A 57,671-nucleotide genomic window follows, 5' to 3' on the forward strand; every position below is an offset into this window, starting at 1 on the left:
CAAACTCTATCTTAGTAAAAGTAAACCAGATCGGTTCATTAACGGAAACCATTAACGCAGTAAGTTTAGCACAAACTAACGGTTATACTTCGGTAATGAGCCATAGAAGTGGAGAAACTGAAGATACTACGATTGCAGATTTAGCAGTAGCTTTAAACTGTGGTCAGATCAAAACAGGTTCTGCTTCACGTTCTGACAGGATCGCGAAATACAACCAATTGTTACGTATTGAAGAAGAATTAGGTTCTGCAGCACGTTTCATCGGTAAAGATTTCAAATTTTTGAAGAAAAAATAATATTGCATAAAAAAGGAAAGGTGCTTTTCGTCCTCAAATCTTTTGAAGGAAAGATTTGCATGTCCTCAAAACACCTTTTCTTTTTTTGTTAATATGTGGAAAATACTACATTGGAAAACATCCGGAGATTTAGAACCTTCGGATGTTTTTTTAAAACAAGAATTTTAGAATCTTAAATCAGCTGATTACCAGGGCTATTTCTTAGATTAGCTTATCAGGGTTTATTTATATCTTTGTATTATGGAACGTTTGCTGGAACTCATACGCAATAAATACTTTCTGTCTGTGGCAGCCTTCATCGTATGGATGTTGTTTTTTGATAAAAATGACATGCTGTCTCAATACGAATTCCGCTCTGAAGTGAATAAACTTCAGGAAGAAAAGGATTTTTATGAAAAGGAAACGGCTACGGTGAAAAAAGATTTAAACGAGCTGAACACCAATCTGAATACGGCAGAGAAATTTGCCCGTGAAAAGTATTTCATGAAAAGAGACAATGAAGACGTTTTTGTGATCATTAAAGAAGCCCCTAAAGATTAATATCCGAATTTAGGAAGCGTCAGCTTATATTTTACCACGACTATTCTGAAAACAAAAATGAAAGCGATGACCGAAATATTGGCCACATCCTCTTTCAGGTTGAAATGTTTAAGTGTAAAATAGAGAATTCCTCCCAGGATACAGGCAGTCGCGTATATTTCCTTCCTAAAAATCAATGGGATCGTGTTTAAGAAGGTATCTCTGATGACCCCACCGAAACACCCAGTAATTGTACCGAGTGCCACACAGATGCCCGGACTAAGTCCAAACATAATTCCCTTCTGAATTCCCAGCATGGTAAATAAGCCCAATCCTGCCGAGTCAAACAAAAACAGGGTGACTTTAAACTTTTTGATATGGGTTTTAAAGAATATCGTAGCCAAAGAAGTAAGCAGGATAAGCAGACAGTAATTTACATCGCGCATCCAGGCTACCGGAGTATCTCCGATGAGTAAATCCCTTACGGTACCACCACCAATGGAAGTCACAAATGCAATGATCAGTACCCCAAAAGGATCCAGTCTTCTTTGCATAGCAGCAAATGAGCCCGAAATCGAGAAGGCAACCGTCCCTAATGTTTCAATGGTTTGCATGGTGCTGATTTCCATATCCTGTGCAGATTAAATTTCGCCGTTTCTCTTTCTGAAAAACCACTCCAAGCTAAGCAATAAGATGATCATGGCAAATAGCCACTTGAAGTTTATCAGTTCCTCGTACCTGCGGTCTTCATAACTCAGGGTTTTGATGTTTTCATTTTTCGAGATATCTCCCAAAATATTTAACAGGTTTTGAGGCATGTACATTTTGCCATTGGTCTGTACCGACATATTGTTCAGCAGCTGATGGTTGGCTATGGTTTGCTGATACTCGGCAATCATCGCATTTACGTAAAAAGCACCCTGTGCAGTCTGTTTTTTGCCACCCAGGCTGGTGCTGGCACTGAAGGTATAGTTTCCGGCAGGAAGCATTCCTGCATCCAGCTGATAAGCGGATTCCGTTCTGGAGAAAAGAAAATTATACAGTTTACCTTCCTGATTTTTGATCTGGATATTGACATCCGGCGTATTGATTGCAACATAGCTGTCATTGTACAATACTGCGTTGATCAGGACATTTTCATTTTCGTCGAAAGTATTCTTGGCAGGATAAGCTTTAAATTTCCGCTTATCATCCTTTACCGAGAGGTATTGAACCGTTTTTGAGATCAAACTATTGACTACTGAACTTGTAAGCCCATCTTTGCTTTCAGATAATTTCCATCTCCACAGCCCTTCTCCAATCAAATACCCTGCTTTTTTTCCGTTTTCATTCAGGAAAAACAATTGTGCCGAGGGTGTTTTAATTTTTCCAATCCGCTGGCTCAGCGCAATTAAACCATTTCCATTGATGGTAATTTTCCCGAAAGGAGCCAATAATGGATCAAAATCTTCGATATGCCTTGCCGATGCCATATCAATATCGAAAGTGGTAAAGTCGGGATTAGAATAGGAAAAAGCTTCCTGAATGGTACTGTTGCTACCGTTAAAACTAACGGATTTTTGCACCTGATTAAACTTGCTTACATCACTTTGCGCACCAAGAATATACCATACAGGGATATTGGCCTGCTGCAACCTGGCGAGAAAGGAAGCACCATGATTCTGAACATCCGGTAGCTGATATAAAATGACCAGGCCATAATCGGCTACATTTACTGCATTCAGCTCTTCTCCTAATGCAACTTTTAAATCGTAGTTCTTATTTGCCGTGATGGCCTGTTTTATCGTAGCGATATCCGGATGAGCTGCCCCTGCAGCAATCAGTACTTTCTGACGGGCATCGATGACTTCTATAAAAATGCTTTGTGCATTGTTCTTTTCTGAGACCTCATTGCTTAAAGGGCTCAGCTGTACCGTATATTTTTGCAGGCCCATCTTTGAAGCTTTTAGCTTTACAGGAACTGTCTTTGCAAAAGCATTACTTCCAATCTGAAGCGTGCTCTCCTGTACAGTTTTTCCATTTTCAGAAACCGTCAGCTTTGTTTCCCCGCCTTTACTTTCAAATGCTTCTATCTGCACTTCAATCGTAAATTCATTGTTCAGGTATACCAGGCTATTATGGTTCACATTTGCGACCATTAAATCCCTTTTGGGAATAGTATCCCCCAGCGCAATCGTATATACCGGCGCTTTAAGTTTATTCAGGTCATAAAGCGGACTGCCGCCACGGTTAAATATTCCGTCTGAAGCCAAAATAACGGCACCGATATTACGGTTTAAATATTCGTCGTTCAGGCGGTTAAAAAATGTCGTTGCGTTACTGAGCTTACCTTTATTGGAGAAATCAAAGCCAGTCTTGATGCTGTCACTGAAATGATAAATCTTTAGTTCATATTTTGCAGACAGTTTATCCGCCAGTTCCTGAAGATCTTTTTCGTATTGCTGCTTATTGAAACCTGCGGGTTGAATATGCCCGACAGACAAGGAGTTGTCCTGGCCAATAATGATCACAGGTTTTTCGAGATTATAACTGACCCGTTTCACCAAAGGGAAAAACAACAGTCCACAGATCAGGGCAATCAGGGCCGCTCTTAAAGCGGCAAGGCCAATGCGGAGTCTTCTTTCCAGATGTCCCGTTTTTCCGTAGTATACATATGCGAACAGGAGTCCCAGCAGAAGACATCCCATTAAAGCCATTATTGTATATAAATTGAAAGAATCGCCCATATGTATTTGGGTAAAGATGCTAAATTTTAAAAAAATAAGATTAATTTGTTTTCATAAAAACCAGACCAATTAAGAAACGATGATACGCTCCGGATCAAACTATACGAAAACCTTATTTCAGGTGATACTTTTTTTCATGATGACCAGCTCTGTAAACGCACAATTGACTTTTAAACAACAACAACTTACTTTTCCAAGGGTGAGGGCTGCCTATGACGATAGCTGGAGCAGCCTGCAAAGTCAATTAAAAACAGCAAAGTTCGATGGCCCTTTTCAATTGTACCTCGCCGCCTATAAAACTGAAGGCGTCCTGGAAGTCTGGGCGAAAAAGCTAAAGGATAAAGAATATCGCTTATTTAAGACCTATAAGTTTTGTCAGCATTCCGGTACACTCGGACCAAAAGTACAGGAAGGGGACTATCAGACACCAGAAGGAATTTACTACATCAATGTATTTAACCCGATGAGTAATTTTCATTTGTCGCTGGGCGTAAATTATCCCAACAGTGTCGACAAAAAAAGGAGTGGCACCAAACGTCCGGGAGGAGACATCTACATTCATGGGAACTGTGTTACCGTGGGTTGTATTCCACTTACAGATGAAAAGATTAAGGAAGTTTATGTGCTGGCAGTAGAAGCCCAAAATAGCGGTCAGTCCAGAATCCCGGTTCATATCTTTCCGTTTAAGATGAATAAAGCCAACCTGGATAAATTTGCAGTCCAGTTCCCTCAGCAAAAAACATTCTGGGCAGGACTTCAACCCGCTTATCAGCTTTTTGAACAGCATAAAACAGTTCCTCAATCCTCAGAAAAAGAAGGAAAATACAGTTTTAAATAGTCTCCAAAAAAGGTGTAAAAAAAACGCAGAATTTCTTCTGCGTTTTTTTTTATTTAAGAACCCTTTATCGGGGTTGATTTATCTACAACATTCCTCCGCAAACAGACAATACCTGTCCGGTTACATAAGCACTCATGTCTGAAGCTAAAAACACGCAAACATTTGCCACATCTTCAGGTTCTCCTGCTCTTTTCAATGGAATGCCTTCTTCCCAGCCTTTAACCACTTTAGGATCCAGTACATCAGTCATTTCAGTACGGATAAATCCTGGAGCAACCACATTGGTACGGATATTACGGGAACCCAATTCTTTAGCTAAGGATTTAGAGAAACCAATAATTCCTGCCTTTGAAGCTGCATAGTTTGCCTGACCGGCATTTCCCTGAACACCAACTACAGAGCTCATATTAATGATCGATCCTTTACGGACTTTCATCATTACTTTAGAAGCAGCCTTAGAAACATTAAATACGGATTTAAGGTTCACATTGATCACCTCATCCCAGTTCTCTTCGCTCATGCGCATCAATAAACCGTCTTTAGTGATTCCAGCATTGTTCACTACAATATCTAAAGCGCCGAAATCAGCAACAATATCATTGATTAGTTTTTCTGCTTCATCAAATTTAGAAGCATCCGAACGGTATCCTTTAACCTGAGTACCGAAGCCTTGCAGCTCCTGCTCTAATGCCTGGCCTTTTTCTACTGAGGACAGATAAGTAAAAGCAACGTTTGCACCCTGCTCCGCAAATTTCTCCGCAATCTTGCGGCCTATTCCTTTAGAAGCACCGGTGATTAATGCTGTTTTTCCTTCTAGTAATTTCATCGTAAATATGTTTGGTTATGAAAATATTTTGTTTTTGTTTTGTTGTTTGTAATCCTTAAATCGCAGGCTCCTGCTGACTCAGACAGTGAAAACTACCCAGTCCCCAGATGATATCCGTAGAATCAATACCTACTACTTTTCTATCCGGGAAAACATCCTGAATAATCTTCAGCGCTTTCTCATCATTCACATCCCTGAATGTAGGCACAATAACCGAAGTATTGGCAATATAGAAGTTGGCATAAGAAGCCGGTAAACGGGTATCCTCATGAATCACCGGTGAAGGCATAGGAAGCTTAACAATGTTCAATGGCTTACCATTTAACAAACGCATCTCTTTTAATGCCGCCAGGTTCTCCTGTAACAGGATATAATTCTCATCCAGAGGATTACTCTCCACTACCGTTAAAACGGTGTCCTCGTTTACAAAACGGGTAATATCATCGATATGTCCGTCTGTGTCATCTCCAACAATACCATCACCCAGCCAAAGTACTTGTTCAGCACCATAAAACTCCAGCAAATATTGTTCAATCACTTCTTTTGTCAGATGTGGATTTCTGTTCTTGTTCAATAAACAAGCCGTAGTGGTCAGGATGGTTCCTGCACCATTGAATTCAACAGATCCACCCTCCATCACAATTTCAGGAAGATAAAGCGGGAGGTTAAAATGGTTGGCGATTTTAGTAGGAATCACATCATCCAGATCGAATGGCGGATATTTACCACCCCAGGCATTGTAACCCCAGTCTACCACAGCTTTCTGATCCTGTGCCTCATTTAATAAAAATGCAGGCCCATGATCCCTGCACCAGGCATCATTGGTAGGATTCAGGTAAAACTCAACCTGACTCAGATCTGCGCCTACCTTTTCCAGTTCGGAAATGGCAAAAGCTTTGGTTTCTTCATCATTAACGTTAATTCTTACTTTCTCTCCTTCTGCTACAATTTTGATAAACTGGCAATAAGGAGTGTATATCGTTTCCAGTTTTCCTGGCCAGGATTCTTCCTTATGTGGCCAGCTTAACCATGTAGCTTCGTGCTTTACCCATTCTGCAGGAAAACGGTATCCTGCTTTTTTGGGGCTATCGTTAAATAGATTCGTCATCTATATATCTTTTGGTGATTTGTGAATAACTATCGATACGTCTGTCGCGTAAAAATGGCCAGTGCGTCCTGTAGCTGTCGGATTTCGACAGGTCCAGTTCTACTACTTTTAATTCTTCTTTGCTATGGTCTGCCTGATACAATATCGTTCCGAATGGATTAGATACGAATGATCCTCCCCAGAAAGCGACTCCTGCCTCTTCACCTACCCTGTTAATGCTCACTACCGGAACACCATTTGCGATAGAATGAGAACGCTGGATGGTTTGCCATGCATTATATTGTTCCACATTGGTTGCTTCGTCCTGAGTAGTTGCCCAGCCAATAGCAGTCGGGTAAACCAGGAAGTCCGCGCCCATTAAAGCAGTCAAACGTGCTGCTTCAGGATACCACTGATCCCAACAGATCAACACACCTATTTTAGCGAATTTGGTTTTAAATACTTTATAGCCTAAATCACCGGGAGTGAAATAAAACTTCTCATAAAAACCAGGATCATCGGGAATATGCATCTTACGATATTTACCCAGGTAAGCACCATCAGCATCCAATACAGCTGTCGTATTATGGTATAAGCCTTCCGCTCTTTTCTCGAATAAAGAAGCAACAATGACCACATTCAGCTCAGCTGCAACTTTCGACAACACATCTGTTGATGGGCCGGGAATAGATTCTGCCAGTTTGAAGTTTTCATAATTCTCTTCATCGCAGAAATACAATGAAGTAAATAGTTCCTGCAAGCACACCACCTGTGCGCCCATAGCGGCGATCTCTCTGATCTTAAGGATCGCCTTATCTAAATTCTCTTGTTTATTACCGGTGCAACTCATTTGCACCAATCCAACCTGTACTTTAGCCATTCTATGAAATTTTGTGAGACAAAGTTAGCAGAAAATAATTTCTTTTCAGGAAGCCACCATCTCCCTGTACTCACCCTGAAGTTCAAACAGGCATTTAGCACAAAGACAGCCATCGTAAAGCTCGCTGATGTATTGCACTTCGTTAAGATTGAGTTGCACCACACTACACTGACATTTGGTGTAGGAGTTGGCCTTACACTCTATTGGTGTACCGCAACGCTCGCAGGGAATGATTTCGTGTTTGGCCATTATTTTACAAAGATACGAGATCCTGATTTAAGGTGTAGATGCGTTAATAAAAATGACAAAGTGCTTATTTTCAATCAAAAAGCATGTTGATAACTCTGTGGGGAACCTGTTTACAACCTGTGAGCAAGCTGTTTGTAACCTGTTTATAAGCTGTGGGTAACTCCGAATAGCTGTGGGAAACCATTAATACAGGAATATTCCCTCTATTTTTCTACTCAAATCCATTGTCTAATTTTTCATAAAATCAGAGGGCCAATTACAGTTGCTTTAATCCACATTTGCATTATCGGGAATTTTTTCAGTATTTATCCCATTTCTTATAGCAGAAATAAGCCGGTGAATAAGCCCACAAAAAAGTTAGTAAAAAACATAACTCACTCCTATACAACAACAAACAATGTTGATAACCCTGTGGGGAACCTGTTGACAAGCTGTGGGGAAGCTGTGAATAGCATGTTTGTAAGCTGTGAGTAACCTATATAGTGCCTGTGGGAAATCTGTGAGCAACTTTTCATAGCCGTGGAGAACTACAAATTTAGCGTGGAAAACATGTGAATAAGCAAAAAGCACCCATCACGAAGCATGTGGATAACTATGTGGGAAACCACAATTATGCTGTTGGGAACGCGTTAAGAACCTGTTGGCAAACTATAAAAAACAGTGAATAAACGTGAATAATCATGTTTAAAATGTGCAGAAAGAAGGCATTGGATGTTTACAAGCTGTTCACAACCCGATTTTAGAATGTGGATAACTCATGCACAAAAAAAAGGGGCAAGATGAAATCTTACCCCTTTATATATTAATTGTTAGAAGGAATTAACCTGAACAGCTGATACAGCCTTCTTCCATTGAACAAACCGGTCCGTCAGTGATTTCTTCCACCACCTGCTCGATATGTTCCGGAATTACCGGCTCCATGTTTTTACCAGCCTGGTTCTCTACAGTAAATTTAACTGCCTGAGAAGCTGCTTGTGTACGTAAGTAATACATACCGGTTTTCAATCCTTTCTTCCATGCATAGAAGTGCATTGAAGTCAGTTTCGAAGTATTCGGTGCATTGATAAACAAGTTTAGGGATTGCGACTGACAGATATAAGCGCCTCTGTCGGCAGCCATGTCAATAATGCTGCGCATTTTAATTTCCCAAACTGTTTTGTACAATTCTTTGATATAATCAGGAATCTCAGCGATGTCCTGGATGGAACCGTTCGCTAAAATGATTCTGTCTTTCATTGCAGGAGTCCAAAGACCTAAAGCAACAAGATCTTTCAACAAGTGTTTGTTCACCACGATGAACTCTCCGCTCAATACCCTTCTTGTATATATGTTAGAAGTATACGGCTCAAAGCACTCATTATTACCCAAAATCTGCGAAGTAGATGCTGTAGGCATTGGTGCCACTAAAAGCGAGTTATACACCCCGTCTTTTACTACTTTCTTACGTAATGTTTCCCAATCCCAACGGTTGCTGCTTGGTTTTACATCCCAAAGGTCAAACTGGAATTTACCTTTCGATAAAGGAGATCCTTTAAACGTCTCGTAAGGTCCATTGATTACCGCAAGGTCATGTGAAGCAGTCATTGCTGCGAAATAGATCGTTTCGAAGATTTCTTTATTCAATTCACGTGCACCTTCACTTTCGAAAGGCAAGCGCATCAAGATAAAGGCATCCGCTAATCCCTGCACACCTAAACCAATTGGTCTGTGACGCATGTTGGAGTTTTTAGCCTCTTCAACAGGATAATAGTTATAATCGATGATTTTATTCAGGTTTAAAGTTGCCTGATAAGTCACATCATATAATCTCTGGTGATCGAATTCACCATTGATCACATATCTTGGCAAAGCCAGTGAAGCTAAGTTACATACTGCAACTTCATCTTTCGAAGTATACTCGATGATCTCTGTACAAAGGTTGGAACTTTTGATCGTACCCAGGTTTTGCTGGTTTGATTTGCTGTTGGCAGCATCTTTATACAGCAAGTAAGGAGTACCTGTCTCAATCTGTGAATCCAGGATGGCGAACCATAATTCCTGAGCTTTGATCGTTTTACGTGCTCTTCCTTCTTTTTCGTAACGCTCGTATAAATCTTCGAATTCTTTACCGAAGCAATCAGCTAATCCCGGTGCTTCATGCGGACAGAATAAACTCCAGTCAGCATTTTCTTCTACACGTTTCATGAACAAGTCACAAACCCAAAGTGCATAGAATAAATCACGGGCACGAAGCTCTTCTTTACCATGGTTTTTACGAAGGTCAAGGAAACTAAATACATCTGCATGCCAAGGCTCTAAGTAAATTGCAAAGGCACCTTTACGTTTACCTCCACCCTGATCTACGTAACGCGCAGTATCATTGAATACTTTTAACATTGGAACGATACCGTTACTTGTTCCATTGGTACCACCAATATAAGAACCTGTTGCACGGATATTGTGAATGCTCAATCCGATACCACCTGCACTTTGTGAAATCTTAGCCGTTTGTTTTAACGTATCATAAATTCCTTCAATACTGTCATCCTGCATTGTTAATAAGAAACAAGAAGACATTTGAGGTTTTGGAGTAGCGGCATTAAATAAAGTTGGAGTCGCATGCGTAAACCAACGTTCGCTCATCAGATTATAAGTTTTGATTACGCTGTCGATATCACCTTTGTGGATACCTACAGAAACCCTCATGAATAAATGTTGAGGACGCTCTACGATCTGACCTTCAATTTTCAACAGGTATGATTTCTCTAATGTTTTGAAACCGAAGTAGTCAAAACCAAAATCTCTGTCGTAAATGATGGTACTGTCAAGAATATCTGCATTCTCTTTAATTACTTCCCATACATCATCAGCGATCAATGATGCATTTTTATCTGTTTTGGAATCTACATACAGATACAACATTTCCATCGTTTTTGAGAACGACTTCGTGGTATTTTTATGAAGATTGGAAACCGCAATACGGGAAGCCAGCAAAGCGTAGTCAGGATGCTTTGTGGTTAAAGAAGCTGCAGTTTCAGCGGCAAGGTTATCCAGTTCTGAAGTAGTCACTCCATCATATAAACCTTCGATTACCTTTTTAGCAACATCGATCGGATCCACCAGTTCGACATTAAAGCCATAACATAACTTTTCGATACGAGCGGTGATCTTATCGAATCTTACCGCTTCTTTACGGCCATCTCTTTTTATTACAAACATATTTTTCAGGTATTTAAAGGTGCATATTGCCTTGTGATGAGCAAGCCAGCATCGGCACCAAATTTCTAATTATTTAAAAATCGTCGTCCAGGGAGAATGCGGCAGCCTTATCTTCTGTTGAAGTCAGTACACCACTCTTCTGGTAATCCCCTACTCTTTTCTCAAAGAAGTTGGTTTTTCCCTGAAGAGAGATCATCTCCATAAAGTCAAACGGATTTGTCGCATTATATATTTTGGTATAGCCCAATTCCTGTAACCATCTGTCGGCCACAAACTCAATGTACTGAGACATCAGCTTCGCATTCATTCCAATCAGTGCTACCGGAAGCGCATCTGTTACAAATTCTTTTTCGATTTCAACCGCATCGCGGATGATGCCATGAACCTGCTCTTCGCTCAGTTTATTTTTAAGCATGCCGTACAACAGACAGGCGAATTCACAGTGCGAGCCTTCATCTCTTGAAATCAGCTCATTGCTGAAAGTTAATCCTGGCATTAATCCACGTTTCTTTAACCAGAAAATCGAGCAGAAACTACCGCTGAAGAAAATTCCTTCTACCGCAGCAAAAGCGACTAAACGCTCGGCAAAGTTTCCATTGTCTATCCAGCGCAATGCCCACTCTGCTTTTCTTTTTACACAAGGAACTGTTTCTATAGCGTGGAACAACCTGTCTTTTTCATCAGGATCTTTGATATACGTATCGATCAGTAAGGCGTAAGTCTCAGAGTGGATATTTTCCATCATGATCTGAAAACCATAGAAACAACGTGCTTCAGGAAGCTGAACTTCACTCATAAAGTTCACCGCAAGGTTTTCATTTACAATTCCGTCACTGGCTGAGAAGAAGGCTAAAATATGAGAAATAAAGTGTCTTTCACCATCGTTAAGATTGTCCCAATGCTTCTGATCATCCGAAAGGTCGATTTCCTCTGCTGTCCAAAAACTTGCTTCACTCTTCTTATACATTTCCCAGATTTCAGGATATTTAATCGGCAAAAGAACAAAACGATCTTTGTTTTCTTTTAATAATACTTCTTCTTCTTGCATAAGCATCTTTTTAATAGGTAAATGTATAGGATAATTGAAAAGTCTTTAAAAATTCCAGCAGCCGTGCAATCCGTACCTAGTTTTAAAAAGATGAAAAGAAATCGAATCTTATAACAGCCTTAAGCAACTAAATATTAAACCTTTAACTAAAAATCTGGATGTGATTTATTAAAGAACTTTGTAATAACAAATATAAAGTCTGGGACATTGATTCGTGTACATAAGTTGTTAACAAGCGGTCATATTTATCAACACGCTGAACAGAATTTGACATACCAGTTACCTTGAAAATTGGTATTTATTTCTTTTTTTCAATTCCGGAACTTTGGCCGCAATGTTAATAAATATAGGGAAACTGACTATAGCCGCTTTAAAGTTAAAAAAGCTATTCTCTGTGAAGCTGGTAGCTGATCTCTACCTTTGAATGTCCCATCCTGTAGAAGCCTAGTTTTTTTGCGGCTCCGGCGGAAAGATCGATGATGTATTTTCTGCTATGCGGACCTCTGTCGTTCACTTTCACATCGACAGATTTACCGTTAGATAGATTGGTTACTTTTACTACAGTTCCGAAAGGTAATGACAAATGTGCTGCAGTCATTTTGCTGGCACGGTACCTCACCCCACTCGTTGTTTTGCGTCCTTCAAATTTCCGGGCATAATAAGTCGCGTATCCTGTCTTTGTACGAACAGTGGAGTCTGCTTCTGTCTCTTGCTTCCTGAAATTTTCCCGGGCAGAGATGCCCGCGAAAGACAACATAAAACATAAAAATAAACCATACTTCATATTTACAATTGTTGGTGAAAGGACAAACATAAGCAAAGTCCACCCGGATAAACAAGAAATGCCCGACAAGTTATCATCGGGCATCATAGCAATATCATTATAAAACAAACTATTTCTTATCTGGCACAAAACTCATGGAAACCGAGTTCACACAATTGCGTGTATTTTTAGCGGTGAAGCCTTCTCCAATAAACACATGACCCAGGTGAGCCTTACAATTTGCACATACAATCTCCGTGCGCATGCCATCTGCATCGGGAATTCTTTCCACTGCACCTTTGATCTCATCGTCAAAACTTGGCCATCCGCATTCCGACTCAAATTTCGACTCAGAACGGTACAATGGCGCATTACAACGTCTGCAGATATAGGTACCCTTTTCTTTGTTATTCAGTAGTTTTCCTGTACCCGGATATTCCGTACCCTTACGTACAATTACGTCCTCTTCTTCTTTGGTTAATTTATTCCACTCCATATTCCTGGTTGTTTTTTTTGAATCTTCTTTTTTCTGTTGCTGGGCGCAAGCCATCAGGCTGGTTAAAATTAACAAACCTGCCAGTATAAATGTTTTGTTGATCAGGGTCTTCATGTGTATCTCCTCTATTTTATACAATATACGGCTAAAGTCTTTTTATAGTTTTAACGCTATGCCATAATTTGGTCATCCTTATCCCATAAAAAAAGCTCCGATGAAAATTCACCAGAGCTTTTGATTTATACAAGAAGATCTTCTTATTTCTTCAACAGTTCAGCCATTGCTTCACCGATTTCAGCAGGACTTTCTACTACACGGATACCACATTCAGCCATAATTTTCATTTTTGCTGCGGCAGTATCATCAGCACCGCCAACGATTGCACCTGCATGGCCCATTCTACGTCCCGGAGGCGCAGTTTGTCCGGCGATGAATCCTACAACTGGTTTAGTACCATGTTCTTTGATCCAAAGCGCTGCTTCAGCTTCCATACCTCCGCCGATTTCACCAATCATGATGATACCTTCAGTTTCAGGATCATTCATCAACAATTCAACCGCCTCTTTAGTAGTTGTACCAATGATTGGGTCACCACCGATACCGATAGCTGTAGTAATTCCCAAACCTGCTTTAACTACCTGATCAACGGCTTCGTAAGTCAAAGTACCTGATTTAGACACCACACCAACTGTACCTTTTTTGAAGATAAAACCTGGCATAATACCGATTTTAGCTTCATCAGCAGTGATGATACCCGGGCAGTTTGGACCGATTAAACGACAATCCCTGTCAGAAATATATTCTTTTACCTGAATCATATCCTTTGTAGGGATACCTTCAGTAATACAAACGATAACTTTAATTCCTGCTTCAGCAGCTTCCATAATGGCATCTGCAGCAAAAGCCGGAGGAACGAAAATGATAGATACATTGGCACCGGCTTTATCAACCGCATCTTTTACCGTATTAAATACGGGCCTGTCTAAATGAGTCTGGCCACCTTTGCCTGGCGTTACACCACCAACAACGTTAGTTCCGTAATCTATCATTTGAGAGGCATGATAAGTACCCTCATTTCCAGTAAAACCCTGAACAATAACTTTTGAATCCTTATTTACTAAAACACTCATGTATCTATTTTTTTTTGTGCAAATCTAAGCTAATTGAAATGGATTGTCAAATGCATTACCATTTTTATTACAATCGGTTTTTTTTCTACAAAAACAGCAATCTCTGCAGGTTCCAGCCTTAGTGCTTGATATTTACTCAAATATTTTCGCCGGGAAATGCAAATACTTCTTTCTTTGCACCAAACAAATTCCCGCAATGAAACCACTCAACATCTTCTTTAAAATTACCAAAACAGGAAACGGAAAATTTCTGGCCACTAAAAATGAAGTGAATAACCTGATTGTAGACCTGATCAACAGAAATCCCAGTCAGTCTTCCAGCGCGCTAAGGGAAATTGCCATTAAGGAACTCAATAGCAGTCCGGCAGCACAACAGGTATTGAAAACAAACGAATACTTCTTTATTGATACAGTCACGGATATTGAGATTGTCATTACCTACTTACCGCAGGAAAAAATACTTTCGGAACAGTTCTATACTCAGTGGAGGTATGTACAAATCTCCGCCCCTTACCGGTTAGTTCAATACCTGGACGAGACCAGAGTGGTAGTATACAGTGAAAAAACAAAAGTATTACACACGATCAAATTAGATAAAACAGTTACTGTAATTGTAGACGAAACAATATGAACTGATGAAATTCAACGACTATGAATTCAAACTCATGGTCTTCCTTTTATGAATCCCCTGTTCAGACAAGTAATACTTTTTCATCAATGTATAAAGCGTCAGTTCATGCAGCCTTGGCTGAGAAAGAAAAAAGCGGTTCATATACATATGTATATAACTGGAAAGCAAATAAAAACCATCCGTATCGGCTAAAAGGCAACCATCAAACAAAGCAATTATCGCCTGGATCGTATCTCTCGTTCCTGCGCTTCTTTTGGCAAATTCCGCAGTGGCTTCGTCGATCTCATTCTCTATATCCTGTTCCGGATCAAGGAAACTTCTTATGGACTTACTATGATTCCTAAAATGCCCGTTCAGCGCAACTGTCAACTTTTTATCCCCATTGTGCTCCTTAAAGAATGCATCTGATATTTTTTCAAACACATTGATTTTATCTTCCAGCCCAAGTCCAAAGTCATTCAAGAGCTCATCTAATCCTCTGGCCGCCAGAAGCCATCTGTACGACTCCCCGACATCCCCCTCTATCATATTTAAAATCTCGGTGATGGCCACACTATCATGATAAAACAAAGCTTCAGAATTTTCGATATTCTGCGCTCCATACCGTTCTAATTCTCTGACATAGGTATCCAACTGTATTTTATACAATCCATCGCCTTCAAGATCTGATTTAAACAAACCATAAAACCCCGAAATCACCTGACTTACCCCAGTTATTTGCCTCGCATTAACCCTCAGCCTTAAACGGATATGATGGTTCGGATCGGTGTACCGGACGAAAAACCACGCTTTTATCAAGCCCTCATCAATCAGCAATTTGAGATACGGTCGAATGGTTTCCACCAATACCTTTTCAGTGCTCATGGTCCCACCATATAGCTTAAAATAAACCCATTCACTTCCGGGAATAAAGGTCCGCTGAACTTCCGAAGCCCCTGAAAAATTCGGCTTAGGATATCTTAACCAACTTTTCTTATTGGAAAGTGGCAATAGAATTTCATTTGCCACTCCTTCCTTCCCCTCTTTTATAAAACAATCCTCAGGCCGGGAAAGAAATTCAGACAGTTTAACCATTCCTTTTTTATTCAATTCCTGGTAGACCAGGGTTCTGCCCAGATAATTATGGGTATCAATTAAAAGTTCATTATCGTGATCTGTTAAACAAACATATCTTGGCACCTTCATTCGCTCTAAATGGGTGCTGACCGAAGTAATGTCTTCTTCTATTTTTCCTGTCAGGTCATTGAAAGCAAACTTATTGATCGTCCAGGAAGCTTTTGAAAGGATAATATTTTTGTAGACTACCCTTGGGAGGAATGGGGAATCACTCAGGTTGTCCCAATTCCAGTAAACACTGTGATAAAGACCCTCCTGTTGCAAGTCGCAAAGGAAACGGTAAACAGGCAAACCATTCGTGTAATTATGGGCTGTAGATAACCTTGGAATAACAATTTTATTCAGTTTTACGGATCTCAACACCACTTTCCCTTGTTTCAGAGAAACCATGATGTCTTGAATTCGGATCTGATCTTTTAGTGTCTTGGACGATCTGCCCAGAAAAGGAATTTCATAATTCCTAAGTTCAGGCCTGATCAGGACATTTCCGATCCTTGATTCCGGCAAATGGACAACCTCCGCGTAAACTTTACTTTCATCATCCTGCTCATCTTCATTGAGCGTTTCCGTTATATTCTTATACAATAAAGGATCACCATGACAAAACCGGGATAATACATTTGCTGCCGATGGCCCGGAACAGCTGCCAAGAGAAAACTGATAATTCCCGGCATCCAATTCCTCAGCAGAGGGCGCTATAATCGAACCAAAAGCAAATAAGCTTGCTGGCACTTGCTCCTCAAGACCATCTTTCTCCTCTAATTCTTCAAGATCGGCAGCAGTAAGCTCTCCGATTCCCATTCCACTTTCCAGTGCCCTTTTAAAAACTTTATTCACCATGACGGTGGATGCCGACCAGGTAATTACTTTTGGCATTTTTTTTACGCCAGGTGTGATTCCTTCCAGCAAGGGCAAATGATCCGACTTTCCTAAGCTACCATAGCCAATACCAGACTCACCATCCAATACCTGCAACAAAGGAACCTCGCGATCCTCATATCTTTCGTAAAAATTCTTTTTAAAATCATCCAGATCCTTTGCGCTTCCTCTGTAAGATAAACGGTACAATTCAGAAAGTTGGGAAGTGATTTGAGCTGCCGTTTCAGCGTTCAGTTGATTTTTTTTATGTTCAAAGAACAGATCCGTTTGGATCAGGTCCTTTGACTGGCACGCACCAAAACAATCATTTATAATCTTATGAACCTGCTCAAATGCACTTATCCCACCTTCATTCAACAGGGAGTTGATTTCCTTAATGTCTTCAATCACCCCGGGAGCAACCTTACCGGTAAGCTTTTCCACCAGGGTATCCATATATATTTCGCCCGTAATCGTAGGCTCCAGTTCGCTAATCAGAATCTGACTTTCAATCAGTTCATCCAAAAAAGCTTCCGCCTCCTCTTTTTCAACTGTAGTTGCGGCCGCCATGAGCAGACCAAGAAGCTCCTCATAGCTCAACTCTTTTTCCGCCGCCTGAATCAATAAATCCAGGAATTCATTTTTTCTGACGGATGCCAGGGTATAATGCCTTCTTTTATTCTCTATCTTATATGCTATATAGCGGTAAAATTCAGCTACCGCATATAAACTCGTATTTACACTATAAGATAACTTTCGCTTCAACTCCGGAATCAGTTGTAAATGATTCACAAGCTCATTTACATAATTCATATCCAGACGTGACTCCTTTCTGTGGGAAACATCCGTGTAAGAAATATGGGTTTGATCAGCAATCGTTCCAGTCGAACAGCCTGCAAATAAACCATAAGGCGTACAACGGGTGCTCATTCTGGATAAATATTTATAAAGTGTAAGGATAAGCCTCGAGCCCGGCTTAACTTCCCCGTTGATCACTTTACAAAATTCATAATACAGTTCGGGAGAAGCCGTATAAATGGCTTCCATCAATACCGGATCGCCTTTGTATTTATTCAAAAGTGTCTCTTCAAACACTTCATTATTACTATACACCAATTCATTGATCTCAAAAAACGTATTGACAGATAATAGTGGGCGTCTTAATAGGTAATATTTCGCGTGCGCTAAAGAAAGCATGCTCTTCATACAAGTAAAATTATTTTGGGTCCCGTTATTTTGTCAAAATACAAACAATCCAGGACTTACACTGCGATACCCGATTTAATTTATGTTAAAATTCCCCGCTGAAAAAAACCGCATTTAACAAGCATGATTTCGATTTTGAAGTTCCAATGTCCGTCACACTTGTCTTTTGCAGCTCAGGGATGGTAGATGTCTTATAAATATGTTTTAAACAATGTTTTCATTTTCATTTCGAAACAAAGTAGCAGCAAAAAGAAGTTAATGGGAAATTATTTAGATGAATGTCACCACTTTTTAGACGTTTGTACAAATGGCTTCGACTAAACAACTTCAAGGGTATTTCCGGCACATCCCCTTCTATTCGTCTATTCAGAGCGAATATTGGTCGAAAAAACGACCAATTTGCCTTCTAAACTGAGCAGAAATATGACCCGGGGAATCCATTAAAAACTGTTGAATTTGGAATTGAATGGCTAAAAATTTACCTTAGAATGCAATTATATGCCCAGATCGTCAAAACATTGTAGATGTCAAGTATCGTTAATCAAATCACAGCCATTCTTCTTGGAACAAACAAAAACAAGATTGTCACGATTGCTACACATCTCATTTTTTGGATTTGCATTTTCCAATGGTTTCTTTTTCAGGCAAGGTGGGTCTCGGGAGATCAACATCCTGAGGCTGCATACCTCATCGGACTTCATAAATACCTGATCATTCTTGCCTGTTTTTACAGCACTTCCTATGCCTTGGGCCTCAAGACATCAAATCTAAAAATTGGGATTTATATCCTGATTATTTTGGTATTGACACTATTTCTCTACGGAACTACCGTATATATGCTGTACAACTATATTAATCAGGACAAGAGCATGCCCGGTTATTACAGGATCTTTGTAAAAAACATTTCTCATCTTGGAATGTGGACTTTTATCAAAGAAAATGAAGTCCTTTATTTCCATTTTGAACAATTAGGATTGGCCTTGTTTCCGCCGCTAACCGTAAAGATTTTCAGGGCTGCTTTCCAGTCAAAAATTGAAAAACTAAAGCTTGAAAAGAACAATCTGGAACTGGAACTCAATTTTCTAAGGTCGCAGATTAACCCACATTTTCTATTCAACACCCTAAATAGTGTCTATTCTCTTATAGAAGATAAGGACGAGGTTGCCGCCTCGATTGTTTTTTCTTTATCGAATATGATGCGTTATGCCCTTTATGATTCCAACACCTCAGAGGTTGAAGTCAACAAAGAATTAAATTTTATAAAAAGTTATATCGACATTCAGAACATAAGACATAGCAAAAGGTTATCTATAGAGATGGACTTTACGAATATGCACGACTTCAAAATTCCACCTTTGCTGTTGATCAATTTTGTGGAAAATGCTTTTAAACACGGAGTAGATAAGATTGCCAAAGATTCCTGGATCAGAATCAAAGCTTCAATTGACAACGAGAATGAATTTTGCTTCCGGATCAGCAACTTGAAACCGAAAAATGGCAGTGCCAAAAGTATCGGGGGAATCGGCTTTTCCAATACAAAAAGAAGACTAAATATCTTATACCCTCAGCGTCACCTCCTGGAAATTACGGAAGATGAACTAACTTACAACCTCCTTTTAAAAATCTGGTAAAAATGGAAAACAGCATTTCGTGTATTATTATTGACGATGAACACCTGGGCCAGGAATTAATCGAAAAATACGTAAAACGTATTCCTTCATTAAATCTTTTAGCAAAATGCGAAAATGCTATTGAAGCACTGGAGCGGGTATCGACCCTGCGCCCAAACCTGATTTTTCTGGATGTCAATATGCCTGAAATGACAGGAATTGAGTTCATCAAGACCTTCAGTACTTATAAACCAATTATTGTTTTAACGACTGCCTATCCTGAATACGCAATTGACGGGTATGACCTCGATGTACTGGATTTTATTCTAAAACCCATTACCTTCGACCGGTTTGTTAAGGCCATCAATAAGGTTAGAGAAAAACTTGCCTACGGGAATTTCAGCACCCAATCTCAGATTCCGGAAATCCAGGTCAATGAGCTGGAAAAAACAACCTCAGCTGAAGCGCAGCTTAAAAACCGGCAGATCCTTTTTAAAGAAAACAAAAAATATGTGAATGTGTCTATTGACGAGATTCATTTTGTGGAAGGCATGAAAGATTATTTAAAGATCCATACCACCTCAAAAATGCTCATCACCCATATGACCATGACCAGGATTGAACAACTTCTTCCAAGCACAGAATTCCTGAGGGTAAACCGCTCTTTTATAGTCAGGAAACTCTCCGTAAAGGCCATCAAAGGAAACACTATAGAACTTACCACAAACCGCGAAGTGCCTATCGGCACCCGCTACAAAGAAGTAATTAAAGAGCTGCTGGACGGAGGAGCCCTCTAACATCCGTCGATTAGTCGAAAGAAGGAATCAATTCGTCGAAATAAATCGCCAGTTTACGTATCCTTTTGTTTATTTGGTTTCACCTTATCATAAAAAGACCATGAAAAAACTGAACAAAACCACCAAAATTTTAAACTTAAAGAAAGCAACTGTTTCTAACCTGACTGCACGTGTAATCAAAAATGAAGAAGCTTCATTTATAACGACGTCCAGACTTTGCTGGGAAACGACTACCCAGGTATCTCTCTAAGATTCCCGGAAAAATACACGAATTGACATTTATAAAAGCAGAAGCCATTAATGGAAGGGACAAAATATTATACCTGCGGAATTATAGAGGATGAGGCCTTAGCCTATTCTCTGTTGGAAAAATACATTCTAAGAATGGGGCTAATAGAAATTAAATGGTCTACCCCCTCTGTCGACGATGTACTAGCCGATGCCCATGAAAAAGTTGATATTGTCTTCCTCGACCTCATCAATAGTCCCTTATCCATTTATACCAAGATCGATCATGAGATCAATCAATATGGTAATATCATCATCACTACTGCCCATAACGAAAAATATGTAAACACATTGGGGATTGACTACCTTCAATTGTTAAATAAGCCCTTCTCCTATAAAATTTTCGAAGAAACCATTAATGAGGTCATGATCCAGCTTCAATCTGTGAGTAAGATCGCATAAACCGAAAAAATAAATTATTGGATTGTCCTGTAATTTTTTCTATCATTGATCCTTTTAGGGGAAAATTTTATAGAAGAAATGCAAGAAGGGGTAGATGAAGAAGACATCAAACAACGCTGTTCACGCGGGGATAGAGCGGCTTATGCACTATTATATACCTTTTATTTTAAGCCGCTTTACCGCCATGTCTTTTTATTCCTGAAATCAAAGGAAGAGACCGAAGAGATTGTTCAGGATGCTTTTGTAAAAATCTGGGAAAACAGGGCTTCATTGCCTGAAGTCCGGAACCTTAAACCCTACCTGTACCGGGTTGCTAAAAACCTGTTACTCGATCATCTGAGAAGACTACAAACCCAAAACAAAGTCATCCGCATTGCCAGTCCGCAGACAGAACCCCTGGAAGACAGTACCTCAAATCAGATCAACCACAAAGATTACATTGCCTTCTCCCTCGAGGCCATTCAGCATCTGACTGAGAAAAGAAGACAAATATTCTTAATGCGTACACAACAGGAGCTTTCTCTCGATGAGATTGCACTACAACTGGGCATCTCCAAATCTGTAGTGAAAAAGCAACTTTATGCCGCCATCACTTTTGTCAGGGAGTACATGCACAAACATGGTGGCATCCCTCTCGGCTTCCTTATTATACTGCTCGAAGCTTTATCCTAAATTATTATAACTACAGGGGGTCTTTTATAATTCTCATTCGTCATACCTGATATGGACAAAATCCAATTACCCATCTTCTTAAAAAGATACGCCAATAGTGAGCATACAGAACTTCAGCATGAAGCGTTTATCGCATGGACAAAAAACGCTTCTATTGCTGAAATAGAGGATGCCATAGCACTTTACCTCCAATACGAAGATCAAAATCAGGGTATCGAATTGCCATCTTCCGAATTTATCAATGGACTGGAATCCAGACTCGACGAACTGGATCAAAAGCCAACCTTTACAGGAACCAGACTTTGGTATTCCATTGCCGCAGCAGTAGCGATGATGGCTTTATGCGTGTTTTTCTTTACAGGCCCCCGGTATAAGTCTGCACAAAGCCAGGTCAGCCTTGTTAACGGGATCGATCTGCAACCAGGAAAACATCAGGCAGTCCTTACTTTAGCCAATGGTTCGAAGATTGAATTGGAGGATTTACAAAAAGGCCGGTTTGCTTCGGAAGCGGGGGTAATTTTAGAAAAATCGGAAGATGGACAGATCAGCTATAAAACAAATAACAATACGGCTTCTGCCAAAGAAAGACCACTTTCCTATAACACCGTCTCGACCCCTAAAGGGGGGCTATATCAGGTCATTTTACCAGATGGAACAAAAGTATGGCTCAATGCCGCTTCTTCCTTAAAATATCCGGTTCAGTTTGCCAGTCAGGAACGAAGGGTAACCTTAACCGGTGAGGCTTACTTCGAAGTGAGCAAGCGGAAGGCCCAGCCTTTTATCGTTAGCACCGACCAGCAGGTAGTCAAAGTCCTGGGCACTCATTTTAACATCAATAGTTATTCTGATCATCGTCAGACCAGTACGACCTTATTAGAAGGACGTGTTAGCGTATCTGCTTTAGCCCGGCCTTCTGCCTCGAAAATACTGGAGCCCGGACAGCAGGCCCAGCTTAAAGGCACAGAGATAACCCTGACGAAAGCCAACACTGAGGCTGTCATGGCATGGAAGAGAAACCTGTTCAGCTTCGATGATGCAGATCTGAAAACGATTATGACTGAGTTCTCCAGATGGTATGATGTTCCTGTCTTTTTCGAAGGAACGATGCCTGAGCAAAGATTTACCGGTGAAATCGCTAAAAATATTAAGGCCTCCGAATTCCTGGAAATCCTAAGCAGCTTCAAAGTGAAATTCAGAATTGAAGGCAATGACAAAAATAAAATGTTATCCAGAATCATCGTATCTACTAAATAACCACAGCTAATTAACAGAACCTAAACCACCAAACCAACCAAAGATGAAAAGACAACTACGAAAGCCCTGAGCATCATCGCGTTTTAAAAATCACGAAGCCGGAAAATGGGTCGAAGCACTTTCCGGCAGAGCCTGAGTAAAACGCAAAAACAATTGCTATAACCATTTCAGTATGAACTCAAACTAACGCAAAACTAATGAAAATTAATGCGATTACTACCGCTATGCCCCGAAATTGGGGATCATCCAAAATATTGCTGATGATGAAACTGATTACCTTTATGGTCTTTATAACCCTGATGCAGGCCAGTGCTGCAGGTTATGGACAACGAATCAATTTATCGGAGAAAAATGCCCCTTTGAAAGAGGTACTCCAATCCATTAAAAAGCAGAGTGGATACCTGTTTTTTTATAACGCTGACGACCTCAAAGCGCGCAACCTCAGCATCAATATCAGGAATGCAACGCTGGAAGAAACATTGAGCGCTTGTTTTAAAGACCTGCCTTTCACGTATAAAATTATTCAGAACACCGTCGTCCTGACAAAAAGGGAGCAAACACTTATAGACAGGTTATCCACATACTTTTCCACAATAGATGTGAAAGGCAGAATTGTTGACGAAATGGGGAGGTCACTTGTTGGCGCCACTATCAGTATTGTCATCAGTGAGGGCGACAACGACAAAAAAACGGGCGACTATTCCCTCACTTTAAAAGGAAGAAATGCCGCAGCAATCAGTGATAAAAACGGAGAATTTTCCCTGAAAAATGTAGATGAAAAAGCAGTACTGCTCATTTCCTTCCTTGGATACAAGACTCAACCAGTGAAAGTTGCAAAAGAAATTGGTGTAATTAAAATGATTCCGGACGAAGGAAACCTGCAGGAAGTAACGGTAACAATGAACACCGGATACCAGTCTATTGCCAGGGAGAGAAGTGCCGGAGCCATTGCAAAACCGGATATGGACATCTTAAAAAACCGTTCCGGATCCATGAGCGTGATTCAGCGGCTGGACGGACTTATTCCGGGATTAGTTATTAACAATTCCACAAGTCCTACCGGAAATATTATCAACACTAAGAGAAGCTCTTCTATCCTTATCAGAGGACTCAGTACCATTAGTGACTTCACCAATCGCGACCCACTCTTTGTAGTCAACGGTGTTCCGGTAACAGATATCAACACTTTAAATCCTAATGATGTAGAAGACATTACTGTATTGAAAGATGCAACTTCTGCATCAATCTGGGGTTCGAGGGCTGCCAACGGTGTCATTGTCATCACTACAAAAAAGGGAACAAACAACGGAGAACTTAAGGTAAACTATGATGGCTTTATCAATTTCCAGGGAAAGCCTGATCTGGGTTATCTGAATACGATGAACAGTAAGAACTTTATACAAAGTGCAAAGGAAATCTTCGACCCCGTTTTAAATCCCTGGACAACGGTCATCAAACCTGTAGTAGGTAACGGAACAGCGCCGGTATCCCCACATGAATTGATTCTCTATAACCAATCCCGCGGATTAATTACTTCCGCTCAGGCAGATGAGCAGTTAAATGCACTTGCAGCACAATCTAATTTATCACAGATTAACGATCTCTGGTATCGCAATTCTGCATTAATGAACCATACCCTTTCCTTATCGGGCGGAGGCAGCAAATACAGTTTTTATGGCTCAGGTGCTTATACAAAAACACAAAGCAATACTCCTGGTGCTAAAAATGATGATTACAGCCTCAACCTGCGTCAGGATTTCAAATTCAATGACCGGATAAAGATGTACCTGATCACCGATCTGAGAAATAACCTGAGCAGTTCCAAAAATACGGTTAGCCCGGATGCCCGCTTTTTACCATATGCCATGTTTCAGAATCCAGATGGCAGCAATGCAGATATGTCCTGGTTATATCGCATCGACGACCTGAGAACAAGTTATGAAAACAAAAGTCTGATCAGTCTGAAGTACAATCCAATGGACGAAATCAATACCGGCAGTACAAAAAGTAACCTTTTCAGAGGAAGAATAACTACCGGAATTACGGCCAGTCTTTTAAGCGGATTAAGGTATGAAGGCATTTTTGGAATCAGCAGGGCGCAAAGTAAAACTGTCAGCTTTCTTGAACAGAACAATTACAATGTACGTTCAGAGCTAACCTCTTTTACCGTCGCAGCAGCTACCGCCGGGGCCAGGCCCACCTATTATCTACCAGAATCTGGTGGAAGAAATTCCCTGACCAATATCGTAAACCAGGACTGGACCTTGAGAAATCAACTTGTTTACGACCATGCCTGGAAAGAAAAAATACACCAGATTACTTTCCTGCTAGGGCAAGAAGTGCAAAAACAAACGTCAAATCAGATCAGGACAACAGTAAGAGGATACAACAACCAGCTATTGTCCTATGGGCTGATCGACTATGCCACACTTAATTTAAAAGGACTATCAAACCCGGTAATGCCAAGCGGGCTGGGAAATAGCCTTCTGTCCAACGATTTATACAGTGAAAGTGAATCTGACGCCCGATTCAATTCTTATTATGCAAATGGCGGTTATACCTATGCCGGAAAATACACCATCAATGCCGGAGCGAGAATAGACAAATCTAACCTGTTTGGAAAGGATAAATCAGCACAGAACAAACCCGTATGGAGTACCGGTCTGGCCTGGCAAATAGGAAAAGAGAATTTCATGAGCGATCTTTCCTGGCTCAATGCTTTAGTGATCCGCAGCAGTTATGGAATTACCGGAAACACACCTAATCCGGGGACTGCAGCTTCAAAAGATATCCTATCCTCTGTTACCAATCCATTTTATCCGGGTGGTGTTGGCCTCAACCTCTCTACTCCTGCCAACAGAACCTTAACCTGGGAAACCACAAAAAACCTAAATCTTGGCGTAGATTTTAGTTTATTAAACTACCGGTTAAAGGGAACCATAGATTTTTACAAGAAAAAAACAGAAAATCTGATCGGGTTTATGGACTTAAACCCCTTCACCGGATTCCCAAGCATTACCGGAAATGCCGGCGATATGAACAATATAGGTATCGACCTGAACATTTCTTCTGTAAACCTGGTTCAAGGCGATTTTAAATGGAATACCTTACTGACCCTGAGTTTCAATAAGAACAAAATTACCCGTTTAAACCTCTCAAGTCCGATTGTGCTTGGCAGTGATAAAATCAACAAACCATATCTGGAAGGATACTCCGCCTTCTCTGTATTTGCATACGAGTATGCAGGTCTGGACAATGCCGGAAATCCACAAATTAAACTGAACGACGGAACCATCACTAAAGCATTGAATATTGCCAAACCCGATGATGTGAAATACATGGGAAGTTTTCAGCCTAAATGGAGCGGAGGCTTAAGTAATACCATTGGCTACAAAGCATTCTCATTAACTATAAACACCGTATTTAACCTCGGCTATGTGATGCGAAGAGATGTCAATTCCCTATATGCAGGGAGAGGCCTTTATTCCGACTCAGGATTTGGAGGAAATGTCAATTCAGAATTTATTAACCGCTGGAAAAAACCAGGAGATGAAGCATCGACTAACATTCCGGGATATATTTCATCTGGATCAGCAAGCCTGGCCGCCAGGGATGTCTCTTATTATACCATGGCGGATGTGAATGTTCTTGATGCGGCTTACCTGAAACTTCGTGATTTAACCCTGGCTTATAGTTTACCAAAACATTTAATGACTAAGCTAAAGGTTGATGGCATTAGCTTCCGGGCACAATTATCGAATGTAATGCTATGGAAAGCGAATAAATATGGAATTGATCCTGAGTTTCATAATGCCTTGGGAGGATCTGTTGCCGGGGGATTGAGAACGGCGCCTTTCAACCAGCACAGCATTACTTTAGGTGCCCATATTAGTTTTTAATTTATTTTAAAATTTATCACATGAAAACACCAACGATAAAAATATATGTCATCTTGCTGCTACTGATAACAGGATTATATTCCTGCAAGAAAAGCTTTCTTGAGGTAGAGCCAAAAGGAAAGTTAATCGCAAAGAACACCAACGATTACAACCTGTTACTAAACAGTCCTTTTTTTAATGCCGCCGACATTGACGGGCAATTGTTTCTGGGTGATGAGCTCACTTCTACCGAACCTTATTTTAAGAATATGTTTACCCTGAAATCTAAACGTTCTTTTCAATATGCGGATGTGATTTATGAGCCTAATGAAGATGGGTCTGAAATTAAAGCCCTGATGAAACAGCTTTACACTTACAACATAGTTATCAATGAGGTCATGAATTCCGAAGGAGGGACGGATGAACAAAAACTTACCTTAAAAGCGGAGGCCCTAACCAACAGGGCCTGGATTTACTTTATGCTGATCAACTATTATGGAAAACCATACCTGGAAGCAACAGCGGCTACAGATCCCGGATTTCCTATCGTTACTGCTGCCGATGTGACCCTAAACAAATTTGAAAGGGCGTCCGTGAAAGCAGTCTATGACTTTATGATCAATGATCTTCAAACGGCTATTCCTGCCTTACCCATCTCAGCCGGAAACAGAACACGGGTATCGAAGTCCGGAGCAGAAGCCCTTTTAGGAAAGATTTATTTATTTATGGGAAAATACCAGGAAGGTCTGGTTCAAATGGACAATGCTTTTTCCCATCTTCCAACAACCTATAGAGTAGAACTCTACGACTACAACGTCACACTTGCAGTTAACGGCACATGGGGTTACAATCCTGCCACCAGCCCTTCCGGCTTTTTGCTGGGCGCTGCCACAGTAACCGACAACCTGGAAGTACTCTTTCCTAAACAACTATCAAACAATTATACTTTCCTTTCAAATGATCTGTTGCTGAATGCTCAGACTGTTGGATTATATGGAGCAAAGGACCAGCGTTTAAAACTCCTCAGCAGTAATTATTACGGCGGTGCTCCAATTAAAGCAACAGCTGTCAAAAGAAAAATAGGACCTGTTTTAGTACAGTTGGGAATGAGCATGCCCGACATGTACCTGATCAGGGCAGAGCTAAAAGCCCGTACCTCGGACATAGCAGCTGCAAAAACAATCATGGAAACATTCCTGAAAAACAGAATGCCCGCAGCCGACGCCGTCCTGAACATTACAGATCAGACTGCGATGATTAAATTCATCATCGAAGAACGGATCAGAGAATTTGCACTGCAGGGGCATCGCTGGTTTGATATGCGCAGGTTGTCCGTAGACCCCATTTTTGCGGGAACGACCTATGCGCATCAGGCCTTGTCAGAAACAGGAGAAGTAGTGGGCACGTTCCCATTGAAACCTGAACGGTTTGTCTTCCGCTTCCCTGCAAAAGTCATCAATGCCAATCCTGGAATGCCTGACAATCCTTAATCATATCCTTCCTATCATAATCAACCAAAGAAGTCCTCTCTGATGCTGTTCAGTTCACACATCCGGGAGGGCTCTTTCTTTTTACTCCTTTTCTAAGGGGTTCTTTTCCCTGATTCATTCGTCTTAGGTATATAAATCTAAACCAATCTTAACAGATGAAGAAAATAATCCTTACAGGTCTTTTGGGCCTGTTGCTTAACATCCCACTGTGGGCACAAAAAAACAATGGATACGTGATTACAGGCAAAATAGAAAACCAGGGCAATGCAAAAGTTTTACTTGGGTATCCGGACAAAAGTAGCGCGAATGGCATGCACATTGATTCTGTGGCAGCTGTAGATGGCTTTTTTACCTTACAAGGAACTATAACTGAACCTACCCTGGCCTACCTTTTCACAAAAGTACGCTCAAAAAACATGAACATGCAGCAATTCGTTCTCTCTCCTACCCGGATTCAGATCAGCGGAGACGCCAAAAACCTTGACCAGGCTAAGCTGAGTGACGATTTCTACAATGCTCCTTTCAACAAATACAAACAGCTATCCGAAATGCCTGATTTGATTTCAGCACGTTTGGATCAGCATTACCGACTCGCTAAAAAAGCAAAAGATACGTTGTTAATAAAGCAGTATAGCGATAGCATTAAGGTTGCAGATGAGCAGAAGGACCAGATCAGGAAACAATTCATTGCTGCACATCCAAAAGCATGGATTACGCCCTATATCATGCAAGCCTACCTAGTTTCTACCCCGGTAGAAATTCTGGAGCCCATGTACCTTAAACTGGATAAAAGCATTCAAAAAACTGCTTATGGCAAAGTAATCGCAGACAAGATTAATGGATTAAAAGCCACTAAACCAGGTCAGCAGGCCATTGGTTTTATCAAGACCGACAAAGAAGGCAAAACCATAGATCTGGGGAAATACAAAGGAAAATACGTGTTACTGGATTTCTGGGGAAGCTGGTGTGGTCCATGTCGTGCCAGCCATCCACATTTAAAAGCACTTTATCAGCAGTATAAAGATAAAGGCTTTGAAATATTAGGGATCGCTTATGAAAACGGAGCTTCACTTGCCGAACAAAAAAAGAGCTGGTTAAAAGCCATAACAGAAGATGGTTTGCCATGGACACAACTGTTAAGCAATGAGGGTGCAGAAAAACAGGACATCGTTAAACTGTATGGCGTCAGCGCCTTTCCTACCAAAATCCTCTTAGATAAAAAAGGTAAAATACTGGCTCGATACACAGGAGATGGCACAGACATCGATGGAAAACTAGCTGAATTAATAAAATAACCAAAACCATACATAATGAAAAGAATAACCTATATGATTGCTGGAATCAGCTTTTTAGCTTTTACTGCAGATGCACAAAATAGCTTTTCCGTAAACGGAAAGTTTAGCAGCTTAAAAGAAGACATGAAAGTCTTTTTAAATTACAGACAAAACAGCAAGAGAATAGCAGACTCTGCCATCACAAAAAATGGGACATTCAGCTTCAAAGGACAAATAGGAAATGAGCCTATAAAAGCATCCATTACCCTTAAACCTGTCAGCTCAGATCCGTCCAAATCTTTTATTGAGAAAATGTTGAGAAGTGACGAACAGGATTTCTTTCTTGAACAGGGAACCATCTCCGTAAAAGGAACATCAACCGCAAAAACAGCATTGATCACCGGCGGAAAAACACAGTCTGAATATCTGGCGCTTCAGGCATTGTTAAAACCAGAGAAGGATCAGGCAGCCCCATTGAGAGAACAAATGATTCCCATATTGGTTCGCACACAAGGAAAAGGAATGGATACCATAAAACGTCTACAGGAAATCCAAAAACTGATAGGTCCTTTAAGTCAGAAGGAAGATGCAAAAGAAGAAGCTTTTATCAAAGCCAATCCCGATTCTTATGTCAGCTTTAATCTGGTTCAGGAAAGGGGAGGAATTATCAGGCCCAAAACATTTGAACCATTATTCAATAGCCTGAGTTCCCGTTTAAGAAATACAGAAAACGGCAAAGCCCTGGCAAAAAAACTGGACATCGTAAAGAAAACCGCAGTTGGAGTTAAGGCGATGGATTTTAGTCAGCCGGATGTAAGTGGTAAAATGGTTTCTTTGAGCTCCTATAAAGGAAAGTATGTGTTACTGGATTTCTGGGCAAGCTGGTGTGGTCCTTGTCGCGCGGAAAACCCAAATGTTTTAAAGGCTTACAAAGAATTTAAAGATAAAAACTTTGATATCCTTGCGGTCTCTTTAGATGATAAGAAAGAGAACTGGCTAAAAGCTGTAAAAGATGATGCTTTGCCCTGGACTCAGGTGAGTGACCTGATGGGTTGGAAAAATCAGGCAGCAGGGTTTTATGCCATCACCGCTATTCCACAAAATTTCCTGATTGATCCCAATGGAGTGATCATTGCCAGTAACCTTCGCGGAGAAGAGTTGGCGAAAAAACTGAGTCAGTTAATTAAATAAAAAATACCGTTAAATTTCATACTTAGAGGGCTGTCAAAAATTAGTTAATGGTATCATTAGCGAACTTTTTTGACGGCCCTTCTTCTTTTACCTTCAACATGCTTCTGATCCTAATCACTACATAATCATAATATTGTAGAAAAAATTATTTAACATTGGGTTCGAATAACATTATAATTCTACCCGGGGGGGATAAAGGGGACATGGGATTTTACCAGGCCAATTCAGATTTGGAACTTGTCGACTTGCTTAAGCAGGATGATCGGGATGCCTTTGCCGAAATATACCGCAGGCATGCCCATCGGCTTACCGATTTTGCCAGTTCAAAACTATATTCTTTAAACGATGCAAGAGACCTGATTCAGGACCTATTCGCAGGTTTATGGGCAGATCGCAGTAAAATACCCGTTAGCACTTCTTTGCAATCCTATCTGTTTGCGTCAGTAAGGTATAAAGTCATTGATAAAATCCGTAAGAATGTAACCCGGGAGGAGTATGCCATTATTGTTCAGTCTTTAGCCATGCATACCAGCCATAACCCTGAAAAAGAACTGGAAGCAAAAGAGCTGAAGAAGATTGTAGACCTTGCTATTGAGCAACTTCCTCCGCGTACCAGAGAGATCTATAAACTGAGCAGAGATGAGCATCAAACCATATCCGAAATTGCCACACAACTCAACTTATCTGATCAGACTGTAAAAAATCAACTGACGACAGCAATGAAATCACTACGGGAGACGCTGGAGCGCCTTTCAATACTGTTGCTCTGATCTCATTTTTTAAAACTTTTTTTTAAAATGTTATAGTACCTCAGACCTGTTAATACGACAATGCAGCAAACCTCAACTGTATTGAAATGAATGAGATAAAAGATCTTCTGGACCGTTATTTTAATGGGACTTGTTCGGAGGCTGAGAAACAAAATGTAGAAACATGGCTTGAAACCTACAACAAGGAAGATAATGAATGGTTAGCCATGAACAAAGCACAACAAGAGCTATGGTTAAACTCGTTGTTTACGAAGATTGAACTTGATATAGATCGTCCTGGTCACCTTAAGGAGCTTCCCAAGCGATCTCCCGTTCATATGGGGATACTCTTAAAGATTGCAGCAACTATAATTCTGCTACTCTCCATTGGATTTCTTTTCTTTAAATATCAGAAGGCCGAACCAGCAACAGCAAGTCCGGAAAACCAGGAAATCATAGCGGGAGGAAACAGAGCGATTTTAACGCTTGCGAACGGACAAACGATAGATCTTAGTCATTCAAAGAATGGAGAAATCGCCACTCAGTCGGGGCTAACCATCACCAAAAAAATGAACGGAGAACTGATTTATGAAATCGCCGGCCAAAAGGAAACGTCTGAAAATGCCGGCCAGGCCATTACCTACAATACCATCAGTACCCCACGTGGTGGCAAATATCAGATCAATCTGCCGGATGGAACCCAGATATGGCTGAATGCAGCATCCTCAGTCCGTTTCCCCGCAAGTTTCAGGAATCTGCCAAACAGAAGGGTTGAACTATCTGGAGAGGCCTACTTTGAAGTTACCAAAAATGCAAACAAGCCATTCATCGTGGTTACGAAAAAACAGGAAACACAGGTTCTCGGAACCCATTTTAACATCAATAGCTATGAGGATGAAGGGCAAACTAAAACCACACTTCTGGAAGGCTCCATTCGTGTCTCCGACAAAGCAAATAGAAATATCATCTTAAAACCCGGACAGCAGTCTACGCTTAAAGAGGGCAATATTGACATCCGGAATGTAGATGAAAATGATGCTATTGCCTGGAAAAAAGGCCTCTTCAGCTTCAATGATGAAAACCTGGAAAGCATCATGAGAAAAATATCAAGATGGTATGACGTCGATATTCATTATCAGGACACTTTCAGTAAAACCTCATTCCTGGGGACCATTTCCCTTTCCAAGAATATCACTTCGGTATTAAAGATCCTGGAGAAATCCGGAGAAGTTCATTTTAAAATAGAAGGAAGGAGGATTACCGTTATGAAATAATGCTACGAGAATAATCAATGCAAAAAACAGACGGTTCCGATGAAAACATACCGAAAGTGCTCGACACACTTCCGGTATAAAACATTGGATTTACCTGTCGAATAAGTGCTTAAACTTTTTTAATCAAGAAACCCTGACGTCCGATTCCTTCTGCGAGCAGGAGGAGTATGTCAGCTAAACCCGAACAAATGTATGAATTTTCACCATCTGTATAAGCCTAAACCAGGCTTTTATATACCTAGACAATTGCTGCTTATTATGAAACTCACCACACTCATAATTTTCCTTGCGATCATGCAAATCAGTGCGTCGACCACCGCACAAACTGTTACCCTAAGCGAAAAAAACGTATCCCTTGAATCTGTTCTAAAAAAAATAGGTGCACAAACCGGATACGATTTTTTTGGAGATACCAGAGTGATCAGGGCCGCAAATCCAGTCAGCATTAACGTAAAAAATGCCCCTCTTAATGAGGTTCTGAGATTATGCATGCTAGATCAGCTGCTTAGCTACGCTATTGAAGAAAAAACCATTATTATTAAACAGCTCAGCGCCACTGCTCATGAACTGAGTGGAGACGGGCAGCAGGTCAGAACGATTGAGGGAACAGTGGTTTCTGAAGATGGGGAAATTCCACTCGCCAACGCCACCATCCTTGCACTTGGCTCCTCTGTAAAAACCTATACCAATAAGGAAGGCAAATTTTCAATAAACATCCCGGAGACAGTTAAAACGCTCAGAATTAACTACGTAGGCTATGATTCCAGAGATGTCAAAATAGAGGATAAAACAAGAAAGATTACGGTAAGAATGGTCACTCAAAATAATTCTCTAAAGGAATTTGTAGTGAGAACCGGAGTTTATAAAAGACCTGTAGAAAATTTTACCGGCTCGGCAAAAACCATTACTGCAGAAGAGTTAAAACGCGTTTCTTCCCAAAACATACTCGCCGCCATCAGCATTCTGGATCCTTCAGTCCAGCTTCCGGAGAACATCAATCTCGGTTCTGATCCCAACCAGTTGCCCGATATAGAACTCAGAGGACAAAACAACTTCCCACAGTCGACCTCCAATACTGCGCTAAAAAATGCGTATGGTGATAAACCCAATGCACCGCTTTTTATATTGGATGGATTTCAGGTTCCGTTACAGCGCATTTACGATCTGGACATGAATAGAGTGGAGCGCATTACGATCTTAAAAGATGCCGCAGCAACTTCAATCTATGGCTCCAGGGCCAGCAACGGGGTCATTATCATTGATACACGGCAACCTAAAGAAGGAAGTGTCCGCGTTTCGTACCGGGGTGGCGTGACTATGACAACCCCTGATCTGACCAGTTATGACCTGCTCAATGCAAAGGATAAACTGAACTTTGAGAAAGAAGTCGGCTTTTATAATGAACCCGGAAATTCTCCCTTTTTACAAATATTAAGAGATCAGGAATATAACGAACGCCTAAAAGATGTAACCAGGGGCGTGGATACCTATTGGCTGTCGCAACCACTAAGAACTGCCTACGGAAACAGTCATTCACTCTACCTCGAAGGAGGTGATCCGGTAGTGCGCTACGGCATCAATTTAAATAGTCAGAACGACCAGGCCGTGATGAAAAAATCCGGCAGAGAAAAAGTCAGTGGCGGAGTTACCCTCACTTACCGTACCCCTAAACTGTTGTTTGGAAATGATCTTTCCGTGAACAGTGTAAAAGCAACCAACAGTCCATATGGAAGCTTCTCCGATTACTCTAAATTAAATCAATACTGGACGCCATATGATGAGGACGGACAACTGCTGAAATTTCTGGGACAGGGAAGAAGGAATGTTGGCGGAGGGCCTTTATATAATTATTACAGCAATCCGCTATACAATGCATCGTTACCGAGCAAAGATTTCAACCGTCAGCTCGGTTTCACCAACAACTTTAAATTTGAATGGTCAGTTCAGCCCTGGATCAGAATCACAGGTGGTGCCAGTTATACGCACAATACGACCTCTGCAGATAAGTACCTCTCCTCCAACAATACGATATTTGAAGACAAACTGATTACTGAGCGGGGAAGCTACAAAAAGAGCAATGGAACCAGCGATTTGATCGATGCCAACCTGGGCTTTGACATTCGCAAAAACTGGAACAAGAACCTTATCTACGTAACAGGAAATGTTAATGTAAATGAGGGAAAGCTCGACGAATCTGCAGTAACGGTGATTGGCTTTCCCAATGAAAAAGTCTCAGATTTAATATTTGGAAGTAAATTCGATCCTACAAAAAACAAACCTATCGGTACTCAGGGAATCACACGACTCATCAGTAGCCGTCTGAATATCAATTATGCTTTCGACAACAAGTATCTTTTAGATCTTTCCGCCAGTGCAGATGCGTCCTCACAATTTGGGAAAGACAAACAACTCGCACCTTTCTGGTCGTTAGGAATGGGCTGGAACCTGCACCGTGAAGAATTTATCAGTAAGTTGACATGGGTAAACTTTCTCAAAATCAGAGGATCTGTAGGCACAACGGGAGACCAGAACTTCCCTCCTTATATGGCCTTAACCACTTATGATTATTTTAACCAGGAATATTACCTGGATCAGCTTAGTGCCTTCCTGATGGGCTATGGAAATTCTGCCCTGGGCTGGCAGAAAAGCTTCAAGAAAAGCATTGGTTTGGATGCCACCTTTCTGAACAACAGACTTGCTCTTTCCGCAGATTTTTATCACAATACCACAGATGGGCTAATCCTTGATGTCAGTACACCACCTTCTTTGGGCTTCAGCAGCTACAAAGAAAATATGGGCGCTTTAAAGAATGTGGGCTGGCAGGCCAGTTTAAATTATGCCATCTTACAGAAACCAAGGCAACAGTTGTTCTGGAGAGTTGGCTTGTCTGCATATGGAAATAGAAATACAATTGATAAAATTTCCAATGCGCTAAAGAAACTTAATGAAAAATCAAATACCGACGATCAGGATCTAAACAATCCAAACAGGAATAAACCTAAAAGCTATTATCAGGAAGGAGAATCCCTGACCAGAATTTTTGCGGTAAGAAGTCTCGGAATTGATCCGGCAAATGGCCAGGAGCTCTTTTTGGACAGAAATGGAAATGCAACTTATGTATGGAATTCCCTGGATAAGGTCGCCGTCGGTGATACCAATCCAAAAGTTACCGGTACCCTAAGTACCGGGGTAGACTATAAGGGCTTTGGTTTCAATATTTACATGACTTATCGTTTAGGTGCAGACCTTTACAATCAGACCCTGGTAGACCGCATCGAGAATGCCAACATTACTTACAACGTGGATCGAAGGATTGCAACTGAAAGGTGGAGAAATCCGGGAGACCGGACTTTCTTTAAAGGCATTGTTGGCAATACCGGAAACAGCCCTGTGGCTGAAACTACCCTGGCCACCTCCAGATTTGTACAAAAAGAATATACACTGGAAGCATCCAGGTTGTCTTTTACGTATCAGTTTCCTGAAAGAAGCCGCTGGCTGAAAAAAGCAAATCTCTCGAACACGAGAATAGAATTTTATATGGCCACTCCATTCCGTTTATCTTCTATCAAAAGAGAAAGAGGTCTGGATTATCCATTTGCTCAAAGTTATACCCTAAACCTATCCACAAGTATTTTTTAACCCCCCCTTAATTATTGCATCATGAAAAGAATTACCTACTTATTCTCGGCGCTGATCCTGATTACAGGACTGGCCTCCTGCAAAAAATGGCTGGACGTGAGTCCCGGGACTCAGGTACAGCAGGAAGAGTTCTATAGCACTGAGGCGGGCTTTAATCAGGCTTTATTGGGAAGTTATGTAAAAATGGAACGCGGACTATATGCGGATAACCTGACCATGACTACCTTAAGTGCAATGGGTCAGAATTATCAGACTTCCCTCACCGGAAACCCATTTTTAGAACATGCCAAATATAACTATAATGCCCCTGCAGTAAAAGACACGATAAAAGTGATCTGGTCTAAAATGTATACGGCTATTGCTGGGGTAAACAACATCCTGGAACATGTAGAAACGTCCAAACCAGTTCTTTTTAAAAACCATTATAACATCGTAAAAGGCGAAGCGCTTGGATTAAGGGCCTTTCTACACTTTGACCTCCTCCGCATGTTCGGTCCAATGCCTGCCACCGGCGGGAATACAGCTGCGATTCCCTATATCAAAACTTTCGGAAAGACCATCACCCCTTTGAGCACGACCAATGCCATAATCAATGCCTGCCTCGCTGATCTGGATGAAGCTGAAAGCCTGTTAGCGGTCAATAAAGAGGTCATCTATGCGAATGATGACCGTTTTATCAGCTATACCAGGAACCATTTTAACTACTGGGCAGTAAAAGCACTCAAAGCCAGGATTTATCTCTACAAAGGTGATAAAATCAAAGCCGCACAATATGCAAATGAGGTGATCAGTTCAGAGAAGTTTCCATTTGTAAACAGAAGTACATTCAATCAGAGCGCCAATCAGGACCATACTTTTTCTACGGAACATGTTTTCGCCTTGCAAGTTCCCCTGCTGAAGGACATGGTTGACCGAAGATTCAGACTTGAAGGTGTCCCATCTTATCAGACGAGTACTTTATACCTGAGTACTGCCACTATAAACAGCTTGTATGAGACACAACAGGGAGGAACTACAGATTACCGCTACCTGTACAATATCAGAACCTATACCAATGTCTCTTATACGACCAAATATTGGCAGGATGGATTGACCAATTTGGAAATTGCAAAACAGATTCCTCTGATCCGCCTTTCGGAAATGTATTATATCGCTGCAGAAGCCAGCCCTGATTTAGGTCAGGCATTACAACTGATCAATAAGATCAGGACTCAGAGAGGGCTGGAAAACCTGAACATCACACTCGATGAAAACAGGAGAATGGCCGAAATTGAGAAGGAATACATTAAAGAGTTTTATGGAGAGGGTCAGCTTTTCTTCTTTTATAAACGCCTGGAAAGACCCATCATTCCACGATCAACAGTTGGAATGACAAATCTAACCTATACTTTCCCTTTACCTGATGATGAAATCGAATTCGGTAACCGCTAAATCAAAAATCATGAAAACACCAACCATAAAATATAATCCCTGTCAGATCCTGATCCTATGCCTGCTGCTTTCCCTGATTTCCTGTAAGAAGAAAGATCTTTTATATCAGGACCTTCCGGCAATATACATCAATAAGGAATTGATGACCGGATCCAGAGACAGCGTCTCCTATTCCTTTGCAGAGAAAGAGAACAACAGGTTACTGGACACCATCTTTATTCCGGTAAGGATCTCCGGTACTCCTGCTTCAGGTACCAGACTGGTTCCTCTTGCAGCTAACCCCGGCAATTCTACCGCAATACCGGAACAGCACTATACCATCGTAAAGACTACGGTAAACGTTGGCGCATATACAGCTAAAGTACCCGTTGTAGTCAGAAGAATAGCAGACTTAAAAAATCGTCAGGTAAGAATCTACCTGAGGATAGAACCAAGCGCTGAATTTCCGCAGCTCATTTCCAATACAAAAACACCAAATACAACCAATGGAAACCCACTTAACATCTATACCAATGTTTTTCTGATCAAATTAAGCGATCAGATCCTGAAGCCAGATACCTGGGACCTTTCAGGGAGTTGGTTTAAGTATTTCTTTGGTGCTTACAGCGCAGTCAAATACAAATTTATTATAGATGTCACCGGCCGGAGTATATGGCCTCCCTATGCAAGATATGGAGAAAATGCACCGACCTCAGATCAGATGACCATTTACTATTCCAAGCTGGTTACTGCGCTATATGAGTATGAAAAGAAAAACGGGCCTATGCTCGACGAAAATGGTAGTCAGGTTACATTTCCTAAACTATAAGCATTATGAAAAAGAACATTAACTTTCTCTTTATCCTGATCATTCTTTCTGCGCTGATGGCTTCCTGTGCCAAAGACAAAGGAAATTACGACCTACAGCCAATCCATGAAATTGTGATTGCAGATTTCAATGAAAGCGGAAATTATGAAATATTAATTAACGATACTCTTCGGATTAACCCTGATATGAAGCAGGAAAATGTACAAAATGGCAAATACAAATACCGCTGGTATGTTTACTCCAACAATTATGATCCTGCAGTAGAATTATCCTCAGAAAAAAACCTAAAGAAGGCCATTACCGTTCCAATAGGGGGTTACACCCTTGTATTTACCGCCACAGATGAGAGCACAGGTATCGGGACTACAAAAACGGCCAACCTGATAGTCAGCTCTAAGTTCAGCAGTGGTCTGGTTGTATTGGAGGAAAAAGGACAAGGAGGAGATATCTGTCAGATTACATTTAACGGCACCGTTTACAGGAATTTATTCAGTGAGGCAAATGGAGGGCAGTTTATCCCAAAACCTGTCGGAAAACTGGATGGATTCTATTTTAAAGGCGGAGTAGCAGTTCAGAAGCCCATCAATCTGTTTTTAACATCGGAAAGCAGAAATCCAATGGAATTGAATCCGGAAAACTACAAGCTGAACAAACCTTTTTCGGAATTTATGGCGATTCCACCTTCGGGAAATATAAATCTGCAGACCATCCAGCAAAATGGGAACAGCAATGCCATTTATGCAATTGTAAATGGCAAGATGCAATTCGGCTTTCCTTACGAAGCAACTCCCATCTTTGAAGGCGCACTTTTAGGGGATTACGAGCTTGCCCCTTTTATCATCACTTCGACTACCGGAGGAAGAATTAACCTGCCCAATAAAACAGACCTGATCAGTTATGATCAAAAGAACGGACGTTTTCTGTGGTACTCAGGATTTAAGATTGGAGAATACAATACCTATAGCAAGGACATGTCTACCCTTGGCGCATTTGATCCCAACAATGTCAGGAAAAAGTGTGTATATGCCGGCTATTCCAATGATTACCTGTATTACAACTGGCTCATGAAAGATGATGCCGGAGAAATGTATTTCTATCAGATATACCCTGTATCTACCCAAAAAGCAGGAGCAGATTATAAAGCCATCACTGACGCCCCTGAGATGAAAACAGCAAAAATATTTGCAGGATCGACCAAACTGCCAAACATCTATTTTGCCGCTCAGAACAAGGTCTATTCTTATGATTACAAATCCAATATGACAAGACTGATCTATTCTTTCGCTGCAGCAGATGAGATTACGGATATGAAATTCGCAGTAAGCAGGGTCTCAGAATTTGAAAACTTCTACATGCCGCTGCGAACATTGGACAAAATCTATATTGCTACCTACAACGGTACTGAAGGCAAGGTAAATGAGTTTGAGGTATCAGGCACAGGATCAATAGGCATAGCAACCAATATTTACGGAGGATTCGGCCGCATCACCAGTATGTTTTATAAAGAAAAAAGACAATAATGAAAAAGATCTTATTAGTATTGTCACTTGTGCCTGCATTGGGCCTGTGTCAATTAAAAAACAAAACTTTTACCATTGAAGGAAAAGTCGCAGACACCAAACGTGCCGTTAACAACATCATCTATCTGAAATATAAACAGAACGGGCAACAATTTACAGATAGCGCTACACTCCACAATGGCAATTACAGGTTCAAAGGCAACCTGCAGTATCCCGTCAAAGCAGTAATCCAGTTAAAAGTTGCTGATAGTGTCGAGAAATACTACCGCAGTACCCGTCTGTTAAAAGATTATGCTCATGAGTTCTATCTTGATCAGGGAAAGCTGCTGGCAAATTCTTCAGAAAAAATACAGCAAACCATCGTAAAGGGCTCTTTAGCAGAAGCAGATCACCAGAAATTGACAGCAAAATTAGCTCCATTTTATACCCGCAGCGCTGCACTGTACGAAACTGAAGGAAAAAAAGTATATGAAAGCAAAGATGCCCAGGCCATTGCAAAGTATACCAGGAAAAGTTATGCTATCCAGGATCAGATTGATTCAGTTGAGCGGGACTTCATGCTGAACCATCTTCAGTCCGGAATTGCATTTGATATGCTGCAGGAATATACCAGAAGCGCTCTTGAGCCTTCAGAAATTGAGCCCATGTTTCAGAAAATCCAGTCTTCATTAAAAGCTTCAGCTGATGGCATTGCCTATGCTGAACGCATTGAAAAAGCAAAAAAAACCGCCATCGGTGCGCTTGCCCCCGACTTTGTCCTCAAAGATAGAAACGGAAAAGAGCAGCGTCTTTCTTCGCTCAAAGGAAAACTGGTGCTGCTTGATTTCTGGGGCAGCTGGTGTATGCCTTGCAGACAAACCCATCCACATCTGAAAGAATTATATAACGAGTATAAATCCAAAGGCCTTGAAATTTTAGGCGTTTCCAATGAATCCGGAAATCAGGAAACTGACTACAAAAAATGGACAACAGCACTGGATGAAGACAAGATGGATTGGATAAATGTGTTGAATACCAATAGCAGAAGCGATAAAAACAAAGGAGTACTGAGCGACTATGGAGTTGCCGCCTTCCCGACAAAAGTATTGATTGATCAGAATGGAATCATCATTAAACGTTTTGTAGGCAATACCTCACGCAATGCAGAGATGCTGGATGAAATTGTTAAACACCGGCTTAAATCAACGAAATAATGTGATTTGATCCCAACTGCGGATCACCACAAAAAAAAACTTCTTAACCAATTAAAAAAACAAATATATGTTAGTGAGAAACATAAAAATAATACTGACTACACTCCTTGCCATACCTTTTCTAGGTTATTCCCAAAACAATGATTATCTGCTGACTGCTAAAATCGGCCAACTCAGTGCACCTGCAAAAGCCTATCTCAGTTACCGGTTAAATGGCAATAATGTGCTCGACTCCGTCGTCCTCGATAATGGCACTTTTCAATTCAAAGGAGTTGTAAGCGACCCCATCAGGGCTTCCTTAATTTTAGACCATACCGGAGCCGGCATCAAAAACAAAAAGAAACAGGATGTCCTGACCATCTACCTGGAAAAGGGAAGAATTCAGGTCAATGCCACAGATTCCATTAAAAAAGGAGTAGTCTCTGGTCCAAAGATCAACATGGAATACCTGGGATATAAAGCCAGTGAAAATTACCTTGGGAAGGTGATGGCAGCTTTGAATTGGGAATATGAAAAAGCGACCAAAGAAAAGCGAAAAGATCCTGAATTTCAAAAGGATCTTGAAGCCAGATACGCCAAAGCAGAAGCAGAAAGAGATGTCTTACTAAATAAGTATATTAAAGCAAATCCGGATTCCTTTTTCAGTTTGGTTGCACTGAAAGAAATCAGCGACAGTGATATGGATGTTCATGTCCTGGAGCCTGTTTTCAACAAGTTATCTACAGGTTTAAAAAACAGTAACGCAGGTAAAGAATTTGCAAAATCAATGGAGAAAGCACGAGCAACATCTATCGGCGCCATTGCAATGGATTTCAGTCAGAATGATATGAATGACAGACCTGTGAAATTGTCAGATTTTAGAGGGAAATATCTATTGCTAGACTTCTGGGCATCATGGTGCGGCCCATGCAGGCAAGAAAACCCCAACGTGGTAAAAGCCTACAAAACTTATAAAGACAAAAATTTCACGGTGCTTGGCGTTTCACTGGATCAACCTGGTAAAAAACAGGATTGGTTACAGGCTATAGAAAAAGACGGTCTGACCTGGACTCAGCTTTCTGATTTACAGGGTTGGAAAAATGCAGCCTCCACTTTGTATGGCGTTAGAGGAATTCCCGCGAACTTCCTGATTGATCCACAAGGAAAAATTGTAGGAAAAGACCTTAGAGGAGCAGCGCTGGAAAAGAAACTGGGAGAATTATTGGGGAAATAATTTTCCATATTAAAAAAGAGGCTGCCCTGGCAGTCTCTTTTTTAATATCTGATTTACCGCCACTCGTTCACCTGCTCCACCTTATCGTCAAATTGAGCAGCAAAAGCACTCACTCTCGACTTCAATAGCAATCTCCGCCCCTCAATTGTCCGCGTATAGATCAGGTCGCAAGCTCCTACTGTTGCTACCCACTGATTTCTAAAATACACCGCAAATTCTTTCTTTCTTCCGATGACCTCGGGAATAGAGTGGTAATCTTCTTGCTTCATAAAAGACAGAAATTCACTCTTTCTAACGATCACATATCTTGGATTACTTATGGGGCCAACAATTTCTGCTAACGCATTAATAAAGGTGGATCTTTCAAAAGCAGTCCCTCCTTCCAGATGGGAATATATCGCGCCAAATTCATCCACAGAAGACTGTACGCTTAATCTGGAAGGTTCAGTTTTAAATATTTCGGCATGGATTAAGGTTTTCAACAAACATGTCCCAATTTCCTGAATGTCTTTAGAGATATCCCTGTATTTGAGGTAAAGTTTAAAAGTTTTTAAAGCAAGGCTGCCGACCACAAAAAAGCCTACTGCGGCGAAGCCGCCAATAACAAAATAGAAATCACTCATCGACCGGATATTTCTTCCTGCCCGAATCAAATATCCCGGGAATTCAAAAAGAAAACTAATGAAGCTAAACCCTAGCATAGAAATTAGGTACCCAAGAGTTTTGTTCCAGTACATCTTTTCAATTCCTTTAAAAGGTCGGTTCTCAGCAAAAGGAATTTTAATTTCTTCCACAAGATTTACTCCGGATTTCAGCGCCAGTCTCCAGCGTTCTTTCAGGGAGTTTCGGTCCGCAGCATAGTTAAATGTCTCTGCATTTTTAGCCTCAAGTTCTTTTCTCAGGTGAATATTAACCGGAATGTCTAATCTTCCCAGCCCATTCTCTATAGCCGGTTCATCTTTAAAAGAAACACCAACAAAACTTCTGAACCGCCGCTTTAGCAATTCGAAGTCATCCCCTCCATGGAAAACTGTGGGATCAATACAGACCAGATGCCAAATGTTTCCTGTTTTATCTTTATTTCCATTTTGTGTTCTGATGGCCCGGCCACGCATCTGATTGGAAAGGACGAAAGAGCCTACGAAACTGGCCAGGATCAACGCATTGATTGCCGGGGCATCCCAACCTTCTCCAAGCAATGATTTTGTGCCGATCAACACTTCAATTTCCCCTTCTTGAAAAATCTGGGTCACAATATGTACCACCGCATGATTTAATTGCTCCGTCTGACTGATCAAAATATAATCCTTATCAAAGGGAACGGGAGTACAGTTCACCTTCTCTATTCCGGATTTCCCGGCCTTTTCTTCAAATGCAGGATAAGCCGTTTTTGGGAGAATAATCATGGAACCGGTTAGCACTCCAATCTTTATTCCTGTTTTATTTTCCCTTCTGAGTTTTTCAAAGATGGGTATTACCCCCATTTTATTAAGTTCCAGATTATTCTCTGAGGATCCAACATAAAATTCCTTTCTGATAAAGTCCGACAGGACTACCAGGCGCAATGATGGCCCCATATTCCGATACTCAAAATCTACAATATGTTTTATTCCATTCAGTTTACTGAGACTGGAGGTTAAGAAACTGGTAACTTTTTTATGGTGTCTAAAATTGATCTGGCGCCCTTCCATTGCTCCGGATCTTCTTAATCTATTTTCCAGGCTTTTCCGGTGTTCCTCAAACACCTTGAAATATTCCGGTTCTTTATAGAGATAAAAATCCAGCAGCGTTTCTATCCAGCTATAATTAAATTCCGGGACTTCCAGCTGCTTCACTCCGACCACGTTCAAATGGGCCTTAGTCATTGCGACCGCATTCGAGTTCAGGAAGATCAGCATGGCAGAGTAAAAGGAGATGTTGCCGTAGATCCATTCCAGATTTTCAGCCGGCGATAACCACGCAGGATGTGTACTTATCGCTGTAATTAGTGTTTCATCCTTTTTTATTTCCTCAAAAATCTTACCTACATGCGCTCTGAAATTTTGAATACTTTCATTTTCTTCCATTGTTGGAAGTGTAAAATGGACATAGTCCTGATGTGGGCAGAGGTCACCTTCAATGATAAGCTCAGGAACTGCAATTTCTATATCTACAGGACCATTGAGTTCCAAATAACGCTGCCATTCATTGGGTGTTACGTCATAAGGCGGCGTGGCCGTTAAACCCACAATTACCGGATCGAGCCCCTGCTTAACCTTCGTTAGCGTATACCACCATTCATTTTGTAAATGATGCGCTTCATCAACGACAATCGTTTTCACCTGCTGTACTTTAAGCCCCGCTATGATCTTACTCAGGTTCTGATGGGTATTTTTTGTTACCCCCACTTCTTCTGCGAACCTTTGTTCACCCGAAGCGGCTTCAATCTCAACTTCAGAGACCGCTTCTACTTCCAGCATAGGCTGATCATTACAGGCTGCATGAAGCCCCTGATAAGTCACAATTGTTAAGAATTTCGGATTACGGATATCTTTAGAAATCCAGTCGGGAATAAGATCTGTTTGAAGAAATAGTTCACAAAATCTTTGAATCCACTGGTTTCTAATGGCAATAGTTGGTGCCAGGATTAACGTAGCTTGATTGAGTCTTAGCGCAACCTCCAGTCCTAATACGGTCTTTCCTGATCCCGGAGGAGCAATTACGTGTAAATGTCGGTCCTTTAAATGATCGTCTAACCCATCAAGTACCTTTTGTTGATACTTCCTCCAACTGTATTTAAATTTTGTTTCTTCCGGAAAATTGATCAAAATATATTTTTGTTTTAAGAGGAGTTTATCGTACTTCCTATGGCATTAAACCCTTCATTTGCTGTATTATTTTTTCCTGCTGTTGGATGAGTTTTTTCAGCTCATTTTTATTCGGTAAATGCTCCCTCTGATATTTCTCCATAACCGGCAGTGTTTTCACAATTTTCAATGCAGCATGGTGGTCGAACAGAAGGGTATCATTATCGGAAATTGTTTTCAATAAAGCATTTGTTTCGGCAGTTCTAGCCTCATATGCCTTTGTATGTGCCATGATCAACGATTGCATCTTTTTCATTAACAAGCTATCTTTGATTCCCTTCGCTTTACCATTCACCGAGGCGTAATAATTTCCAGATTTATCAAGATAATTATTAAATACCGTAGTCACTTTTATTGATCCGGATCTGAAAGCGATAATTTCGTCTTCCAGGTTTCTTAAAAGAGAATCCTTATCCACCAGTCCCTGATAAAGGTCTTCTGTTAAATCCCCTTTCATTCTTTTTAAACTGGAATACCCGTTCTGAAGGGCCTCCGGGGTTTGCAGGTTATTGTTCTCCTCTTTTGGCCTGCAGGAAACTGCTATCAGGGAGAAAACCAAAATAATATAGCTTATTTTTTTCATGTCTGTTTTTTTAGGGAATATAAGGTCCTCCGGGAGCTCCCCAGTCCCATTTCGGCATAGGTTCTTCCGGGTTCATTGGATTTTCGGTAATTACAGAATTGATCACTGCGATCCTTGTTCCCCATTCCAGGTAGCCCACAAAAGCAGAGCGAAATTCCGGATCGCTTTTTAGCCCTACTTCATCGGCACTTTGCAATAACAGGTAAACCCATCGCTGGCGCTTCTCTTCAGTCAGCATTTTACCGATATGGTGTCCAACCATTTGAGCATGGCTTCCTCCGTCTTCGGAAGAATACAACTTAGGTCCACCGAAAACTTCTGCCACGAAATGAGCAACATGGCTTACATGTTCCGGAGACATATTTTTAAAAACTTCAGCGAGTAAATCGTCTCTTAAAACCTTGTCATAAAACCTGCTGAATAACAATTCGAAGGTTTTCATATCTCCTGCCCATTCGTATAAAGTTGGTATGTTCTTCATGACACTAACATTTGCTATGGTTACTACATTGAAGATAACAACAAAAAACAAGTACTTAATATTTTAAATATTTAGCAGGCACATGATCGGTAAGCCATACCTCATTTTCTGATAAAAAGAATTCGTAATTGTCACGGTACATTTGCCCGGATAATACCTCAAACACAAATGGCTTTCCATGCCGCTGTCCGACATTAACAGCAGTTTCTTTATGCTGGCTTAAATGAACATGATGTCTGCTTTGTTTCTCCAAGCCTGAGCTTTTAATCAAATCAACAAACTTAACCCCTGTTCCATGGTACAATACCTCAGGAGGTTCCTGTGGACTATACCCCAAATCTACCTCAACTGAATGTCCCTGGTTGGCCCTGATCTTATCCAGTTGTTCATTAAAACTAAATCTCTTTTTTGCATTGGTATCCACGATATACTTCAGCATTTCGAAATCTAATACCGGTTCTGTTTTTCTGGATTTCTGAATCAACACAGACACATCAGTCCAGCCATTTCCATCCAGTTCAATACCGATTAATTCCGGATGATGTCTTAATACAAAGCTTAGAAACTTACTAATTCTTTTATTCTCCTTCTCAGTGATCATGCTTCAATGGTATGATTAATTTGATTTTATCGTTGTTAATAATTCGCTGTTATAAATGCTTTCCGGCGAAATCACCGTTTCATTCATGGGTATCTTGTTACCATACCGGGCTTTCATTTTTTCCTTTACAGCAAAACTGCTCAAATCAAAATTTTTTAACTTTTCAAGTTTACCCAGTTCTAACCCCGTAGCTTCTTTATAGACTTTCCAAATAAGTTCGGAGCAATAAATCCTATCGTCTGTCCATTCAAAGTAAAGATCATAATGCTTCCCTTTAAACCGGTCTCCAACTGTTTTCATTTTGTTCAATACCGGAGTCGTTAACACCTCATCCGAATTTTTCAACCTCTTGATCACAAAGTGGCCTCCGGATCCGCGCGCAATCCATTTATTCAAAGGTGTCAGACAAACAGGCTCTATGGCTTCGTAAACAAAGTAGTTCTCCCCATTCTTATACACAATTCCACAATGGCTGTATTTAGAATGTGTGGCCAGCTGAATGGCTTTACTTTGTCCGGATACCGAGGTCTGGAAAATAATATCCCCACTTTTTATTTCGGTTGAACCAGCCATCGCCTTACTCTTTTTACCTGCTTTTTTAATTTGATATGGAGGCCCAAAAATCTCATTTCTGGCATAGGTACCAGCAATGATCAACAATATTAAGATTAGTATGGTGCTGACTCGTCTTCTCATTTTATTTTCCAATGCTATAAAGAAACACAATTCTTCCGGTTTCAACCCATCAGCGAATTGACATTTTTTTTTCAATTTATTAAAAAACGCATCTTCCACCAACATTCTTATTCTACAATTTTATTTAAGTTTATAACACTTAAACATCAAGTCCGGAAAACTATGAATTGGTATAATAAACCACTTAAATCAGTTGAAGATATAAACTCATTAACCATGACGGTAGATCCGGAAACCGATTACTGGAGAATTACCCACTATGGTTTCATCAGGGACAACGGCCCCTTCTACTACACAGAGCTGGCCGGCAATTTTGAAGTGAGCGTAAAAATTACAGGTGTTTATCAGGACCTGTTCCATCAGGCAGGATTAATGATCAGAACAGACGATAAGAACTGGATCAAAACTGGTATTGAGTATGTAGATGGCGTACAAAATGTGAGCGCTGTAGTGACACGTGACTTTTCCGACTGGTCTGTTGTACCCAGACACGACAGCCCTGAATCAATCTGGTTAAAACTCCTTCGCAAAGGCGATTATGTAGAAATAAAATATTCTTTTGACGGAACAAAATTCGAGATGCTTCGTCTGGCCTATTTCCCCGCAAAAGTAAAAGCGATGATCGGAATGGTTGCTGCTGCACCCGGAAAAAAGAGTTTTGATGTCAGGTTTGAAGATTTTGAAGTAACCCCGGTAAAGTAACAGCATTTTCTAACCTTTTTTGCTGTTCAATTCCCTCTGCAAATATCTATAATCCCTTTCTCATCTGAACAAGATGTCGCATAAAGCCTGCTTTTTCATAAGCCTTAATGGCAGATTCATTTGTTTGATAAACATCGAGCCGGAGTTCTGTAATCCCTCTTGAAGCAGACCAACTGCTCAGCGCCTCAATAATTTTTTGATTTACCCCTAAACCACGATAACCTGGATCAACATACATAAACCCTAAATAGGCATGTTGTTCATGCAGAAGGTAAGGTTTAGCACTTTCTATCCTGGCATAACCAGAACCAATAACTTCATCACCCGATACTGCAACAAGAAGTTCTACCTCTGTTGAATTGATCATTTGATCAATATCATAGTACTTGATCCCGGCCGGTTTTAGTGTAGGATCAAATGGCCTTTCGGCATTGATAACCCCTTGTTCAAAAGCAAGGAGTGTATCCATATCGTTTAAAGTTGCTTTGCGAATAAATATATCTTTCATCAATCAAATTTTGTGTTTGCTGAAAAACCTCTGGATGTCCCTTCGATTTCCTTTTTAATTGCCTGCGACTTCAATTGATCTTCAATTGGTCACTAATAGGGGGTTGATAGGTCCTTGATTGGTTCTACAGACCTTTTAACGTCCTTTCCAGGATCAACCGGCCATCCACATTAAGCGACCGCATATGAACATCATATAAAACGAACATCTGTTATGCGCGGTGATGTGCCTAAGCTCAGGCAGAAACAATTCCACCGGAATTGAACTGAAGATCGTACAATCGTTTATAATATCCATCCAGTTTTAACAGTTCCTGGTGGGTTCCGATTTCTTTGATCTCTCCTTTATCCAGAACCAGGATTTTATCGGCTTTCTGAATCGTAGACAAGCGATGCGCAATAACAATGGAAGTTCTGCCTTTCATCAGGTTCTCTATCGCCCGTTGGATCAGCATTTCTGTTTCGGTATCTACCGAAGAAGTGGCCTCATCCAATACCAGAATCGATGGATTATACACCAATGCGCGGATAAAGGAGATCAATTGTGCCTGTCCTGCGGAAAGCGTTGCACCGCGCTCCATCACATTGTACTGATAACCACCAGGCAGTCTTTCAATAAAATCATGGGCACCAACTTTCTTCGCTGCATCCACTACCTCTTCCATGGAAATGTCTGGATTATTTAAGGTCACATTGTTAAAGATGGTATCTGAAAACAGGAAAACATCCTGTAGAACAGTGGCAATATTGCGTCTCAGGTAATTGAGTTGATAATCCTGGATTTTCACACCATCCACCTTGATCTCTCCTTTCTGGATCTCATAAAATCTGTTCAGAATATTAATTGTGGAAGACTTACCCGCACCGGTGGCACCTACCAAAGCAATGGTCTTTCCTGACTGCACTTCAAAAGAAATATCTTTCAGCACATAATTCTCATCATTATAAGCAAACCAGACCTTGTCAAAAGAAATCGAACCCGCCATCTTTTCAGGGGCAAATGTTCCTTTGTCTTCCGTCACCTCATCGGTATCTAAAACCTTAAACACCCGCTCCGCTCCGACCATCCCCATCTGAAGGGTATTAAACTTATCAGCAAGTTCCCGGATCGGACGGAAAAGCATTCCGATATATAAAATAAATTCTGCGATTGTCCCTGGAGTTACGTCGAGTGGTTTAGCAAGAATACTTCTCGATCCATACCATACCAGTAAGCCCAATGACATTGCTGAAATGATCTCCACTACCGGAAAAAAGATGGAATAATACCAGTTAGAACGGATATTTGCATCCCTATATCTTGCATTGATCTTTACAAACTTCTTATATTCCTGTTGCTCTCTTGCAAAATATTGAATAATCGAAACTCCGGAAATGTGTTCCTGTAAATAAGTATTCAGGTTAGAAACCTCTGTTCTGATCTCCTGAAACGCCGATTTAATGGCTTTCTGAAAAACGGAGGTCGCCAGTATCAGTAAAGGCATAGGCAATAATACCACAAAGGTCAATGCCCAATCCCGGTAGATCATTACTCCGATGATCACAATCACCATCAGAATATCACCGATGATCACGATCAAGCCCTCGGAAAAGATCTCTGCGATCGTTTCCAGATCGGAAACTGTCCGGGTAATTAGTTGCCCGATAGGCGTATTGTCAAAATATTTTAGCCTAAGTTTGGTGATGTGGTTAAAAACGTTAATCCTCAGGTCCCGGATGGCCGATTGTCCAAGGGTATTTGTCAACAGGGTATGGCTGAACTGGATTCCTGCCTGAAGCACCAGCAGGATCAACATCACGATGGTCATTTTTAACAAACCTCCGTGCTGGTCCTTCATGATGTAATGGTCCAGGGTATACTGGATTAAAAAAGGTCTTACCGGTGCAATTAAAGCTAATAATATGGTCAACACGATTGCCCAGATAAAGATCCTGCGGTAAGGTTTTACATATTGAAAAACCCTTCTCAACAGGCCAACATTCAACGCATCACCAGTTATTTTAGACATATCAATAGTTTACATAGGGATAAACAACATTCACTAAGTATAAACCACATGCCGGGACCGACTGCCCTGCATTACTGCGGTTTTTACTTTCAATAATTTCTCTGAGTTCTGCTAAGTTAATTTCTTTTTTTCCAATCCGAACCAGGGTACCCACAATTGCCCGCACCATATTTCTCAGAAAACGGTCTGCGCGGATGGTGAACTGCAGACCACCGTCTGTTGGTTCGAAATAAGCTTCAGTCACCTTACAATTGTTCGTAAATGTTTGGGTATTGGATTTACTAAAACAGGAAAAATCAGTGTATTCGAGAATAATTTTGGCCGCCTCATTCATTGCTTCGACATCCAGTTCACCTTTAAACAACCATGAGCGCTCTAATTTAAAAGGATCTTTATGAAAATGAAGGTGATAATGGTAAGCCCTTTCCGTGGCATCGAAGCGGGCATGGGCGTCGACGGCGACTGGAAAAACACGCTTAACAGCAATCTGGTAAGGCAACAAAGAATTGATTCCTGTAATGGAACGTTCTGCATTTACTGGTTTTTCCTCAGAAATCTCCAGGTCAAAATGGGCAAAAAACTCTGTAGCATGGACCCCGGCATCTGTTCTCCCGCAGCCCAGCGTAACGACAGGCTGACGAAAATAAACAGACAATGCCTGGTCCAGACATTCCTGCACGGTCATGGCATTTGGCTGTATTTGCCAACCATGATAACTTGTGCCATTATAAGACAATTCAATAAAATATCGCTGTATGTTCGGTTTCAATAGGACAAATTTAATCTTTTGGATCAAGATATTGATTGGTTAGTAGGGGCCTTTTAATATATTTGTTGAAATTATTGAACTGATATGATACAACGAGTACAATCCATCTGGCTTCTGTTAGCAGGCCTGGCCATATTACTTTTAATGTTTATCCCGATTGTAAGCAGCCAGTCTAATGGCTCAGAATATTGGATTGTGGCGACCGGTTTATACCAAAAAACAAATGGTATAGTTGCAAAAACAGATTATTTTAAGCCCCTATTTTTAAATACAGTATGTGTATCCATGCTATGTCTCGCCACTATTTTTACATTTAAAAACAGAACCGGACAAAAACGTCTCATCATTGTGGCCATCATCGCAACACTTTCATTGTGTTTCTGGATCTTCAATTATGCGCAGGGACTTCCGGGCGGAATCGCGGCTGTTAAGCCGGGTATCGGTGCTTTTTTACCAATTGCAGCAATCCTGTTTTGTGCATTGGCTTTCCGCGGAATCCGTAAAGATGAGCAATTATTGAGATCAGCCGACAGACTAAGATAATTAATTGCCTCATTTTTATTTAGTTACGCATCTGTGAAATACCAAATATTAAGCGTACCTTTGCGGCTTAATTAATATAAATACATGATAAACCCATTTAGTAAATTGGGGATAAGTGATGACGTTGTTAGTGCCGTAAAGGATTTAGGTTTCGAAAATCCAACACCTATTCAGGAGCAAAGTATTCCTGTGCTGTTAGAGGGCAATAACGATTTTGTTGGTTTGGCCCAAACAGGAACAGGAAAGACAGCCGCATTCGGTTTACCTCTGTTAGAATTGATCGACTTTAAAAGCAACAAGCCTCAGGCATTAATTTTATGCCCTACAAGAGAGCTTTGCTTACAGATTACGAGCGACATCAAGAATTTCTCAAAAAACATCTCTGGTGCTAGTGTAGTTGCCGTTTACGGTGGCGCAAACATTATGCAGCAGCTGCGTGAAATTAGAAACGGTGTACAAATTGTTGTGGCTACACCGGGCCGCATGTTAGACATTATTGGCAGAAAAGCTATTGATTTCACGAATGTGAAATATGTAGTTTTGGATGAAGCCGATGAAATGTTAAACATGGGTTTCCAGGAAGACATTAACGACATCTTGTCGACTACTCCTGACGACAAAAAAACATGGTTATTCTCCGCTACTATGCCTCCAGAGGTTAGAAGAATAGCTAAAAACTACATGGACTCTCCGGTAGAGTTAACCATGGGTACCAAAAACACAGGTAACGTAAATATCGAGCACGAGTACTATATCGTACGTGCAAGAGATAAATACGCTGCTTTAAAACGTATCGTAGATTTTAACCCTGAAATCTTTGCGGTAGTATTCTGTAAAACCAAAATGGATACACAGGATGTTGCTGAGCACTTGATTAAAGATGGTTATAATGCGGATGCTTTACACGGAGATTTATCTCAACAACAACGTGATAAAGTAATGCAGCGTTTCCGTGACCGTAACATGCAGTTATTAATTGCTACAGATGTTGCAGCACGTGGTATTGATGTTCAAAACGTAACTCACGTTGTGAATTATTCATTACCTGACGAAATTGAAAGTTATACCCACCGTAGTGGTCGTACCGGCCGTGCGGGTAAAACAGGTGTTTCTATCTGTATCGTTAACTCTAAAGAACTTGGCAAAATCCGTCAGATCGAAAGAATCATTGGTAAACAATTTACTAAAGCTTCTTTACCTACAGGTTTTGACGTTTGTGAGAAACAATTGTTTGCTTTGGTTCACAAGGTTCACAATGTAGAAGTTAACGAAGCACAAATTGAGCAATACATCCCTCGTATTATGGATGAGTTTGCTGAATTGAGCAAAGAAGACGTGATCAAACGTTTTGCATCTTTAGAGTTTAACCGCTTTTTAGAGTATTACAAAAACGCTCCTGATCTTAATTCTTCGGCTGATGATCGCGGTGAAAGAGGAGAACGTGGTGAGCGCGGTGAAAGAGGCCCTAGAGGTAGCGATGGTTACACCCGTTTATTTATCAACTTAGGTTCGGTTGATGACTTTACAAGAGGTGACTTGTTATCTTTTGTTTGTAACAACGGTAAAATCAGTGGAAAAAGCATTGGCAAAATCGACTTAAAAGGTGTTTATTCATTCTTTGAAGTAGAAGATGCAACTGTAGATTCTTTATTCAATAATTTCAAAGGAGTTGAATTCAACAACCGTGGGGTTAGAATTGAGAAAACTGCTGATGGTGATGGCGGCGGTGGTCGTAGTCGTGGTGGATTCGGCGGCGGTGGTGGCAGACGCGAAGGCGGAAGCTACGGCGGCGGAAGAAGCGGTGGCGGTGACAGAAGAAGCAGCGGTGGCGGCGGTAGACGCGAAGGCGGAAACAGCGGCGGTGGTTTCAGAGATTTCTCTGGAAGAAGCCGTGAAGATCGTGGTGGAAACACTGGCGGAAGCGGAAGACGTGAAGGTGGAGCCGGAAGTGGCGATAGAAGACGCAGATCTTAATCCAAATCATATGATTAAAAACCTCCGGAGATTCCGGAGGTTTTTTTTTTGCCCTGAGACTTCTTCGTGACCGTTAAACGGACATTTTTTATACCTATATTTACAGTCCAATTAACGTTATGAATAATTATTTATCAGCCATTACTATCGTATTCCTATTTGCATTGACAGGATGCAAAAAATCAAAAGAAAATCCCAACCCACAAACCATTGATCAAAAACCTGTTACAGAACTCGACAGACCCATTTATGTCTCCGCAACAAAAGGTAAATTTGGAAACAGAATCGTAGTTACCTGGGCTCCGATTCCCAAAGCAAAAAAATATCAGCTATTTAAGTTGAACGAGAGTACCCAGGAATATGTGTTGACTAAAGAAACCGCCGACACCAGTTTTACAGACCTGCAAATTACAAAGCCACTGACTAAAGTATATTATAAAGTCATGGTTCGCAACAGTGAAACTGAATACAGTAGATTCAGCGATCTGGATTATGGATACACCTCAGGACAGAATTACGTCCCGGTCTTTAGTTTCGGAACTGAAGGAACTGGTCCTGGACAGTTCAATTTTGCTTACCATTTAGAAGTAGACAAAGACAACAATATATATGTAAGTGACGAAGGAAATAATGTAGTTCAGAAATTTGATCAGAAAGGTACATTTTTAGAGCGTTTTTATAATGGACAGGGAGCAAGAGGTATTGCATTTCTTAACAATGGCAATGCTGTGGTTACTCAGGCTCAATACAGCAGTCCTTACGTTGCGATCATGGACAAGCAGAAAAATATCCTGAAAGGATGGGGAACATACGGTACAGCGGACAATCAATTCCTCAACATTGAAGAAATCACCATTGATGACGAGCAGAATATCTACGTTGTAGATGGTTCAAATAATCTCGTGAAGAAGTTTGATCAGAATGGTAATTTCCTGCTGAAATTTCCCGGAGCAGTTCGGGCTCCTGCACAGCAGGACAATGCTTATCCGCTTGGAATTTGCTTCTTCAAAAACAAGATCTTTGTCACCTCCCCAAGAAATGGTCAGGTTAGAGTTTATGATAAGACAGGGAATTATATCAAAACCTGGAATACAGGGGCCTCAGCAAACGCAATTAAAGCGAAAGGAGACCATCTCTATGTAGCATGCGGAGGATCTATTCTAAAAACAGACGAAGATGGATTGGTTAAAGAGGACATTGGAAGAAGTGAAATCGCCGGAGGCCACGTTAGGGGTATTGCTGTAAACAGCGACGGTGATATCATTGCACTCAATATATCTGCAAGAAAAGTCATTGTATTCAAAAAGCTATAATTTACCGGTATAAAAAAGGTCGGCTTCCATAACGGAGCCGACCTTTTCATTTAACAGCGGATCTGAAATCCACTATTTTTCTTTCTTGACAGGACGGGTCTTGATCTGAGATTCTTTCAGATATACCTTCCCTCCTTTTTTATTGATGTAATATTTCTTGTTTTTGCCGTTGATGTACACATCGGAACCATCAGGCGCCATTTTACCTTTATATGTCTGATCAGCAACTTTAGCCGTGCCCTTCACCGCGACTTCTGCAGTTTTGTTACCTACCTTTTTAGCTGTTTTGCTAATTACCTGGCCAACACTTTCTTTTTTCTCCTGAGCGTTAGAGGTTAAGGCCAATGTGCTAAGGAACGCAAGGGCTAAACCCCCAAATAGATATTTTCTTTTCATGGTGAGATGTTTTTTAGCTAATAACAAAATACCATCAAATTTGTTTGACTATTTAGTTGAGTTGCTCTGTCAGCAATCGCATTTCGATATGCGGAGAATGTTGTTCATAAAGAATGGCATATACCGCTCTGCTGATCGGCATATCTACTTTATATTTCTTATTGATATGGTGCATGCATTTCACCGCATAATAGCCCTCTGCCACCATGTTCATTTCCAGCTGTGCTGATTTCACCGTATATCCTTTACCGATCATATTCCCAAAAGTCCGGTTCCGGCTAAATTGAGAATAAGCAGTAACCAGCAAATCCCCAAGATAAGCAGATTCTTTAATGTCTCTGGAAATCGGATGTACCGCATCCACAAAACGCTTGATTTCCCGAATTGCATTGGAGATTAAAACAGCTTGAAAGTTATCTCCATAACCTACCCCGTGACAAATTCCGCTGGCCACGGCATAGATGTTCTTCAACACCGCAGCGTATTCCGTTCCGAAAATATCATCTGAAACATTTGTTTTGATATACCTGGTACTCAATAAACCTGCAAAGATGCCTGCAAGGTCCAAATCCAGAGAAGCGATGGTCAGGTAAGACAGTTTCTCAAAAGCCACTTCTTCTGCATGACAAGGACCACTGATCACCACGATATCTTCCAAAGGAACGCCGTATTTCTGATTCAGAAACTCGCCTATGATCTGATTTTCATCAGGCACAATCCCTTTAATCGCAGAGATCATTTTCTTGCCCTTTAACATTTCCGGAGTGACATCTTTTAAGGTTTCCTTTAAAAATGCCGCAGGGACATTTAAAATCACGTATTCAGCCTGCTCAATAATGGTGACGATATCGCTGGAAATATTTGTTTCAGGAATCCTGATCTCCACAGAGCTCAGGTAGTTTGGATTGTGCTTATATTTTTGCAGGTGCGTAATTGCTTCTGCATTGCGCATCCACCAATAAATCTCTTTCGCAGTCGTATTGTCTGAAAGCATTTTTACAATAGCAGTAGCCCAACTACCCCCACCAATCATTGCAACTTTAGGTATCATACAGTATTAAATAAAAAACCCCGGTTATTGTTTTAACCGGGGCAATTTACTCATTTAAAAATGATTGATAAAGTTTACTTTTTACCAGGATTAGCAAACAATTGATCCTTAGTTGTTTTCTCTACTTTCATTCCGTCTTTCAATTTGTTCTGAATGGCAGAGTAAGGGCCGGATACCACTTCCTGTCCGGCTTTAAGGCCGCTTTTAATGATGATGAACTGATCGTTCTGAATTCCTGTAGTTACTTCTACCTGCTTAACTGTTCCTGCATTGAAAACATACACATATTGCTTCACCGTTTTATCGGCAAGTTTTGTTTTCTGTTTATCTGCATTCTCGTCATTGCCTGCAGTTTTAACATCTTTATTTTTTTCACTGGTAAACACAGACTGAATTGGAATAGCCAGGCCATGTACCGATTCGCTTTCAATGTCTACAGTTGCCGACAAGCCCGGTCTGAAAGGAGAAGGAAGGTCTTTTGCACCACCTTTAACCCCTTCGTAAGAATCTGCAATGATCCTTACCTTAACCACGAAGTTCGTTACCTGATCCACTGAAGTTGTCACTGAACCAATGTCTTTTGAAGAGCTTGCAATTTCAGTAACCACTCCTTTGAATTTTTTATCCGCAAAAGCATCTACCTCGATCTT

The 57,671-nt window shown here is 40.8% G+C and carries 49 protein-coding genes (2 of these 49 running past the window's edge); 26 read left to right on the plus strand and 23 right to left on the minus strand.

The window, feature by feature from the left end; genetic code table 11:
• Both eno and DBR43_RS12020 read left to right on the plus strand, forming a co-directional pair.
• On the plus strand, positions 1–296 hold the 3' portion of the coding sequence (gene eno / locus DBR43_RS12015) for a phosphopyruvate hydratase (RefSeq protein WP_074612197.1). Its footprint begins 1,003 nt before the window's first position; 296 of the gene's 1,299 nt are visible here — the last part of the coding sequence; the start codon falls outside the window, past its left edge; the stop codon is at positions 294–296.
• Positions 297–536: 240 nt separating this feature from the next.
• Complete coding sequence (locus DBR43_RS12020; RefSeq protein ID WP_124581154.1) at positions 537–836, plus strand: FtsB family cell division protein; 300 nt, start codon at positions 537–539, stop codon at positions 834–836.
• Here DBR43_RS12020 and DBR43_RS12025 read toward each other — a convergent pair.
• On the minus strand, positions 833–1,444 hold the full coding sequence (locus tag DBR43_RS12025; protein ID WP_124581156.1) for a trimeric intracellular cation channel family protein: 612 nt from the start codon (positions 1,442–1,444) through the stop codon (positions 833–835). The two genes, DBR43_RS12020 and DBR43_RS12025, sit on opposite strands and share 4 nt — an antisense overlap.
• Before the next feature lie 12 nt (positions 1,445–1,456).
• Entirely contained in the window at positions 1,457–3,502 is a 2,046-nt protein-coding gene (locus DBR43_RS12030; protein WP_233602956.1) for a hypothetical protein, read from the minus strand.
• A gap of 175 nt (positions 3,503–3,677) precedes the next feature.
• Between DBR43_RS12030 and DBR43_RS12035 the strand changes: the two genes are divergently transcribed.
• Positions 3,678–4,379 carry a murein L,D-transpeptidase family protein gene (locus DBR43_RS12035; RefSeq protein WP_233602957.1) on the plus strand — a complete coding sequence of 234 codons (702 nt, stop codon included), beginning with the start codon at positions 3,678–3,680 and terminating at the stop codon, positions 4,377–4,379.
• An 82-nt stretch (positions 4,380–4,461) separates the two neighbouring features.
• On the opposite strand, the gene fabG is transcribed toward DBR43_RS12035, so the two are convergent.
• The 9 genes from fabG to sucD all read right to left on the minus strand — a co-directional run bounded on the left by fabG (position 4,462) and on the right by sucD (position 14,056).
• A complete protein-coding gene (gene fabG, locus DBR43_RS12040; RefSeq protein WP_124581162.1) occupies positions 4,462–5,205 on the minus strand; it encodes a 3-oxoacyl-[acyl-carrier-protein] reductase in 744 nt (247 codons plus the stop codon).
• 55 nt (positions 5,206–5,260) lie between these two features.
• Complete coding sequence (locus DBR43_RS12045) at positions 5,261–6,313, minus strand: agmatine/peptidylarginine deiminase (protein ID WP_124581164.1); 1,053 nt, start codon at positions 6,311–6,313, stop codon at positions 5,261–5,263.
• Complete coding sequence (locus DBR43_RS12050; RefSeq protein WP_124581166.1) at positions 6,297–7,172, minus strand: carbon-nitrogen hydrolase; 876 nt, start codon at positions 7,170–7,172, stop codon at positions 6,297–6,299. Before DBR43_RS12050 ends, DBR43_RS12045 begins: the two co-directional genes overlap by 17 nt.
• Positions 7,173–7,217: 45 nt before the next feature.
• On the minus strand, positions 7,218–7,421 hold the full coding sequence (locus tag DBR43_RS12055; RefSeq protein ID WP_074612189.1) for a cysteine-rich CWC family protein: 204 nt from the start codon (positions 7,419–7,421) through the stop codon (positions 7,218–7,220).
• Between the two features lie 819 nt (positions 7,422–8,240).
• A complete protein-coding gene (locus tag DBR43_RS12060) occupies positions 8,241–10,619 on the minus strand; it encodes a ribonucleoside-diphosphate reductase subunit alpha (protein WP_124581168.1) in 2,379 nt (792 codons plus the stop codon).
• Between the two features lie 73 nt (positions 10,620–10,692).
• On the minus strand, positions 10,693–11,667 hold the full coding sequence (locus tag DBR43_RS12065; protein ID WP_069382420.1) for a ribonucleoside-diphosphate reductase small subunit: 975 nt from the start codon (positions 11,665–11,667) through the stop codon (positions 10,693–10,695).
• Between the two features lie 385 nt (positions 11,668–12,052).
• Positions 12,053–12,451, minus strand: coding sequence for a septal ring lytic transglycosylase RlpA family protein (locus tag DBR43_RS12070; protein ID WP_124581170.1), 399 nt, complete (start codon positions 12,449–12,451; stop codon positions 12,053–12,055).
• A gap of 109 nt (positions 12,452–12,560) precedes the next feature.
• Positions 12,561–13,040 carry a methionine-R-sulfoxide reductase gene (locus DBR43_RS12075; protein ID WP_124581172.1) on the minus strand — a complete coding sequence of 160 codons (480 nt, stop codon included), beginning with the start codon at positions 13,038–13,040 and terminating at the stop codon, positions 12,561–12,563.
• A 143-nt stretch (positions 13,041–13,183) separates the two neighbouring features.
• Positions 13,184–14,056, minus strand: a complete 873-nt coding sequence (gene sucD / locus DBR43_RS12080; RefSeq protein ID WP_069379697.1) for a succinate--CoA ligase subunit alpha — start codon at positions 14,054–14,056, stop codon at positions 13,184–13,186.
• A gap of 196 nt (positions 14,057–14,252) precedes the next feature.
• Here sucD and DBR43_RS12085 point away from each other — a divergent pair, with 196 nt between their 5' ends.
• Positions 14,253–14,687: a hypothetical protein gene (locus DBR43_RS12085; protein ID WP_124581174.1), complete on the plus strand. Its 435-nt coding sequence runs from the start codon at positions 14,253–14,255 to the stop codon at positions 14,685–14,687.
• An 18-nt stretch (positions 14,688–14,705) separates the two neighbouring features.
• Here the strand turns inward: DBR43_RS12085 and DBR43_RS12090 are convergent, their stop codons facing one another.
• A complete protein-coding gene (locus DBR43_RS12090; RefSeq protein ID WP_124581176.1) occupies positions 14,706–17,867 on the minus strand; it encodes a lantibiotic dehydratase in 3,162 nt (1,053 codons plus the stop codon).
• Positions 17,868–18,391: 524 nt separating this feature from the next.
• Between DBR43_RS12090 and DBR43_RS12095 the strand changes: the two genes are divergently transcribed.
• The 18 genes from DBR43_RS12095 to DBR43_RS12175 all read left to right on the plus strand — a co-directional run bounded on the left by DBR43_RS12095 (position 18,392) and on the right by DBR43_RS12175 (position 42,550).
• Complete coding sequence (locus DBR43_RS12095) at positions 18,392–19,498, plus strand: sensor histidine kinase (protein WP_124581178.1); 1,107 nt, start codon at positions 18,392–18,394, stop codon at positions 19,496–19,498.
• Between the two features lie 2 nt (positions 19,499–19,500).
• Positions 19,501–20,274 (plus strand): LytR/AlgR family response regulator transcription factor, encoded by a 774-nt coding sequence (locus DBR43_RS12100; protein ID WP_124581180.1) that lies wholly within the window; start codon positions 19,501–19,503, stop codon positions 20,272–20,274.
• 100 nt (positions 20,275–20,374) lie between these two features.
• On the plus strand, positions 20,375–20,524 hold the full coding sequence (locus DBR43_RS32930) for a hypothetical protein (protein WP_158622489.1): 150 nt from the start codon (positions 20,375–20,377) through the stop codon (positions 20,522–20,524).
• A gap of 50 nt (positions 20,525–20,574) precedes the next feature.
• Positions 20,575–20,964, plus strand: coding sequence for a hypothetical protein (locus tag DBR43_RS12105; protein WP_124581182.1), 390 nt, complete (start codon positions 20,575–20,577; stop codon positions 20,962–20,964).
• 78 nt (positions 20,965–21,042) lie between these two features.
• Positions 21,043–21,636, plus strand: coding sequence for an RNA polymerase sigma factor (locus DBR43_RS12110; RefSeq protein ID WP_124581184.1), 594 nt, complete (start codon positions 21,043–21,045; stop codon positions 21,634–21,636).
• Positions 21,637–21,687: 51 nt separating this feature from the next.
• Complete coding sequence (locus DBR43_RS12115) at positions 21,688–22,890, plus strand: FecR family protein (RefSeq protein ID WP_124581186.1); 1,203 nt, start codon at positions 21,688–21,690, stop codon at positions 22,888–22,890.
• Positions 22,891–23,150: 260 nt separating this feature from the next.
• Positions 23,151–26,789 carry a SusC/RagA family TonB-linked outer membrane protein gene (locus tag DBR43_RS12120; RefSeq protein ID WP_158622490.1) on the plus strand — a complete coding sequence of 1,213 codons (3,639 nt, stop codon included), beginning with the start codon at positions 23,151–23,153 and terminating at the stop codon, positions 26,787–26,789.
• A 20-nt stretch (positions 26,790–26,809) separates the two neighbouring features.
• Positions 26,810–28,258: a RagB/SusD family nutrient uptake outer membrane protein gene (locus DBR43_RS12125; RefSeq protein WP_124581190.1), complete on the plus strand. Its 1,449-nt coding sequence runs from the start codon at positions 26,810–26,812 to the stop codon at positions 28,256–28,258.
• Positions 28,259–28,413: 155 nt separating this feature from the next.
• Positions 28,414–29,553 (plus strand): TlpA disulfide reductase family protein, encoded by a 1,140-nt coding sequence (locus DBR43_RS12130; protein ID WP_124581192.1) that lies wholly within the window; start codon positions 28,414–28,416, stop codon positions 29,551–29,553.
• 15 nt (positions 29,554–29,568) lie between these two features.
• The gene (locus tag DBR43_RS12135) at positions 29,569–30,723 is read left to right on the plus strand and encodes a TlpA disulfide reductase family protein (protein WP_124581194.1); all 1,155 of its coding nucleotides are present in this window, start codon (positions 29,569–29,571) and stop codon (positions 30,721–30,723) included.
• A 203-nt stretch (positions 30,724–30,926) separates the two neighbouring features.
• Positions 30,927–31,493, plus strand: coding sequence for an RNA polymerase sigma factor (locus tag DBR43_RS12140; protein ID WP_124581196.1), 567 nt, complete (start codon positions 30,927–30,929; stop codon positions 31,491–31,493).
• 86 nt (positions 31,494–31,579) lie between these two features.
• Positions 31,580–32,746 carry a FecR family protein gene (locus DBR43_RS12145; RefSeq protein ID WP_124581198.1) on the plus strand — a complete coding sequence of 389 codons (1,167 nt, stop codon included), beginning with the start codon at positions 31,580–31,582 and terminating at the stop codon, positions 32,744–32,746.
• 258 nt (positions 32,747–33,004) lie between these two features.
• Complete coding sequence (locus DBR43_RS12150; protein WP_233602958.1) at positions 33,005–36,385, plus strand: SusC/RagA family TonB-linked outer membrane protein; 3,381 nt, start codon at positions 33,005–33,007, stop codon at positions 36,383–36,385.
• A gap of 21 nt (positions 36,386–36,406) precedes the next feature.
• Complete coding sequence (locus tag DBR43_RS12155; protein ID WP_124581202.1) at positions 36,407–37,816, plus strand: RagB/SusD family nutrient uptake outer membrane protein; 1,410 nt, start codon at positions 36,407–36,409, stop codon at positions 37,814–37,816.
• Between the two features lie 10 nt (positions 37,817–37,826).
• Complete coding sequence (locus tag DBR43_RS12160; RefSeq protein WP_158622491.1) at positions 37,827–38,624, plus strand: DUF4843 domain-containing protein; 798 nt, start codon at positions 37,827–37,829, stop codon at positions 38,622–38,624.
• A 5-nt stretch (positions 38,625–38,629) separates the two neighbouring features.
• Positions 38,630–40,144: a PKD-like family lipoprotein gene (locus DBR43_RS12165; protein WP_124581206.1), complete on the plus strand. Its 1,515-nt coding sequence runs from the start codon at positions 38,630–38,632 to the stop codon at positions 40,142–40,144.
• Positions 40,144–41,337 (plus strand): TlpA disulfide reductase family protein, encoded by a 1,194-nt coding sequence (locus DBR43_RS12170; RefSeq protein WP_124581208.1) that lies wholly within the window; start codon positions 40,144–40,146, stop codon positions 41,335–41,337. Before DBR43_RS12165 ends, DBR43_RS12170 begins: the two co-directional genes overlap by 1 nt.
• Before the next feature lie 67 nt (positions 41,338–41,404).
• The gene (locus tag DBR43_RS12175; protein WP_124581210.1) at positions 41,405–42,550 is read left to right on the plus strand and encodes a TlpA disulfide reductase family protein; all 1,146 of its coding nucleotides are present in this window, start codon (positions 41,405–41,407) and stop codon (positions 42,548–42,550) included.
• A 53-nt stretch (positions 42,551–42,603) separates the two neighbouring features.
• Here DBR43_RS12175 and DBR43_RS12180 read toward each other — a convergent pair whose 3' ends face one another.
• From DBR43_RS12180 to DBR43_RS12200, 5 genes are read right to left on the minus strand one after another with little or no spacing between them, the layout of a single operon-like run.
• Positions 42,604–45,357 carry a DEAD/DEAH box helicase family protein gene (locus DBR43_RS12180; RefSeq protein WP_124581212.1) on the minus strand — a complete coding sequence of 918 codons (2,754 nt, stop codon included), beginning with the start codon at positions 45,355–45,357 and terminating at the stop codon, positions 42,604–42,606.
• A gap of 37 nt (positions 45,358–45,394) precedes the next feature.
• The gene (locus DBR43_RS12185; RefSeq protein ID WP_124581214.1) at positions 45,395–45,979 is read right to left on the minus strand and encodes a hypothetical protein; all 585 of its coding nucleotides are present in this window, start codon (positions 45,977–45,979) and stop codon (positions 45,395–45,397) included.
• A gap of 10 nt (positions 45,980–45,989) precedes the next feature.
• Positions 45,990–46,460 carry a group II truncated hemoglobin gene (locus tag DBR43_RS12190; protein ID WP_124581216.1) on the minus strand — a complete coding sequence of 157 codons (471 nt, stop codon included), beginning with the start codon at positions 46,458–46,460 and terminating at the stop codon, positions 45,990–45,992.
• Positions 46,461–46,515: 55 nt separating this feature from the next.
• On the minus strand, positions 46,516–47,061 hold the full coding sequence (locus DBR43_RS12195; RefSeq protein WP_124581218.1) for an RNA 2'-phosphotransferase: 546 nt from the start codon (positions 47,059–47,061) through the stop codon (positions 46,516–46,518).
• A 15-nt stretch (positions 47,062–47,076) separates the two neighbouring features.
• Positions 47,077–47,757 carry a YiiX family permuted papain-like enzyme gene (locus DBR43_RS12200; protein ID WP_124581220.1) on the minus strand — a complete coding sequence of 227 codons (681 nt, stop codon included), beginning with the start codon at positions 47,755–47,757 and terminating at the stop codon, positions 47,077–47,079.
• Positions 47,758–47,919: 162 nt separating this feature from the next.
• On the opposite strand from DBR43_RS12200, the gene DBR43_RS12205 reads away from it, so the two are divergent.
• On the plus strand, positions 47,920–48,459 hold the full coding sequence (locus DBR43_RS12205) for a DUF1349 domain-containing protein (protein WP_124581222.1): 540 nt from the start codon (positions 47,920–47,922) through the stop codon (positions 48,457–48,459).
• A gap of 46 nt (positions 48,460–48,505) precedes the next feature.
• Here DBR43_RS12205 and DBR43_RS12210 read toward each other — a convergent pair whose 3' ends face one another.
• From DBR43_RS12210 to truA, 3 genes are all read right to left on the minus strand, one after another.
• Positions 48,506–48,967 carry a GNAT family N-acetyltransferase gene (locus DBR43_RS12210; RefSeq protein ID WP_124581224.1) on the minus strand — a complete coding sequence of 154 codons (462 nt, stop codon included), beginning with the start codon at positions 48,965–48,967 and terminating at the stop codon, positions 48,506–48,508.
• 235 nt (positions 48,968–49,202) lie between these two features.
• The gene (locus tag DBR43_RS12215; RefSeq protein ID WP_199757031.1) at positions 49,203–50,975 is read right to left on the minus strand and encodes an ABC transporter ATP-binding protein; all 1,773 of its coding nucleotides are present in this window, start codon (positions 50,973–50,975) and stop codon (positions 49,203–49,205) included.
• Position 50,976: 1 nt separating this feature from the next.
• Entirely contained in the window at positions 50,977–51,744 is a 768-nt protein-coding gene (gene truA, locus DBR43_RS12220; protein WP_199757032.1) for a tRNA pseudouridine(38-40) synthase TruA, read from the minus strand.
• 84 nt (positions 51,745–51,828) lie between these two features.
• Here truA and DBR43_RS12225 point away from each other — a divergent pair, with 84 nt between their 5' ends.
• From DBR43_RS12225 to DBR43_RS12235, 3 genes are all read left to right on the plus strand, one after another.
• Positions 51,829–52,287 (plus strand): DUF4293 domain-containing protein, encoded by a 459-nt coding sequence (locus tag DBR43_RS12225; protein ID WP_124581228.1) that lies wholly within the window; start codon positions 51,829–51,831, stop codon positions 52,285–52,287.
• A gap of 84 nt (positions 52,288–52,371) precedes the next feature.
• Positions 52,372–54,261 carry a DEAD/DEAH box helicase gene (locus DBR43_RS12230; RefSeq protein WP_199757033.1) on the plus strand — a complete coding sequence of 630 codons (1,890 nt, stop codon included), beginning with the start codon at positions 52,372–52,374 and terminating at the stop codon, positions 54,259–54,261.
• Positions 54,262–54,380: 119 nt separating this feature from the next.
• Complete coding sequence (locus tag DBR43_RS12235) at positions 54,381–55,574, plus strand: hypothetical protein (protein ID WP_124581230.1); 1,194 nt, start codon at positions 54,381–54,383, stop codon at positions 55,572–55,574.
• Between the two features lie 72 nt (positions 55,575–55,646).
• On the opposite strand, the gene DBR43_RS12240 is transcribed toward DBR43_RS12235, so the two are convergent.
• From DBR43_RS12240 to DBR43_RS12250, 3 genes are all read right to left on the minus strand, one after another.
• Positions 55,647–55,970 (minus strand): hypothetical protein, encoded by a 324-nt coding sequence (locus DBR43_RS12240; RefSeq protein ID WP_124581232.1) that lies wholly within the window; start codon positions 55,968–55,970, stop codon positions 55,647–55,649.
• Positions 55,971–56,022: 52 nt separating this feature from the next.
• The gene (locus DBR43_RS12245) at positions 56,023–57,021 is read right to left on the minus strand and encodes an NAD(P)H-dependent glycerol-3-phosphate dehydrogenase (RefSeq protein WP_124581234.1); all 999 of its coding nucleotides are present in this window, start codon (positions 57,019–57,021) and stop codon (positions 56,023–56,025) included.
• A gap of 74 nt (positions 57,022–57,095) precedes the next feature.
• Positions 57,096–57,671, minus strand: the final stretch of a protein-coding gene (locus DBR43_RS12250; RefSeq protein ID WP_124581236.1) for an efflux RND transporter periplasmic adaptor subunit. It continues 771 nt past the right edge of the window; 576 of the gene's 1,347 nt are visible here — the last part of the coding sequence; the start codon falls outside the window, past its right edge — the gene reads right to left on this strand; the stop codon is at positions 57,096–57,098.

It is taken from the genome of Pedobacter sp. KBW06, from assembly GCF_003852525.1.
Lineage (GTDB): Bacteria > Bacteroidota > Bacteroidia > Sphingobacteriales > Sphingobacteriaceae > Pedobacter.

Excerpts from the sequence above, each read along its gene's own strand:
- DBR43_RS12020 (WP_124581154.1), top strand. The coding sequence starts at position 537 with ATGGAACGTTTGCTGGAACTCATACGCAATAAATACTTTCTGTCTGTG.
- DBR43_RS12025 (WP_124581156.1), bottom strand. The coding sequence starts at position 1,444 with ATGGAAATCAGCACCATGCAAACCATTGAAACATTAGGGACGGTTGCC.
- DBR43_RS12030 (WP_233602956.1), bottom strand. The coding sequence starts at position 3,502 with ATGGGATGTCTTCTGCTGGGACTCCTGTTCGCATATGTATACTACGGA.
- DBR43_RS12035 (WP_233602957.1), top strand. The coding sequence starts at position 3,678 with ATGATGACCAGCTCTGTAAACGCACAATTGACTTTTAAACAACAACAA.
- fabG (WP_124581162.1), bottom strand. The coding sequence starts at position 5,205 with ATGAAATTACTAGAAGGAAAAACAGCATTAATCACCGGTGCTTCTAAA.
- DBR43_RS12045 (WP_124581164.1), bottom strand. The coding sequence starts at position 6,313 with ATGACGAATCTATTTAACGATAGCCCCAAAAAAGCAGGATACCGTTTT.
- DBR43_RS12050 (WP_124581166.1), bottom strand. The coding sequence starts at position 7,172 with ATGGCTAAAGTACAGGTTGGATTGGTGCAAATGAGTTGCACCGGTAAT.
- DBR43_RS12055 (WP_074612189.1), bottom strand. The coding sequence starts at position 7,421 with ATGGCCAAACACGAAATCATTCCCTGCGAGCGTTGCGGTACACCAATA.
- DBR43_RS12060 (WP_124581168.1), bottom strand. The coding sequence starts at position 10,619 with ATGTTTGTAATAAAAAGAGATGGCCGTAAAGAAGCGGTAAGATTCGAT.
- DBR43_RS12065 (WP_069382420.1), bottom strand. The coding sequence starts at position 11,667 with ATGCAAGAAGAAGAAGTATTATTAAAAGAAAACAAAGATCGTTTTGTT.
- DBR43_RS12070 (WP_124581170.1), bottom strand. The coding sequence starts at position 12,451 with ATGAAGTATGGTTTATTTTTATGTTTTATGTTGTCTTTCGCGGGCATC.
- DBR43_RS12075 (WP_124581172.1), bottom strand. The coding sequence starts at position 13,040 with ATGAAGACCCTGATCAACAAAACATTTATACTGGCAGGTTTGTTAATT.
- sucD (WP_069379697.1), bottom strand. The coding sequence starts at position 14,056 with ATGAGTGTTTTAGTAAATAAGGATTCAAAAGTTATTGTTCAGGGTTTT.
- DBR43_RS12085 (WP_124581174.1), top strand. The coding sequence starts at position 14,253 with ATGAAACCACTCAACATCTTCTTTAAAATTACCAAAACAGGAAACGGA.
- DBR43_RS12090 (WP_124581176.1), bottom strand. The coding sequence starts at position 17,867 with ATGAAGAGCATGCTTTCTTTAGCGCACGCGAAATATTACCTATTAAGA.
- DBR43_RS12095 (WP_124581178.1), top strand. The coding sequence starts at position 18,392 with ATGTCAAGTATCGTTAATCAAATCACAGCCATTCTTCTTGGAACAAAC.
- DBR43_RS12100 (WP_124581180.1), top strand. The coding sequence starts at position 19,501 with ATGGAAAACAGCATTTCGTGTATTATTATTGACGATGAACACCTGGGC.
- DBR43_RS32930 (WP_158622489.1), top strand. The coding sequence starts at position 20,375 with ATGAAAAAACTGAACAAAACCACCAAAATTTTAAACTTAAAGAAAGCA.
- DBR43_RS12105 (WP_124581182.1), top strand. The coding sequence starts at position 20,575 with ATGGAAGGGACAAAATATTATACCTGCGGAATTATAGAGGATGAGGCC.
- DBR43_RS12110 (WP_124581184.1), top strand. The coding sequence starts at position 21,043 with ATGCAAGAAGGGGTAGATGAAGAAGACATCAAACAACGCTGTTCACGC.
- DBR43_RS12115 (WP_124581186.1), top strand. The coding sequence starts at position 21,688 with ATGGACAAAATCCAATTACCCATCTTCTTAAAAAGATACGCCAATAGT.
- DBR43_RS12120 (WP_158622490.1), top strand. The coding sequence starts at position 23,151 with ATGATGAAACTGATTACCTTTATGGTCTTTATAACCCTGATGCAGGCC.
- DBR43_RS12125 (WP_124581190.1), top strand. The coding sequence starts at position 26,810 with ATGAAAACACCAACGATAAAAATATATGTCATCTTGCTGCTACTGATA.
- DBR43_RS12130 (WP_124581192.1), top strand. The coding sequence starts at position 28,414 with ATGAAGAAAATAATCCTTACAGGTCTTTTGGGCCTGTTGCTTAACATC.
- DBR43_RS12135 (WP_124581194.1), top strand. The coding sequence starts at position 29,569 with ATGAAAAGAATAACCTATATGATTGCTGGAATCAGCTTTTTAGCTTTT.
- DBR43_RS12140 (WP_124581196.1), top strand. The coding sequence starts at position 30,927 with ATGGGATTTTACCAGGCCAATTCAGATTTGGAACTTGTCGACTTGCTT.
- DBR43_RS12145 (WP_124581198.1), top strand. The coding sequence starts at position 31,580 with ATGAATGAGATAAAAGATCTTCTGGACCGTTATTTTAATGGGACTTGT.
- DBR43_RS12150 (WP_233602958.1), top strand. The coding sequence starts at position 33,005 with ATGAAACTCACCACACTCATAATTTTCCTTGCGATCATGCAAATCAGT.
- DBR43_RS12155 (WP_124581202.1), top strand. The coding sequence starts at position 36,407 with ATGAAAAGAATTACCTACTTATTCTCGGCGCTGATCCTGATTACAGGA.
- DBR43_RS12160 (WP_158622491.1), top strand. The coding sequence starts at position 37,827 with ATGAAAACACCAACCATAAAATATAATCCCTGTCAGATCCTGATCCTA.
- DBR43_RS12165 (WP_124581206.1), top strand. The coding sequence starts at position 38,630 with ATGAAAAAGAACATTAACTTTCTCTTTATCCTGATCATTCTTTCTGCG.
- DBR43_RS12170 (WP_124581208.1), top strand. The coding sequence starts at position 40,144 with ATGAAAAAGATCTTATTAGTATTGTCACTTGTGCCTGCATTGGGCCTG.
- DBR43_RS12175 (WP_124581210.1), top strand. The coding sequence starts at position 41,405 with ATGTTAGTGAGAAACATAAAAATAATACTGACTACACTCCTTGCCATA.
- DBR43_RS12185 (WP_124581214.1), bottom strand. The coding sequence starts at position 45,979 with ATGAAAAAAATAAGCTATATTATTTTGGTTTTCTCCCTGATAGCAGTT.
- DBR43_RS12190 (WP_124581216.1), bottom strand. The coding sequence starts at position 46,460 with ATGAAGAACATACCAACTTTATACGAATGGGCAGGAGATATGAAAACC.
- DBR43_RS12195 (WP_124581218.1), bottom strand. The coding sequence starts at position 47,061 with ATGATCACTGAGAAGGAGAATAAAAGAATTAGTAAGTTTCTAAGCTTT.
- DBR43_RS12200 (WP_124581220.1), bottom strand. The coding sequence starts at position 47,757 with ATGAGAAGACGAGTCAGCACCATACTAATCTTAATATTGTTGATCATT.
- DBR43_RS12205 (WP_124581222.1), top strand. The coding sequence starts at position 47,920 with ATGAATTGGTATAATAAACCACTTAAATCAGTTGAAGATATAAACTCA.
- DBR43_RS12210 (WP_124581224.1), bottom strand. The coding sequence starts at position 48,967 with ATGAAAGATATATTTATTCGCAAAGCAACTTTAAACGATATGGATACA.
- DBR43_RS12215 (WP_199757031.1), bottom strand. The coding sequence starts at position 50,975 with ATGTCTAAAATAACTGGTGATGCGTTGAATGTTGGCCTGTTGAGAAGG.
- DBR43_RS12225 (WP_124581228.1), top strand. The coding sequence starts at position 51,829 with ATGATACAACGAGTACAATCCATCTGGCTTCTGTTAGCAGGCCTGGCC.
- DBR43_RS12230 (WP_199757033.1), top strand. The coding sequence starts at position 52,372 with ATGATAAACCCATTTAGTAAATTGGGGATAAGTGATGACGTTGTTAGT.
- DBR43_RS12235 (WP_124581230.1), top strand. The coding sequence starts at position 54,381 with ATGAATAATTATTTATCAGCCATTACTATCGTATTCCTATTTGCATTG.
- DBR43_RS12240 (WP_124581232.1), bottom strand. The coding sequence starts at position 55,970 with ATGAAAAGAAAATATCTATTTGGGGGTTTAGCCCTTGCGTTCCTTAGC.
- DBR43_RS12245 (WP_124581234.1), bottom strand. The coding sequence starts at position 57,021 with ATGATACCTAAAGTTGCAATGATTGGTGGGGGTAGTTGGGCTACTGCT.